Below are 55,652 nucleotides of genomic sequence, written 5' to 3' on the forward strand. Positions count from 1 at the left end.
AGAGGATGCCGTGCGGTTTTTCCGCAATGGCTCAAAGTGTTATTGGGAGGAGCACTTCATGAAATGTCTCGCACTTGCAACGGCAGCGCTTTTCGCCGCCACGGCTATCTCGTCGGCGGCGGAAGTTTCCGACGGCAAGGTCAAGATCGGCATTCTGAACGACCAGTCCGGCGTCTATGCCGATTTCGGCGGCAAATGGTCGTTCGAGGCTGCCAAGATGGCTGCCGAAGATTTCGGCGGCAAGGTGCTCGATGCGCCAATCGAGATCATCACGGCGGACCATCAGAACAAGCCCGACGTGGCGTCGAACATCGCGCGCCAGTGGTATGACACCGAACAGGTCGATGCCATCATGGAACTGACGAGTTCGTCGGTTGGCCTCGCCGTGCAGGCCCTGTCGAAAGACAAGAAGAAGATCACGATCAACACCGGCGCCGCCACATCCGAACTCACCGGCAAGCAGTGCACGCCCTATGGCTTCCACTGGGCCTACGACACCCATGCGCTGGCGGTTGGCACTGGCGGCTCGCTGGTGGAACAGGGCGGCGACACCTGGTATTTCCTGACCGCCGACTATGCCTTCGGCTATTCGCTGGAAGAACAGACGACCAAATTCGTCGAATCCAAGGGCGGCAAGGTTCTGGGTTCCGTGCGCCATCCGCTCAGCACGACCGACTATTCGTCCTTCCTGTTGCAGGCGCAATCGTCAGGCGCGAAGGTCTTGGGCCTCGCCAATGCCGGTCTGGACACATCGAATGCCATCAAGCAGGCGGCTGAATTCGGCATTGTCGCCGGGGGCCAGCGCCTCGCCGCCCTGCTCTTCACGCTCGCCGAAGTGCATGGGCTCGGCCTCGAAGCCGCCCAGGGGCTGACGCTGACGGAAGGCTTCTACTGGGACCGCGATGACGAATCGCGTGCATTCGGCAAGCGTTTCTTCGAGCGCACGGGCCGCATGCCGAACATGGTTCAGGCAGGCACCTACTCTGCCGTCCTTCAATATCTGAAGGCGATCAAGGAGGCAGGCACCGACGAAACCGAAGCCGTCGCCAAGAAGCTGCATGAAATGCCGGTCGAAGACGTCTTCGCCCGCCACGGCAAGGTCGGCCCCAACGGACGCATGATCTACGACATGTATCTGATGGAAGTGAAAAAGCCTGATGAAAGCAAGGCGCCTTGGGATTACTATAAGGTGCTTGCCACCATTCCCGGCGATCAGGCCTACATGAAGCCGGAAGAAAGCGGCTGCCCGCTGGTAACGCAGTAAGAGGCTGGTTGAATGAACGCAGCAACTGGCAATATGACGGCCCTGCATGAAGCAGGGCCGCACGATGGCGGCTCATCCGGTGGCCGGACCGTTCTTTCGGCGCGCGGACTGGGCAAGTCTTTTGGCGGCTTTCACGCGGTCAAGAATGTCGATCTTGATGTGGAACATGCCCGCGTGCATGCGCTGATCGGGCCGAATGGCGCGGGCAAGACGACCGTGTTCAACCTCCTGACCAAGTTCTTGCAGCCATCGAGCGGTGAAATCACGCTTCTGGGCGAAACCATCACGAAGACCGATCCGGCCCGGGTGGCCCGCATGGGGCTGGTGCGCTCGTTCCAGATTTCAGCCACCTTCCCGCATCTGACGGTGCTGGAAAACGTCAAGGTCGCCTTGCAGCGTCCCAACGGGCTTGCCACGCAGTTCTGGCGGTCGCTGTCGGCACTCCACCGGCTTGATGCGCAGGCCATCGCACTTCTGGAGCGTGTCGGTCTTGCCGATGCCCGCCATGCGCTGGCCGCCGATCTGTCCTATGGCCGCAAGCGCGCGCTTGAGATCGCCACCACGCTGGCGCTCGATCCCAAGGTGCTGCTGCTGGATGAGCCGATGGCCGGCATGGGCCATGAAGACGTCCACACCATTGCCGCCCTCATCGCCGATGTGGCGAAGGACCGCGCGGTCCTGATGGTCGAACACAATCTCAAGGTGGTGGCCGACATTGCCCACCACGTCACGGTGCTGCAGCGCGGCGAGATTCTCGCCTCCGGCAATTATGCCACTGTCTCGAAGGACGAGCGCGTGCGCACCGCCTATATGGGAACCGAACATGAATAGAGGCCAACCGCTCCTGTCCGTGCGCGGGCTCAATGCCTGGTATGGCGAAAGCCACGCCCTGCACGGCGTCGACCTCGACATCTGGCCGGGCGAGACGATCACGCTTCTGGGCCGCAACGGCGTCGGCAAGACGACGACGCTGCGCGCCATCATGGGCATCATCCGCAAGCGCACCGGCACCATCACGCTCGACGGCAAGGACATCATGCGTGTGCCGCTTCACCGTATCGCCTATGCGGGCCTCGGCTTCGTGCCGGAGGAACGCGGCATCTTCGCCACGCTCAGCGTGCATGAAAACCTGCTTTTGCCGCCGGTCGTCGCCAAGGGCAGTCAGGGCGCGATGTCGCTCGATGAGATCTACGAACTCTTTCCCAACCTGCATGAGCGCCGCAACAGCCCCGGCACCAAGCTTTCGGGCGGCGAGCAGCAGATGCTGGCCATTGCCCGCATCCTGCGCACCGGGGTCAAGGTGCTGCTCCTTGATGAGCCGACGGAAGGGCTTGCGCCCGTCATCGTGCAGCGCATCGGAGATGTGCTGGTGGAGCTGAAAAAACGCGGCATGACCGTGCTTCTGGTCGAGCAGAATTTCCGCTTTGCCGCCAAGGTCGCCGACCGCTTCTACCTCTTGGATCATGGCGTGGTGACGGAAAATTTTCCGACCGCCGAACTGCCCGCCCGCATGGCAGAACTTACGCATGCATTGGGGGTCTGAATGACAATGATTTTTGGAATACCTTTGCAGGCGCTTCTCGGGCAGTTGCTGGTTGGCCTCATCAACGGCTCGTTCTATGCCATGCTGAGCCTTGGCCTTGCCATCATCTTCGGCCTGCTGCGCATCATCAACTTCGCCCATGGCGCGCAATATATGCTCGGCGCTTTTGTCGGCTACCTGCTGTTGAGCTGGCTCGGCATCGGCTATTGGCCAGCGCTGATCCTCGCTCCGCTCATCGTCGGGCTGGGCGGTGCAATCGTGGAGCGCGTGGCGCTGTCGCGGCTTTATAATCTCGACCCGCTCTATGGCCTGCTCTTCACCTTCGGCCTTGCGCTCGTGATCGAAGGCACGTTCCGCTATTATTACGGCGCTGCCGGCCAGCCCTATGCGGTGCCGCCGTCGCTTGCGGGCGGACATAATCTGGGCTTCATGTTCCTGCCGAACTATCGCGCCTGGGTAGTCGTCGCCTCGCTCATCGTCTGCCTTGGCACCTGGCTCTTGATCGAAAAGACCAAGCTTGGTGCCTATCTGCGCGCCGCGACGGAAAACCCGACGCTGGTGAAAGCCTTCGGCATCAATGTGCCGCTGCTTCTCACCTTCACCTATGCGCTCGGTGCCGCCCTTGCCGGTCTTGCGGGCATCATGGCCGCGCCGATCTATCAGGTCAGCCCGCTGATGGGCTCCAACATCATCATCGTGGTCTTTGCCGTGGTGGTGGTCGGCGGCATGGGATCGATCCTCGGCGCCATCATCACCGGCTATGTGCTGGGGCTGGCGGAAGGTCTCACCAAGGTCTTCTATCCGGAGGCCTCCAGCATCGTCATCTTCGTCATCATGGCTATCGTTCTTCTGGTGCGCCCCGCCGGACTGTTCGGGAAGGAGGCCTGACATGGCTGATACCGCTCTCAAGGCCACCGCCGCCCACGGCAAGACCCCTGCCGTCAACAGCCTTTCCGCCGTCATCCTCGGCATTGCCCTTGTCGGGCTGCTGGCCGCGCCCTTCATGGTCTATCCCATCTTCCTGATGAAGATGCTGTGCTTCGCGCTGTTCGCCTCCGCCTTCAATCTTCTTCTGGGCTACACCGGCATTCTGTCCTTCGGCCATGCCGCCTTCTTCGGTGGCGCGGCCTATATCACCGCTCATACGGTCAAGGTCTGGGGCGTCACGCCGGAGCTTGGGCTCGTGCTCGGCGTCCTTGCCGCCGCAGCCCTTGGCCTCGTCATCGGCTATCTTGCCATCCGCCGTCAGGGCATTTATTCGACCATGATTACGCTGGCGCTGGCGCAGATGTTCTTCTTCTTCTGCCTGCAAGCCTCCTTCACCCATGGCGAGGACGGATTGCAGGGCGTGCCGCGCGGATATCTGTTCGGCTTCATCGACCTCAACCAGCCGATGAACATGTATTATTTCGTGCTGGCGGTGTTCGTGCTCGGCGTCTTCATCATCTGGCGCATCATCAACTCGCCCTTCGGCATGATCCTGAAATCCGTGCGCGAAAACGAAAACCGCGCCATCTCGCTCGGCTATTCCGTCAATCGCTACAAGCTCGCAGCCTTCGTCATGTCGGCAGCGCTGGCCGGTCTTGCAGGCGGCTTGAAGGCGCTTGTCTTCCAGTTCGCGACGCTGACCGATGTTGGCTGGCAGATGTCGGGCGAAGTGATCCTGATGACGCTGCTCGGCGGCATCGGCACGCTGATCGGCCCCATCGTCGGCGCCGCCTTCGTCGTCGCCTTGCAGAACTATCTCGCAACATCCGACTTCCCCGTCACGATCGTAACCGGCGTCATCTTCATGGCCTGCGTTCTCCTGTTCCGCAAAGGGATCGTCGGGGAGTTCTATGCATCGCGGATTGGAAAGAAACTCTTCGGTTAAAACATGGCCTGCGGGGTGGCTGAAAACCCCGCCAATTGACTGGATATGAGATCATGACCGACACCTACGATTACATCGTGGTTGGCGCGGGCACGGCAGGTTGCGCGCTTGCGAACCGGCTTTCCGCAGACCACAACCGCTCCGTGCTGCTGCTGGAGGCAGGCGGAAAGGACAATTATGCCTGGATTCACATCCCCGTCGGCTATCTCTATTGCATCGGCAATCCGCGCACCGACTGGTGTTTTACCACCGAGGCCGAACCGGGCCTGAATGGCCGCTCGCTCGGCTATCCGCGCGGCAAGGTGCTTGGCGGCTGCTCCTCCATCAACGGCATGATCTATATGCGCGGCCAGGCCCGCGATTACGACCTGTGGCGTCAGTCCGGTTGCGACGGCTGGGGCTGGGACGATGTGCTGCCGCTGTTCAAGAAATCGGAAGACTATTTTGCCGGTGCAAGCGAGCTGCATGGCGCGGGCGGCGAATGGCGTGTCGAAAGCGCCCGCCTGCATTGGGATATCCTCGATGCCTTCCGCGATGCCGCCGTCGCCGCAGGCATTCCCGCCACCGACGATTTCAATCGCGGCGACAATGAAGGCGTCTCCTATTTCAAGGTCAACCAGAAGCGCGGCATACGCTGGAACAGCGCCAAGGCCTTTCTGCGCCCGGCGCTGGATCGCAAGAACCTGACCGTCGAAACCGGCGCGCATGTCCGCCGCATCGAGATCGAGGACCTGCGCGCCACCGGCGTCACCTTCGACCAGAACAGCGCGACCCGCACCATCAAGGCAAGGCGCGAAGTGATCCTTGCTGCCGGGGCGGTCGGCTCACCGCAAATCCTCGAACTGTCCGGCATCGGGCGCGGCGACGTGCTGCAACAGGCGGGCATTCCGGTCAAGCTGGAGCGCAAGCAGCTGGGCGAAAACCTTCAGGATCATCTGCAATTGCGCTGTGCCTATAAGGTCAGCGGCATCCCGACGCTCAACGAGAAGGCAAGCAAGCTTGTCGGCAAGGCGATGATCGGGCTGGAATATCTGCTGCGCCGTTCTGGTCCCATGTCGATGGCGCCGAGCCAGCTTGGCGTCTTCACCCGCTCCGACCCGTCCTATGAAACCGCCAATCTGCAATATCACGTGCAGCCGCTCAGCCTCGAAAAATTTGGCGAGGCCGTGCACCCCTTCCCCGCCTTTACGGCCAGCGTGTGCAATCTGCGTCCTGACAGCCGCGGCTCGATCCACATCAAATCGCCTGATCACCGGACCCAACCGGCGATCAGGCCGAATTATCTCGCCACCGAGAGCGACCGCCGCGTCGCTGCCGACGCCATCCGCCTCACGCGCCACATCGTAGCGCAAGCGCCCTTGCAGAAATATCGTCCGGAGGAGTTCAAGCCCGGTCCAAGTTACGAAACGCAGGAACAGCTGGAAAAGGCGGCGGGCGATATCGGCACGACGATCTTCCACCCCGTCGGCACCTGCCGCATGGGGCAGGATGCCGAGGCAATCGTCGATCCGCGCCTGCGCTTCAACGGTATTGCGGGCCTGCGCGTTGCCGACGCCTCGGTCATGCCTACCATCACGTCCGGCAACACCAACTCGCCCACTCTCATGATCGCCGAGAAGGCCGCACAGATGATTATTGCTGACAACCGATAAGCCAGCCGGATGGGCGGAAATGGCAATCCGCTCACTTGTCTGTGAACGCAATTTCAACATTGCACCCACGACAAATTCTGAAATAATTTTCCTTGTTTCTTGCCCGGTAAAAGGGAATTATCGGCAACAAGGTGGGCAGGGGGAGAAAGATCATCTCAAAAGATCGCTTTCCGGGACCGGCTCTCCAAAAGTTTTTGAACAAGGAAAACAAAATGTCGTCAGTCCTTTCCCGCTATACCCTGACCCGCCGCGCTGGTCTGAAAGCCCTTCTGTTCACCGCTGCCGCCCTGACCGTCGGCTTCGCGTCGGCGCCGAGCCACGCGGAAGACAAGACCATCAAGGTCGGCATCATGGGCGGTGAAGACGAAGACGTCTGGAAAGTCGTTGCCGAAGAAGGCAAGAAGCACGGCCTCAACATCGAGCGCGTGACCTTCAACGATTACAACCAGCCCAACGAAGCCCTGGAACGCAAGGAAATCGACGCCAACGCCTTCCAGCACAAGCCTTATCTCGATGAACAGATCAAGCAGCACGGCTACAAGATTTCCGTTGCCGGTTATACCGCCGTCTGGCCGATCGGCATTTATTCGCGCAAGCACAAGAGCCTTGACGAACTGAAGGAAGGCGCGGTCGTCGGCGTGCCGAACGATCCGTCGAACGAAGGCCGCGCGCTGCGCGTTCTGGAAGAAAAGGGCCTCATCAAGCTGAAGCCGGATGTAGGCATTCTGGCAACCCCGATCGATATCGTCGAAAACCCGAAGAAGCTTGAGATCAAGGAACTGGACGCCGGTGTCGTCGGCCGTTCCATCGACGATCTCGACGCAGCCATCGTGAACAACGACTGGGCAGCGAAGGCTGGCCTCAAGAAGGAAGAGGCCATCGGCTGGGAATCGAAGGAAAACAACCCATACAACAACTTCATCGCGGTCCGCACCGAAGATGAAAACGCCGAATGGGTGAAGAACCTCGTGGCTTCGTTCCAGAACGACGCCGTGAAGGCCGAACTCGACCGCGCCTACAAAGGCACCGGCATCCCGGCCTGGAACTAATCAACACAGCGGCACAAAGACCGCGCCGGAACCGTTTCCGGCGCGGCTTTTGTTGACGCGCGGACAACAATTGCCCTAAAGCATCGCCACAGCAAAAGCTGATGGCTTGAGCCAGGCATCGTCCTTCCTTGAAGCCTTATCGAATATCTCTCGTCGCTGCTCGCAGCGGCCTGTCCAGACATAGAAGAAACGACCGTGACCCTTAATTCGCCACCCGCCACGTCAGCGCCCATCGTCGAGATGAAAGACGTGCGCCGAATGTTCGGCGAAACGGCAGCCATCAACGGCGTTTCGCTTTCCGTCGCACGCGGAGAAATCCTCGGCATCATCGGCCGCAGCGGCGCTGGCAAGTCCACGCTGATCCGCTGCGTCAACGGCCTTGAAAAGCCGGATGCCGGTTCGATCCTGATCGAAGGCCGCGAAATCACCGGCCTGGGCGAAGACGCGCTGCGCCCGGTGCGCCGCCGCATCGGCATGGTGTTCCAGCATTTCAACCTGCTTTCCGCCAAAACCGTCGCCGAAAACATCGCCCTGCCGCTGAAGATCGCGGGCAAGCCGAAGGCCGAACGCGCCAGGCGCGTGGCGGAACTTCTGGAACTTGTCGGCCTTTCCGACAAGGCGACGCATTATCCGGCACAGCTTTCGGGCGGCCAGAAACAGCGCGTCGGCATTGCCCGTGCGCTTGCCGCCGAACCGGCTGTGCTGCTTTCCGACGAGGCGACATCCGCCCTCGACCCGGAAACCACGCAGTCCATTCTGGCGCTGCTGAAAGACATCAACACCAAGCTTGGCCTTACCATCCTGCTCATCACGCACGAGATGGAGGTTATTCGCCGCATCGCCGACCGCGTGATCGTGCTCGATCACGGCACGATTGCCGAGGAAGGCCCGGTCTGGAAAGTCTTCGCCAATCCGCAATCGCCTGTGACGCAAAGCATGTTGCAGGTGCTGACGCCGGAACTGCCCGTCGTCTGGCGCGACCGGTTGCAAAATTCCGGCAATCTCGCCGTGCTGAAAGTCAAGCTGTCGGGAGCGGCGGCAAAAGGCGCGTTCTTCAATAACGTCGCGGACGCCACCCAAATAGCACCGCAGCTGATCCATGGCGGCATGGACACGATCCAGGGCGAGCCGGTCGGCACGCTCTTCATCGGCCTGCCCGCGGGCGACCAGGCAAAGCTTGACGCCGCCATCACCTATCTCGACACCCACGCAGACGCCACGGAGGTACTCGGCTATGTCTCAGGCGATGCTTGATCTTCTCTGGCGCTCCTTCTGGGAGACGATCATCATGACCGGCTTTTCGAGCCTGATTTCGCTCGTCGTCGGCCTGCCGCTCGCGCTCATCATGATCCTGACCGAGCGCGGCGGCCTTGCCCAGAACCTGACTATCAACACGATCCTCGGCGCGATCATCAACGGCTTCCGCTCGGTTCCGTTCATCATCCTGCTGGTGGCGCTCATTCCCGTCACGCGCTTCATCGTCGGTACGTCCATCGGCACATGGGCCTCCATCGTGCCGCTGTCGATTGCCGCGATCCCCTATTATGCGCGCATTGCGGAAGTGTCCCTGCGTGAAGTGGATCACGGCCTCATCGAAGCCGCGCGCTCCATGGGCGCGAACCGCTGGACCATCGTGCGCGAAGTGCTGGTCCCCGAAGCCCTGCCCGGCATCATCGCCGGTTTCACCGTGACCATCATCACGCTTGTCGGCGCATCGGCCATGGCTGGCGCCATCGGCGCAGGCGGTCTTGGCGACCTTGCCATTCGCTACGGCTATCAGCGCTTTGAGACGCAGATCATGATCGCGGTCGTGATCATCCTCATCATCATGGTTTGCGGCATCCAGTGGATCGGCGACCGGCTGGTGAGCCGTCTCGACAAGCGCAACCTGCGCGCTTGACCAATCCCGCTTATCGCTTCCTCTCACGGAAACCCGCTTCCAGCGTGTTTCCGTCGGGGTCGAAGACAAGCGCCGCGTAATAGCCCATTTCTTCCGGCCCCTGATAGGCAGGGCCGCCGCTATCCCTGCCGCCTGCCTTGAGTGCTGCCTGATGAAAAGCCTCGACCGCCTCGCGGCTTCCGGCGGTAAACATCAGATGCAGGCGGTCGCCCGGCTTGTCCTCCCCATCGCCTGCCCCATCGGTGCCGCCATGGATCCAGAGAAACGGAACCGGGGCCCGCTCTCCCCCGCTGATGAAGAAACCAGTGCCTGAACGGGCAATGACCTCAAGGCCAAGTTCGGGCATGCAGCTTTCGTAGAAAGAAAGGCTGCGATTGACGTTACGGGCTTTGAAACCGATGTGATCGAAGAGCGACATAAGATGCAATATATCGCGGCCAATTATAAAGAAAAGCGGCGCTTCCCAATTTGGAAAGCGCCGTTATCAATATTCAATAGTGGTAATGTGAGAGCATGAATCAAGAAGGCGGTATGTGTGTGCGAAAATGGTGATTTTCGAGTACCGGAGCGGAGCGTACGTCTAACCATAGTCCCGAAAAGTTGCAGACTTTTCGGATAAGACTATGCGTCTTTGAAACCTACGTGAGCACCGGAACGCAGATAAATTGCCATTTGCAGCCACACAGGCGACTTTTGGAACAAGCTATCCGCGCGTCCGAGCCAACCCATCCTTCGCAGGCTGATATTTCGGATCTAGCTGCACGGCACGCGAATAGGAACTCGCGGCCTTGGCCTTGTCGCCATTGTGTTCGTAGACGAGTGCCTGATTGGCCCAGCTTTCCGCCACGTTCTGGTCTAGCGTGATGGCCGTATTGAAATCATCGAAGGCGTTATCGTAGTCGTCCAGCGCCACATAGGAAATGCCGCGACCATTATAAGGCTCGGGAGCCGTGGAGTTGAGAGAGATCGCCTTGGAGAAATCCTCGATGGCCTGCTTGTGCTGGCCTTTCGCCTGATAGATCAGGCCGCGATTGTGATAGGCGCGGCCATCCGTCGTCTGCAAGGCAATAGCCTGATTGAAGTCGCTGAGCGCCTGATCGAGCCGTCCGGCCTGTCGATAGACATTGCCGCGCCCGATATAGGCGGCGTCATATTGCGGGTTGAGCTGGATCGCCTTGCTGTAATCCTGCGCGGCTTTGGCGCTGTCGCCCATATAGCGATAGACCAGCGCGCGGTTGGAATAGGCCTGATAGAAATTCGGATTGAGTGCGATCGCCTGATCGAAATCGCGTACCGCTTCCTTGTAGCGCCCGGCCTTGCCATAGGCGGAACCGCGGACATTATAGCCTTCCGGGTCACGCGGATTGCTCTGGATCACGCTCGTCAGCGAACTGATATTCTCGCTCGACCCTTGCGCCTTGTCCACCGTGCTCAGCGCCGTCGTCGTGGAGCTTTGGCAGCCCGCAACGGTCAAAGCCAGAAGTGCGGCGGCAATGAGAAGGCCGTTTCGGCCTGTTCCACCCAATGCCTCAATTCCCGCAACCTTCGTTCCGGATGATTGCATCATCTTCAAGCGTGTGGGCAACGATTGCATTCCTTTCAGCTCGCATAGGGCGCAAACCCCTTGTGCTTCTTCTCCATCCCGTGCCGGCCCCATTCGGGGCTTGCTCCTGCCGGGCTATTCTGCCTGTTACGGTACTATACTGGCCTCAACCAGCAGATAAAAACAGCAAAAAGGCGGCATTGTCTTGAGCGTGGCCCAGCTTCGGACAGCGCGCCGGACAGGCGGATATCCTAATTATTTGTTTTTACACATAATGACGCATGATAAGTCCAGAAACTTTTCGTAACGCCGTATTAAAATTGGAAACAGAATAAATAAAATACATCTGGAATGGTGATGCCAACCCTCGTTTCGCGCCGAAAACGAACCCACAAACCTGATGTCAAAACATGCAAAATCCGGCGCAGGCAAAAGCCGACACCGGAAAGCAGAAAAGGCGCTGCTCAACAGCGCCTGATTTCAAAGTCGATCAGCGAGCGCCTGGACGGCCGCCGACGAGGCCTTCACGCTGAGCGCGCTTGCGGGCCAGCTTGCGGGCGCGACGAACGGCTTCTGCCTTTTCGCGAGCGCGCTTTTCGGACGGCTTTTCATAGTGGCCACGCATCTTCATTTCGCGGAAGATACCTTCGCGCTGCATCTTCTTCTTGAGAGCGCGGAGAGCCTGATCAACATTATTATCGCGGACGAGTACCTGCACGTGTATTCCCGTATCGGTTAGAATTTCGGTTAAGCCTGAGGCCGTTAGGGGGTCTTTTAACGATTACAGCCGGTCTGACCGGCCGCTCAACGCCCAAAGGCTCCCAAGCTTCGCAACGGATACGCTGCAAATTGGTCGTGGCTATTACCAGAAAGAGCCCGGCCTGTCCACCTCAAGATGCAACTTTGCCCACCGGCTTGCGCGAAATACCGGCTTGCGCACGATTTACTATGGCCGCGACTGCGAGAATAGGCTAAGCGGCACAGGTTTCTCGCATAAATCGGCCTCAATGGCGACCTATAGCACTTTGCCAGAAAACCGATAATGCCCCCTCTCATTTTATCCGATTCTCCATATGCCTCTCCGCAAACGACTCGTTATCCAGTTCACAGGCTATGAAGGCCTGCACCCCAAGGCCGTCCGCGTGCGCCATGCGCAGGCAATGAAGGATTTCGACCGCTTGTGGAACGCCAGGACCAGGCTGCCCCCCATGGTGGAGGAGCCTGACGATTGCGGCACGTTGGCCGCCATCACCACCGGCAATGGCTGGCAGACGGAAACCGAGTTCTGCCAGTTCGGCACGGCGGATATTTTCGACGATTATGCCGCGCGCTCGACACCGAAGCGCATGCTGACCGGTTTTCACGCATTCTTGAACATTCTCTTCACGGGCACGCTGTGGCGCTATCTGAGGACGAGCTGGCGCTTTGTCCTGTTTTTCCTGTGGCCCTTCCTGCTGTCGCTGGCGATTCTGGCTGTCGCAGCGCTTATCGTCTTCGCACCAATGGCGGCAGGCTTTTCGGCCTTGCATCTTTTCTGGTCGGTTCCGCTTGCCGCCTTTCTTGCCACCTTGCTGGTGCGCAAGCCCGGTGACCGGTTTTTTATGTCCTATCTGCTCGACGACTGGTCCGCGGCCTATGACCGTATCCATGGCCGCAACGAAAAGCTCAGCCAGCGGCGCAAGGCCTTTACCGAAGCCCTGAAACGGAAAATCGAAGAAAGCCAGGCCGATGAGGTCATCATTGTCGCGCATAGTCTCGGCACGGTGCCAGCCGTGGAAGCGCTTGCCGATCTCCAGCGCGAGCGCCCCGACCTTCTGACGAGACAGCCCGTTTCGCTGCTTGCCATCGGGTCATGCCTGATGATGATCGCGTTGCACCCCAGGGCAAAGTCCCTGCGCGAAGATGTGCGCGTGGTGATCGAGGAAAGCCCGGTCCTCTGGTCGGAGTTCCAGGTGCTGACCGACATCATCCACTTCTACGGCTCCGACCCGGCAAAGGTGCTGAAGCTGAAGACCAACAATCCGCCGCTCATCCACCGCATTCGCTTCAAGCATGTGCACAGCGAAAACCGCTACAAGCGCTCCAAGGGCAATTTCTTCCTGATGCATCTGCTTTACATGCGCGGGGCGGAAAAGAAGAATTTCTATGATTTCGGCATGTTCCTGCACGGCCCGTTCTTGTTCCGCGAGCTGATGACCGAGCACAAAGGAAAAGCCGCCCCTCTCGATGAAGAAGGACGGCTTCCGGCTTCATATCGCGAAGCGGCTTGAACCCCGATTGCTTAGCCTTCGGGCGGCGCTACCACAGCAATCGTCAGCCAGGTTGCGGTTAGCGCGGGCTTCAGCGAGTTTTCGATTTCCAGCGTCACATCATAGTGATTGACCACGCGACCGGACGGACGGATATCCGCATCCGCCAGCTTGAAGCGGGCGCGCACGCGCGAACCCGTCTTGACCGGCGACATGAAGCGCAGCTTGTCGAAGCCGTAATTGATGCCCATCGTGGCGCCTTCCAGCATCGGCAACGCTTCATAGGCCAGCGTCGAAAGCAGCGACAGCGTCAGGAAACCATGCGCGATGGTGCCGCCAAACGGCGTTTCCTTGGCGGCGCGTTCCGGATCGACATGGATGAACTGATGATCGTCGGTCGCATCCGCGAACTGGTTGATCATTTCCTGCGTGACTTCGCGCCACTCGGAACATCCGATTTCCGTGCCGATTGCCTCGCGCAACTGGTCGAGCGTGATTGCGTCTTTCATTCGCTGGCTATTCCTGCTGATGTGATTTGCCTTGTGTTTAACCAATAAAGCTCAGGCGGCAACCAGAATTTCCCGTGCTATATCGTTCCAATGCGAGAAAACCTGATGCGCGCCCTTGCCCGCCAGTTTTTCCGCATGGCCCTCATAGGTGTGTCCGCCGCCCGTATAACCGAATGCCGTCATGCCCGCAGCGATGGCTCCTTCAACGCCAAAAGGCGAATCCTCGATCACCACGCAACGCGCCGGATCGACGCCCATTTTGTCGGCTGCAAACAGGAACAGGTCTGGCGCAGGCTTGCCGCGCTTGACCATGCTGGACGAATAGACCGCATCGCCGAAATAGTGGCTGATGCCGGTCTTTTCCAGGCTGAACGCTATGCGCTCGGGTTGTGACGAGGACGCCACGCAGCGCTTCTGCGGCAACTCGCGCAGGAAGTCGGCAATGCCGACGGTCGGCTGCAAGCCTTCGGCAAACAGGATTTTCGTCGCGGGCCAGAACTGGCTCGTCGCCTCCTCCGGCAGGCGATGCCCGGTCATATCCTCGATCATCTTCATGATATCGGCCTGCTTCATGCCAATGCCCTTGGCAACCGTGCCCTGCGGCAGCTTCATGCCGTGGTCGGCATAGACCTGCTCGAACGCCAGACAGGAAAGCGGCTCGCTATCGACAAGCACACCGTCGCAATCGAAGATCACGAGATCGAAGGGGGATACGCTGCTCATTTTGGCTCCAGTGACATGCCTATTTTGTCGCGCAGTTTGGAGGTGCGCGTCCCTCGGTGTTGATATAGAGACTGTTCATCTATTACGCACCTATATCAACACAAGCGTGACAAAATTACCTCGCTTGCTGGGTTCTGAGATTTTGCGGAGATTTTCATGACGACAAATGTGGCACTGGTTGGACTGGCGCGTGATCTCGCGGCGCGGGCCGAAACCGGCAAGCCGATCCGCATCGGTCTTATCGGCGCTGGCGAAATGGGCACCGACATTGTAACCCAGGTTGCGCGGATGCAGGGCATCGAAGTCGGCGCGCTCTCCGCCCGCAGGCTGCCGAACACCTTCAAGGCTGTCCGCACCGCCTATGGCGACGAGGACAACGCGCAAGAAGCCGCCACCGAATCCGCAATGACCCGCGCTATCGAAGCGGGCAAGATCGCCGTCACCGACGACAACGACCTCATTCTTTCCAATCCGCTGCTCGACGTCATCATCGATGCGACAGGCATTCCGGAAGTGGGTGCCGAGACCGGCATCGAGGCCATCCGGAACGGCAAGCACCTCGTCATGATGAATGTGGAAGCCGATGTCACCATCGGGCCATATCTCAAGGCCGAAGCCGACAAGCAGGGCGTGATCTATTCGCTGGGCGCAGGCGACGAGCCTTCATCCTGCATGGAACTGATCGAGTTCGTTTCCGCCATGGGCCACAAGGTCGTGGCTGCTGGCAAGGGCAAGAACAATCCGCTCAATTTCGATGCGATCCCCGACGACTATCAGGAAGAGGCCGACCGCCGGAACATGAATGTCCGCCTGCTGGTGGAATTTGTCGACGGCTCCAAGACGATGGTTGAAATGGCGGCCATCGCCAACGCCACCGGGCTTGTGCCGGATGTTGCAGGGATGCACGGCCCGAAGGCCGCAATCGACGAATTGAACCGCACGCTGATCCCGAAGGAAGACGGCGGCGTTCTCAACAAGACAGGCGTGGTGGATTATTCCATCGGGCGCGGCGTATCGCCGGGCGTCTTCGTCATTGCCAAGATGGAACATCCGCGTCTGGTCGAGCGTCTGGAAGACCTGAAAATGGGCAAGGGTCCCTATTTCACCTTCCACCGGCCGTTCCACCTCACCTCGCTGGAAGTGCCGCTGACGGTGGCGCGCGTGGTGCTGCACGGCAAGACCGACATGGTGCCGCTGCCGAAGCCGGTGGCGGAAGTCTGCGCCGTCGCCAAGAAGGACTTGCGGCCCGGCGACCAGCTCGATGCCATCGGCCAATATTGCTACCGCTCATGGATCATGACGACGCCGGAAGCCCGCGCGGCCAAAGCCATTCCCTGCGGCCTGCTGCAGAACGGCACGGTCCTCGCGCCGATCCGCAAGGGCGAACTCATCACCTATGCCAACGCGGCCCCGAAGCCCGGCTCGAAGATAGCCGAACTGCGTGCATTGCAGGACAAGATGTTAGGGCAGTAAGGCAGTAAGGCAGTAGGGCAATATGTTAAGGGAGTAAGGCGAATAGGGGGAGCATGTTTGCAAGTCAAACATACTGCCCTACTGCCTTACTGCCCTATTGCCTTCCCTTAGTGATCCAACGCCTTCACAATGCTCTCCACCATCTTCTTCGCGTCGGCAAAGAGCATCATGGTGTTGTCGCGGAAGAACAGCTCGTTCTCCACGCCTGCATAGCCGGAGCCCATGCCGCGCTTGATGAACAGGACCGTGCCCGCCTTGTCGACATCAAGGATCGGCATGCCGAAGATCGGTGACTTCGGATCGGTCTTCGCCGCCGGATTGGTGACGTCGTTCGCGCCGATCACGAAAGCCACGTCGGCCTGCGCGAATTCCGAATTGATGTCTTCCAGTTCGAACACTTCATCGTAAGGCACGTTGGCCTCGGCCAGAAGCACATTCATATGCCCCGGCATACGGCCCGCGACCGGGTGGATGGCGTATTTCACTTCCACGCCTTCGGCCTTCAGCTTGTCGGCCATTTCCCGCAGCGCGTGCTGGGCCTGCGCCACCGCCATGCCATAGCCCGGCACGATGATGACCTTGGAAGCGTTCTTCATGATGAAAGCCGCATCGTCGGCAGAGCCCTGCTTGACCGGACGCTGTTCGACCTCGCCAGCCGGACCGCCGGACGTATCGCCGCCAAAGCCGCCGAGAATGACCGAGATGAACGAGCGGTTCATGCCCTTGCACATGATGTAAGACAGGATTGCACCCGACGAACCAACCAGCGCGCCGGTGATGATCAGCGCCAGATTGCCAAGCGTAAAACCGATGCCCGCCGCTGCCCAGCCCGAATAGGAGTTGAGCATCGAAACGACCACCGGCATATCCGCGCCGCCAATCGGGATGATGATGAGAACGCCGAAGGCTAGCGCCAGAAGCACGATCAGCCAGAACACGAAATGGCTTTCGGTGTTCGTCAAAACGACGATCAGAAGCACGATAGCGGCGGCCAGAGCCGCATTGATGACATGGCGGCCCGGCAGCATGATCGGCTTGCCCGACATGCGGCCATCAAGTTTCAGGAAGGCAATGATCGAGCCGGTGAAGGTGATCGCGCCAATCGCCACGCCCAGCGACATTTCGATCAGCGCCTGACCGTGAATCTGCCCCACTTCGCCAATCCCGAAGGAATGCGGGGAATAGAGCGCGGCTGCGGCCACCAGAACGGCGGCAAGGCCGATCAGCGAGTGGAAGGCTGCGACAAGCTGCGGCATGGCCGTCATGGCGATGCGGCGCGCGATGACAGCACCGATGCCGCCGCCAATGGCGATGCCAATGACGATCAGCACAAGACCGCCAAAGCTCGGGCGCGCCAGCAACAATGTGGTGAGGATGGAAATCCCCATGCCGATCATGCCGTACATATTGCCCTGACGGCTGGTCGTCGGATGCGACAGGCCGCGCAGCGCCAGAATGAACAGCACACCGGAGACGAGATAAAGGAAGGCTGCGAGATTAACGCTCATGTTCGTTCAGCCTCACTTTTCTTTTTTCTTGTACATGGCGAGCATGCGCTGGGTGACCAGAAAGCCGCCGAAGATGTTGACGCTCGCCAGAATGAGCGCGATGAAACCGAAGCCGGTTGCCCAGCCCGAAAGAGAAAGGCCGACCGCCAGAAGCGCGCCCACCACGATCACCGATGAAATGGCGTTGGTAACGGCCATCAGCGGCGTATGGAGCGCAGGCGTGACCGACCAGACGACATAATAGCCGACGAAGATCGACAGGATGAAAATCGCAAAGCGGAACACGAACGGATCGATTGCGCCGCCCGATGCGGCATGCGCGGCAGCCGCCGCCGCATCGCCCAGACCGCCAGCATTTTCCGCCGCCTGACGCACGGCATCCGCTGCCTGATTCAGGCTCTCAAGAGCTTTATCGAGATTTGTATCGGCCATTATGCCTCTCCTCCATCAGCTGGAGTTTTGGGGGAAGACGGGGTCTTCGGGGCTTTAGCTGGTGTTTTCTTGGCAGGCTTCGCTGCCGCCTTCGGCGCGGCCGCCTTTGCGACCGGTTTCTCCGCTTTCGGTTTCGGCGCGGCTTTCGGTTTTACAGCTTTTTCAGCGGCCGCAGCCGGTGCCGTTTCAGCCTTGGCGAAAGCCGGATGCAGGATTTTGCCCTGATGGGTGAGAAGCGTTGCCTTCACCAGCTCGTCTTCCGGATCGATTTTCAGAAGCTTCGTTTCCTTGTCGACCAGCGTTTCGACAAAGGCGATCAGGTTGCGCGCATAAAGCTGCGAAGCGCTTGCAGCGATACGGCCCGGAACGTTGAGATGACCGACAATCTTGACGCCATTGACCTCGGCGATCTGACCGGCAATCGCGCCTTCGACATTGCCGCCGCGCTCGACCGCCAGATCGACCAGCACCGAGCCGGGACGCATGGAAGCGACCATTTCCTTGGAAACCAGACGCGGGGCCGGACGGCCCGGAATGAGCGCCGTAGTGATGACGATATCCTGCTTGGCGATGTGGTCGGCAACAAGTGCCGCCTGCTTCGCCTGATATTCCTTCGACATTTCCTTGGCGTAGCCGCCAGCGGTTTCCGCCGCCTTGAACTCGTCGTCCTCGACGGCGATGAATTTCGCGCCAAGCGAGGCGACCTGTTCCTTTGCAGCCGGGCGAACATCGGTGGCCGTCACGACGGCACCGAGGCGGCGCGCGGTCGCAATCGCCTGAAGACCGGCAACGCCCGCCCCCATGACGAATACCTTTGCGGCAGGCACGGTGCCCGCCGCCGTCATCATCATCGGCATGGCGCGGTCATAGACTTCCGCCGCATCGATAACCGCCTGATAACCGGCAAGGTTCGCCTGCGATGACAGCACGTCCATCACCTGCGCACGGGTGATGCGCGGCATGAACTCCATCGTGAAGGCCGAAATCCCGGCCTTGGCAAGCGCTGCAACGGCGTCCTCATGACCATAGGGGTCCAGCATGGCGAAGAGTGCCGCGCCCGATTTATACCTTTTCAGTTCCGCATCCGAGGGGCGGCGCACTTTCAGCACGACATCCGCCGTTTTCGCATCCGCCGCCGTGCCGATGCGGGCACCGGCTGCCGTGAATTCAGCATCGGGAATGCGCGATTTCTCACCGGCGCCTTTTTCCACCACGACATCGAAGCCGAGCGCGATGAATTTCTTCACCGTCTCCGCCGACGCCGCGACACGGCTTTCATTGGGGTCGCTTTCTTTCGGGATAAATAACGTCTGGGCCAAGCTGGTTTCCCTTTCGTGGCGTTCTTCCGGGGTTGATTCCGGTCAGGCACAGTTACGAGCTCCCGGGATGAAGCCCGTTCAAATAAACTGAACTATGAACATGCATAAAACCCCGGCACGGTGTCCCATGCCAAGGCAATCGATCAAATAGTGCGGGTTGATCCCGGCTTGCGCTTCAGTTCAGCGGCACCGCGCCGGATACTTCCATCCGGCATCGGCCATGACTAAAGAATGAACCAGGCAGCGACGCAGACTAGAATGAAAAGAACGGTCGCGGAGAAGAAACCACCAGCAAAAAAGCCGAAAGCCATGGCAATCATAAGGGCGACGAGCGTCACCGTGCTCCATTTAACCAGGCCCGTGAAACCGGCATAAGTTTTCTCATGCTCGGAATAGTCCATCGGTGCGCCAAGTTCAGCCGGAGCCGTCGTATGATGTTCTGCCATTTTAGTTCCACCCATTCAGAATTTCCGCTTATATACCGTCAGTCTAAGCGAAAATAACTGCAATCTTCAATGCGCGACGAAAGAAACCCATGCATTGACGGCATGGCTTTTCGTCGCAGCTTCCCTCTCTCCGCAGAAGCGGTTCCGCAATCTTCGTAATGCGAAACGACCCTTCTGGCTATATTTAATTGTTTAAACTCATACGCCGAGACCGGTATATTTCGCGGTCGGCAGAATTGTCAGCGGCACGGAACTGTCCCGCATATCGGCAAACATGGCGCGGCGCTCATGCGGCTGCGACTTGAAGAACGGAAAGCGCACCGCCACCGCATCGCGGATGTTACGGATGGGTGCAGCGCCGAGACCGACCCTGATCCCATAACCTTCATGCTCGCGCGCATCGGCCATGACCGAGGTGCCGAAAATGCGCTTGTAGAACGCCATATGCTCCGGCTTTACCGAAGCAAGGCATTGATCCGCCGCGAAAAATTCCGAAGCCATCGCCGCGATGCGCAAGGTGATATAGGGAATGGCCGGATATTCGCTCAACAGTTCCGGATCGGCGGCAAAGCGGGTCGGATCGACAAAATGCATGCCGCTGTTGAGCAGCGGATCAAGAATATCCGGGAAAAGCGCATAGCTGGTGCCGCGCCGATGATCGGGCGTGATGTGATGGATGCGCAGCGTGCTGACCAGTTGCCCGTCCACATGAACGCCATAGACGAAGGCATGGCTGTCGCGGTCGATATCATCGACAATGGACGGCACTTCCGCCTCGTGCATCACATTGCGCGTGCGGTAGGAACGGTAGCGCAAGCGGCCGATTTCCTCGAGGTCCTCCGCATGGACGATGCGGCGATATTCCACCCGGTCGAGAAACTGCAACAGCTGTCGCGCGAAGTTGGACAATGGCGGTTTATCGCCTGTAACAGCTGTATTCGTCATGCAATCGATTTTCCGCACCCCCGCAAATCAGTGTGCAGAATATGCGCCTTTATCAGCATGTAAAGATATAACTTTGTGAGGCGCCTTCTTATAGCCCCGAGATAAACACTTCTTCGCCATAATTCGACGGGGCTTTATTGCGCGGAATGCAGGCGAATAGCGCAAAATGCGCCAATTACCGGCCAATTCACGGTTTTGCCTTAATTTGAAAACGCGCCATTTCAAAGCGGATTGGCGCTCGCCCGGATACGGGCCTGATCAGGCGAAGCTTCGTCCGCTATCGCGCCGCGCCGCAGCCTTCGCTGTCATGGCGGTGATCGCCTCGACCGGCACCGGCATGCCGAGAAGATAGCCCTGAACCAGATCGGCACCAGCCGCCACGCGGATCAGCGCGAGCTGTTCCTCGGTTTCAACACCTTCGACCGTCACGCCCAGCCCAAGCTCGTGCGAAAGCTGCGTGACGCCGCGCAGCAGCATCAGCGAGCGCCGGTCGGTGGTGATGTCGCGCACGAAGGAACGGTCGACCTTCACCTTGGTCAAGGGCAATGTATTGAGATAGCTGAGGCTGGAATAGCCGGTCCCGAAATCGTCGAGCGCGATATTGATCCCGGCATTCTTGAGCCGCTGCAACACCATCGACGTCTTGTTGCGGTCGGAAATGATGGCGCTTTCGGTCACTTCCACTTCAAGACGATGCGCCGGAAGTCCCGATTTCTGCAAGGCATTGGCGATATCGCGGGCAATATCGTTGCTCTTCAGATCGATGGCCGACAGATTGACGGAAACCCCGATCCGGTCGCCCCATGACTGGCAGTCCACACAGGCCTGCTCCAGCATGAAGCGGGTAATGTCGGTGATGATGCCCATTTCTTCGGCAAGCGGAATGAACTCGGTCGGCGGCACGAAGCCAAGCTCCGGATGTTCCCACCGCGCCAGCGCCTCACATGCGACAACGCGCAGGGACTGCGCGCTGACGATGGGCTGGTAGACGACCTTGATCTCGCCGTGACTGATGGCAAGCCGCAAATCGGCCTTGAGTTTCTGGCGCCCGCGATATTTGGTGTCCATGGCGTCAATGAAGATCGACCAGGACTTGTCTTCCCTGCTCTTGGCCTCGTAGAGCGCCAGATCGGCATTGATATGCATGCTGCCGACATCGGCCTTTTCGACATTCTCGATCGCCACGCCCGCGCTGATGTCGATGTGAACCTGATCGCCGTCCAGATCGTAAGCGCCGGACACAACATCGGTGATGTGATCCATGACGCCCGCGACATCGGCCTCGCCGCGCAGGTTGAAGACGAACACCACGAACTCATCGCCGCCGAAACGCGACGTGACGAAACGCTGCGGATCGAGCGAGTTCAAGCGCTCGGCGAACAGGCGCAGCAGCACGTCGCCGGTATGATGCCCCAGCGTATCGTTGACATGCTTGAAATGATTGATGTCGATGACGACGAGCGCCGCCTGCGTGTCCTTTTTCTGGTTGGAACGCAACGCCCGCACCATGGTCTCGAAATAATTGCGGTTCGGCAGGCCGGTCAGGCCGTCATAGCGCGCCATGTGCTGGATACGCGCTTCCGCTTCCACGCGCTGCGTCACATCCTCGAACATCAGCACCGCCCCTTCATTGAGGGTCTGATTGCCGATACATTCAATGTAACGCTGGTTTGAAAGCTGGAAAATATCGCGGGCGCGCCTGCCGAGCAGAAGGTCCTGCATGCGCACATGCACGCTTTTCAGGTCGTTCTGCGGAAACAGCCCCTTCTTGGCACAGTAGCGCAGAAGAACATCGAGCTTGCGGCCATGCAGCTTGGTATGCTCGGCGATCTGCAGCATCGCCTTGGCCTTGTTGTTGATGACCGCGATGCGCTGCTGGCTGTCGAACATCAAAAGCCCTTGCGGCATGTTGTTGAGCGCGGCATCGAAACGACCGGCCACGATGGAGAGCCGCCGCTTTCCCATGACGGCAGCGAAGAGAAACTCGCGCAGGCCGTTGGCCATCTGGATGTTGGACAGGAAATACGGGATCAGCAGCAGGCCGATGATGACGTGAAACGGCGTCCCCGCCAGAATGAGCCCGGCCAGAACCGGGATGAGCGTGCAGGCCGACATCAGGATGACGGCCTTCGCAGACGCATAATTGCGGCCCACGATGGAGACGACAGAGGCAAGCAGCACTGTCAGGCTGGCAAGTTCGGCAAAGGAATCCCGCAGCACGAAGCTTGAGAAGAAGCACAACATGCCGAGCGTCAGACACACTGCGGATGCGCCGACCAGATAGCGCGTTTCCCACCGGTCGAGATCGGCATGGGACAGCGGCTGCTGTTTTGCCTGATCGAACTTGTGCATGTCGAAGATGCGCCCGACGGCAATGATCGCGAACACGCCGGCAAAGACCAGATAACGCCAGTCCTCGGTTTTCACATAGATGACGACACAGGCTACAACGTGCGCGAGCAAGCCGAACCAGAGCGTCGTACGATTACCATACAGCGCTCTGAGAAAAGATAGCCGCACATCTGCAGGTATCTCAGGTTTACGGCTTTGCCACATTCGATGCATTTAATCCCTTATATGGGGCAGCAATATCGCACCAATGACTTAAAAATATCTTTCGGGATATTAAACCACAAGCTGTCATGCCAACCACCATAAGATGTATTCAGATGTTTTTTTAAGGAAAACCATAGACGCACAACCCCCCGCTCGTAATTACAACCAGAGGCATGTATTGTTTTAGTTGTTCTAATATTACTGAAACAGCCATGATTGGAGAACAGGACAGGTTAACTGTCGCCTTGCTGAGAATTAATCCATATTAGTCGGGATGGATATTCTGCCGCCAGAGTCCCGACTTTTAGAGAAAAATCCTGCCATCCAAGGTCCAGAAAAGGGAAATAACCGCAAAAAGCTTCCAACTTTGTCAGAGTTGATGCCCCCCGTCGACGGTGATGATCGAGCCGGTCATATAGCGGCTGGCATCGGAAGCCAGCATCAGCACAACCCCGTCGAGATCCTGCGGCTCGCCCAGACGCCGCATCGGGTTTCGCCCTTTGAAGTAGCCCCCTGCCGGGCCTTGCAGCTGTTCTTCATTGATTCGCGTTGGAAACCAGCCCGGCGAAATCGCGTTGACGCGAATATCATGCGCGGCCCATTCCAGCGCCAGCGCCCGCGTCATCTGCGTCACGCAGGCCTTGGACATGGAATAGGCGGCAGCGCCTTTCTGCGGGCGCTCGCCCAGAATGCTGGTCGTGTTGACGATGGAGCCGCCCTCGCCGCGCTCGATCATGCGGCGCGCGGCCTCCTGCGCCACGAAAAAGGCTCCGGCGACATTGACCTCGAATATATGTTCCAGCATGTCGCGCGTCGTGTCGAGCGCACGCGCCATATGCGCAACGCCGGCATTGTTGAAGAGCGCCGTTATCGGTCCGAAACGCGCTTCCGCCTCATCGAAAGCGCGCATGATTTCATCGGGATGGGTTACATCCGCCATGATTTCCAGAACTTCGCCGCCCGATGGGCAAATGCTTTCGCCTGCATGGGTGCGCGAGATCGAAATCACGCGTGCACCATGCCCGGCCAGCACATGAACCATGCGCAGGCCCAACCCCGAAGAACCACCCGTCACGGCAATCACCTTGCCCCTGACGGAGAAAAGCTGATCGTCAGTCATTCATCCCCTCAACTGCCAATCCGTCTTTATTCATTCCTAGATTATCGGGAGCAGTATTTGAACCATCTTCGACCGTAAAAATCGGTTCAAATCAACGCAATACACAGAAGGCGCGACAAATGAGCAACCGTCGGGCCGCAAGACGACACCTGTTCGTGATTGCGCGGCCCATTGCGGAGAAGTAAGTGTCAACGCAGATAAGCGCATTATCCGACTGGTGGAAACGAACATTATGCCCAAGACTTCCCGCCCTCTCGTCGCCGTGCCGACCGATGTGAAGCCGTTTGAAAACTACACATGGCATGCCGCGCCGCAGCAATATCTGTCAGCGGCAATTGATGTTGCAGGCGTAACGCCGCTTCTGGTGCCGAGCTTCGGTGACAAATTAGACCTCGACGCCATTCTGGATGCCGTGGACGGTATTCTCGTCACGGGTTCCAAATCGAATGTTCACCCCGCCCTCTACGGTGCAGAGGCGGGTCCTGCCTTCGAGCCCTATGACAATGCGCGCGATGCAACGTCGCTGCCGCTGATCCGCGCAGCCATTGAAAGGGGCGTTCCGGTGCTGGCGATCTGTCGCGGCATACAGGAACTGAACGTCGCGCTTGGCGGGACGCTGGCCACCGAAATCCAGGAACTGGAAGGCCGGATGGACCACCGTGCGCCGGAATCGGAAAGCCAGGCGGAACGCTTCGCCATCCAACATGCGATCAAGCTCAACCCGAACTCATGCCTTGCAGAAATCCTGAAGGAAGACAGCATTCGCGTGAATTCCGTGCACCGCCAGGCCATCGACAAGCTGGCCCCGCAGCTTGAAGTGGAAGCCGTTGCCGAAGACGGAACCATCGAGGCTGTCTCGGTGAAGAATGCGAAGGGATTTGTCGTCGGCGTCCAGTGGCACCCGGAATATTGGGTGCATTCCGATGCCCCTTCCCGCAGGATCTTCGAGGCGTTTGGCGATGCAGTGCGCCAACATAGGGCAGTAGGGCAGTAGGGCAGTAGGGCAGAGAAGAATGTGGTGGTTGCGGTCATGCGCAACCAAAACATACTCCCCTACTCCCTTATTCCCCTATTCCCTTAACATACTGCCTTACTGCCCTACTGCCTTATTGCCTTAACATACCGCCTTAACCCGCGCCGTCTCCGGCACCGGCGTCAGGGCCGAACCAGTGTCGAACCACGCAATGAGATTGTCGATCACCAGATCCGCCATTGCCTGACGGGTTTTTTGCGATGCGGATGCGATATGGGGCAGCAGAACCGTGTTGGGCGCATCGAGCAGCCCCTGCGAAACATGCGGTTCGTTCGCGAAGACGTCGAGACCGGCGGCGGCAATCGTGCCATTGTTCAGCGCCGCGACCAGCGCATCCTCGTCGACCAGCGAACCGCGTCCGACATTGATCAGCACGCCATCGGCCCCAAGCGCCTCCAGCACTTCCGCATTGACCGCCCTGGCGGTTTCCGCCCCGCCCGGCGCCACCAGAATGAGCGTGTCGACGGCCTTGGCAAGTTCCTTGAGGCTTGGATAATAATCGTAGCGCACGTCGCTTGCCTGACGGCGATTGTGATAGGCAATCGGCAGGCCGAATGCCTCGATCCGGCGGGCCACCGCCTTGCCGATACGGCCAAGGCCGAAAATGCCGATCTTGCGACCGCGCAGCGAAAGCTTCGACAGCGGGTAGCGGCCTTCCTTCACCCAATTGCCAGCGCGCAGGAATGCCTGCGACTTCGACAGTTCGCGCACCGTGTCGATCAGGAGGCCGATGGTCGTATCCGCCACTTCATCGGTCAGCACGTCCGGCGTGTTCGTGACCATCACATTGCGGGTGGCGGCATGTTTTGCATCCACCGCATCATAGCCGACGCCGAAATTGCCGATGATTTGCAGATTGGGCAATGCATCGATCAGCCCCGCATCGACGGTCGACATGCTGGCAATGCCCTTCACGTCCTTGGCCCACGCAGCATCGACCAGCGTTGCGTCGCCGCGCGGAATGCGGCGCACCGAAAACTCACCCGACAGGCGCTCGACGGCATAGTCGTTGAAGTTTCCGAGCACAAGAATGGTGGCATCGCGCTTGGTCATGACAATATTCCTCTGGGCAGCATGGGGCAGTTCGTTGAAGATCGGCGACCGGCCAGCCAAAGGCCGCAACCGGACCCGAAGCGGGGGAAATCAGCCGTGTTTCGGCTTGGAGGTCGATTGCCGGATATGCAGTTCCGGCTTGATGAGTTCCTGCATTGAGGAAACCTCGACGCCGTTGAGCTGATCGAGCAGCGCGCGCGCCGCGCGGCGTCCCACTTCGCGCTGCCCGTTCCAGACGGTCGTGAGCGCAGGCGTCGCAATGGCCGCTTCCTCAAGATCGTCATAGCCGGTCACGGAAATGTCCTCGCCCGGCACCAGCCCGGCGCGGGCGATGCCGTTCATCAGGCCGATGGCCGCCAGGTCGTTCCAGCAGACCGCAGCCGTCGGCTTGTCCTTCAATGCCAGAAACTGCGGCGCGACCTCAAAGCCGCCCTGCTTCGTGCGCGGCCCGGCGATGCGCCAGTCCGGGCGAACCTCAAGGCCAGCCTTTTCCATGGCCTGCACATAGCCGCGATAACGGTCGCGGCCCGTCGACGTCTGGTCGGTACCGCCGATCATCGCGATGCGCGTATGGCCGAGCGAGATCAGGTGATTGGTGGCAAGGCCGATGCCATAGGCATCATCGCCCCGGAAAACCGGCGCGTGAACGCCCTCGACACTACGCGCGATCAGCACGACCGGCAGGCCATTGTCCTCGGCAAGCTGGATATCTTCCGGCGGCGTGCCGATGGCGGGCGACATGATGACCCCGTCCGCGCCCAGTTGCAGCAGCGTATCCATGAAGGTGCGCTGCTTTTCGAGCTGGTCGTAATGGTTGGACAGGATGAAGGTCTGGCGCGAGCGGTCCAGTTCCGTTTCGATGGATTTGAGAATTTCCGCGAAGAACGGGTTCATGATGTCATGCACCACGACGCCGACAATGCCGGAGCGCGAGGTGCGCAGGCTCGCGGCGCGCCGGTTATAGATATAACCGATGGCGCGGGCATGTTCCTTGATCTTCTCGCGGGTCTGGTCGGCAACGAGGGGGCTGTCGCGCAAAGCGAGCGAAACGGTGGCTGTCGAAACACCAAGCGCATCAGCGATGGTCGATAGCTTTATTTTCTGGGCCAAGTCGCCTCCCCAAATTGGTCCGTGCCGCAGTTGGAGACGCGGCCGCAACCTGACAAGGCGGGACGCGACCGTTCGTCCTGCGAACGGTTATGCCATTGCCATCCTTGAATTGGAAGCATTTTCGATAGCACGCAACCTGAAAAGTGTTTCACGCTTTCCCGCCAAGATGCGCGTCAAAACAAATAGTTAGAGCTTGAGGATCGGCGGGCTTATTCCACCTCGTCCTCTTCCAGCACTTCCGCTTCCGGCTCTTCGGGCAGGCGCACGACGCCACGCAGCGCGAGATTGCTCTCCATCCGGCTCAACATCTTGAGGAAGGTCTTGCGGTCCTTCTTGTCGAGGCCTTTCAGCATGTCCTTTTCGGTTTTGCGAATGGATTTCTCGATCGCCTTGATGGTTTCGAGGCCGGCCTGCGTGAGATAGATATGCGACTGGCGCTGATCGGTTTCCGAGGCGCGCTTGGCGACAAAACCCTGGCTTTGCAGGCGGGCAATGGTTTTGGTGATGGTCGGCGGACGCACGCCCAGCCGCTGCGCAAGAACGCCCGGCGTCAGCCCGTCTTCCGCAGCCAGTTGCAGCATGACCGCATCCTGCCCCGCATAGAGCCCCTGCTCCAGAAGCCTGGTGGCCAGCACCGTCCGCGACAGTCTCGCCACGGATTGCAGCCGGTAAAGTACAACCGCCTTATTGTCCTTGCTCATCGCCACCTCGCCCTTTTTACGACGTCTCGCTGTAGCCCGATCGATAGTCCCGCCTGTTCTCATATCGTAAAATATTGTCCGACTTATGAAACAACAAGCGCCTGTTGCTGTCATGGCTAATGGACGTTACGCTTCCGGGCTCCGATGAAATGAATGAAGTGAGGAAAACATGACCGATCTGCGCGACCAGAACAGCAACATGATTGTCGTTCTGCCTCTTGGCGCTCACGAACAGCATGGACCTCATCTGCCGTTCGAAACCGATACGATCATCGCCGAAGGCATTGTCGCGCGCGTCAGCGATGCGCTGCCGCCCGAACTGAATGTCAACTTTCTGCCCGCACAGCCGGTCGGCTATTCCATCGAGCACATGGACACGGAAGGCACCCAAAGCCTCGCCTTTGCCGAGGCCGTGAACCAGTGGATCGGCATCGGTGAAAACCTTCACGCGGGCGGCATTCGCAAACTGGTCATGCTGAACGCGCATGGCGGAAATTCGCCATTGATGACGATTGTCGCGACGGAACTGCGCACAAGGCTCGACATGCTGGCCGTCGCCACGAGCTGGACCCGCTTCGGCCTGCCGGAAGGGCTGATTGCGCCGGAGGAGAAGGCGCTCGACATTCATGGCGGCTTCATCGAGACATCGGTGATGCTGGCGCTGCGCCCCGATCTGGTGGACATGTCGAAGGCGCGCAACTTCTCCAACGCCCAGTCACGCTATGCCGAGGAATTCAAATTCCTGCGCGCCTATGGCCCGCACGCCTTTGGCTGGAAGATGCACGACCTCAACCCGGAAGGCGTCGCAGGCAACGCGGCCGCCGCAACGGCGGAAGCAGGCGAAAAGCTGATCGCCAACGCGGTTGCCGGTTTCATCGAATTGCTGCGCGATGTCGACAGATTTGACCTTGCCCGGCTCGGTCCCGCCGTCATGGCGCGAACGTGATGTAATATTATAGCATTGCATATGGCATTCACGCCGCCCTTCCCTTATATGAATTGTCCTGTCCGAGGTTTCGGTGCCGTGCCGCTTTGTGCTGGCTGCCCCGCACCTCGATTTCCAAAAGGCCACAACTTCAAGAGGCATGACCATGAGCCAGGCTGAAGCCCAAACCGAAGCTCCGTCTGAAACGAAGACGACCACTGAAGCTGGCCGCATTCCCGTGACCGTTCTGACGGGTTATCTGGGGTCGGGAAAGACCACCCTTCTCAACCGTATCCTGACCGAAAACCACGGCAAGCGTTATGCCGTCATCGTCAATGAATTCGGCGAGATCGGCATCGACAACGACCTGATCGTCGAGTCGGACGAAGAAATCTACGAAATGAACAATGGCTGCATCTGCTGCACCGTGCGCGGCGACCTGATCCGCGTGGTGGAAGGCCTGATGCGCCGTCCGGGCCGTTTCGACGCCATCATCGTGGAAACTACAGGCCTTGCCGATCCTGTTCCGGTGGCGCAGACCTTCTTCATGGATGACGACGTGCGCGCCAAGACCGGCCTCGACGCCGTTGTCGCGCTTGTCGATGCCAAGCACCTGCCGCTGCGCCTGAAGGACAGCCGCGAGGCGGAAGACCAGATCGCCTTCGCCGACGTGGTGCTGATCAACAAGACCGACCTCGTGACGCCGCAGGAACTGGCCGCTATCGAGGCGACGGTGCGCGCCATCAACCCGCATGCCATCATCCATCGCACCGAGCGCGCCTCCATCCCGCTCGACCGCGTGCTGGACCGCGGCGCCTTCGACCTGAAGCGCGTTCTGGACAACGATCCGCACTTCCTCGACCATGATCATCCCGATCACGTCTGCGGCCCGGACTGCGATCACGATCATGACCATCATGGACACGATCATCATCACCATGCGCATGATCACGATCATCATGACCACCATCACGACCATGACCATGTATGCGGTCCTGATTGCGACCATGACCACCATCACCACGATCACGCCTCGCCGATCCACGATGTGACGGTGAAGTCGGTATCGCTCCGGGCTGGTGAAATCGACCCGGCGAAATTCTTCCCGTGGGTTCAGAACATCACCCAGACGCAGGGACCGAACATTCTGCGCCTCAAGGGCATCATCGCCTTGAAGGACGACCCGGACCGCTATGTGGTGCAGGGCGTGCACATGATCATCGAGGGCGACCACCAGCGCGCTTGGAAGGAAGATGAAAAGCGGGAAAGCCGCCTTGTCTTCATCGGGCGCGAACTCGATCCAGCCGCCCTGAAGGCCGGTTTCGAAAACTGCCAAGCCCAGTAATAAAAGCCCAGCAATAGAAGCAAAATAAAACAGAAATACCGGAAGCCGATGCCTACAGTAGCTCCGCTCGACCTTGACGGTCATTGTCTTTATGCGCGCTTTGTCGGCGGCATTCCCACCTTCGCCATGGCCGATGGCTCGATCCATCAGCTCAACAACGCAAACAGCACCGCGACAGCCCATGACGGGCTGTTGAGCGCGGCTGTTTCGGTTGACGGCAAGTCGCTCGTCACCGGCGGCGAAGACGGTCGCGTCTGCCGCACGGATGCCGATGGAACGGTGACGGAACTGGCAAGGATTCCGCGCAAATGGATGACGGCTGTGGCGGCGGGTCCGGGCGGCACGGTCGGCTTCGCATCGGGCCGCACTGCCTGGGTGCGCACCTCGGATGGCAAGGTGCAGGAATTTGCGCAGGAACGCAGCGTCGAAGGCATCGCCTTTGCGCCGAAGGGCCAGCGGCTTGCCATTGCGCGCTATAATGGCGCGACGCTGATCTGGACCGGCACGGCGGCAAAGCCTGTCGAACTGGAATGGAAGGGCGCGCATATCGGCGTGATCTTCTCGCCCGATGGCCGCTTTCTCATCACCTCGATGCAGGAAAACGCGCTGCATGGCTGGCGTCTCGAAGATGCCAAGCACATGCGCATGACCGGCTATCCGGCGAAGGTCAAGGACTGGTCGTGGAGCGCCAAGGCCAAGTGGCTCGCCACCTCCGGCGCGCCTGCGGCCATCGTCTGGCCTTTTGCTGGCAAGGACGGCCCGATGGGCAAGGCCCCGCTGGAGCTTGGACTTCGCGGCGACAGCATGGTGACATCGGTTGCCTGCCACCCGGCCGAGGACATCGTGGCCATTGGCTATAATGACGGCATGATCCTGATCGCGCGTTTTGCCGACGGCAAGGAAGTGCTGCTGCGCCGCCCCGGCAAGGGCGCAATCACCAGCATGGGCTGGGACAATGAAGGCCACCGCCTCGTGTTTGGCTCGGAGGCCGGGGATTGTGGAGTGGTTTCGATAAGAGATTAGGGCAGTAGGGCAGTAGGGCAGTAGGGCAGTAGGGCAGTAGGGCAGTAGGGCAGAGAAGGATATGGTTGGCGCGGTCATCCGCAACCAAAACATACTCCCCTACTCCCTTACTCCCCTATTCCCTTAACATACTGCCCTATTGCCCTACTGCCTTATTGCCTTTTTACCCTACTGCCCCCTTCTCGCAACCGCCGGCGCGCCATCCGGCCCGAGCGACGCGACCCACTGGCTGATGGCGGCAATGTCCTTCTCACCGAGCATATGGTCCGCATCGATGGTGCGGGCATCGACCTTCGCGCCGCCGGAGCGCAGAAGTGCGGAAAGCGCTGGCGCGAACGGCGAATAAAGCTTGTCCTCCTCGCCCGTGATGGTCAGAACCCGCGCCTTGCTCAGATTGGCAGCAGGCGCATTGTCCAGAACCGGCATCGAGCGCATCAGGACAGCGCGCTTCACCAGATCGGGATGCAGCATCATTGTCGCCGCCAGAAGATTGGCGCCGTTCGAGTAGCCCACGAAGGTCGCATGGGTGAGATCAAGCTCCTTGTCGTCGGCAAGGCGCGTCAGGAAAGTCACGAAGGCATTGGCTTCAAGCTTGATGTCCTTCTGGTCGAACTTGACCGGCGTGATGCGCTTGTACCAGCGCGTGCCGCCATCCTGCATCACGCGGCCGCGAATGCCGAGCAGCGTGGCGCGCGGCCAGATCTTGGTCGCCAGCGGCACAAGGCTGGTTTCATTCCCGCCCGAACCATGCAGCAGGATCACCAGCTCGTTCGAGGCGTTTTCCGGCTTGTAGAAGCGGTGGATGAACTGCTTGCTGCGCGAAAAATTCTGTTCAGGCGTCGTGTCCGTATCCATCTTCTTCTCGCGCATTGTCACGCCTTCACCCAGCTTGGGAGCGCCCTGCTCTTCCTTCATCGACGCAGCAATTGCGTTCAGGGCCTTGCCCTGACCGTTCGTCGAAACAGGCTGTCCTTCGGCCAGAGCCGAGCCCGCCGTCACCGTGAATGCAGCTGCCGCCAGAGCGGCCATAAACATCTTCTTTACCATGATCTCAACATAGCCAATGAGACGTTAACGAAGGTTTGAAGGCAGCTCTTCCCGGGTGCGTCCCCACCCCTGCCGGCGATAGCGAATTTCAGTCCGAAGTCACTCCTTCGGTTGCGCTAATGTAATGCGGTTAACAGCAGAGTTTTAGCGAGAATATGGCAGAATGCACGAAAAGTTACATCGTGTTACAATTCTGTTACGCCATCACGCGACCTCAACAATGCGTGAACAACTCTCTGTCCGCAAATTATCCATGCTTTTGACGCCTTTACGTGGAATCATATCTGCAACTTGAGAGGCAACCGTTGGAAGCGGGCCAATTGTTTTAATGGGAGTGACCATGAGCAGCTTCAAACCGGGGCGATTTTCATCCGCCCGTCTCACTTATGATGCGGTGACGCCCAAAAGCCTCTATCTCAACCGCCGCTCCTTTATGGTCGGCGCCGGTGCCCTTGCCGCTGCCGGTATCGCATCTTCCGCCTTTGCCGAACCGCTGAAAGCCAAGACTTCCGCCTATAAGGTGGACGAGAAGCTGACGCCGCAGGAAGCTGTCACCACCTACAACAATTTCTATGAATTCGGCACCGACAAGAGCGACCCTTCCGCCAATTCCGGCAATTACAAGCCGCTGCCGTGGAAGCTGACGGTCGACGGTCTCGTCAAACAGCCGAAGGAATTCGACATTCAGGAGCTGATCGCGAAAATGCCGCTTGAAGAGCGCATTTATCGCATGCGCTGCGTCGAGGCGTGGTCGATGGTCATTCCGTGGATCGGGTTTCCGCTTTCAAGCCTTCTGGCGCAGGTGGAGCCGCTTGGCTCCGCCAAATATATCGCCTTTACCGGCGTCGTGCGTCCGGAAGAAATGCCGGGCCAGACAGGTCTCTTTCAGGTTCTCGACTGGCCATATATCGAGGGCCTGCGTCTCGACGAGGCCAATCATCCGCTGACCATTCTTTCCGTCGGCCTTTACGGCGAGACATTGCCCAATGCCAACGGCGCGCCGATCCGGCTCGTGGTGCCGTGGAAATACGGTTTCAAGGGGATCAAGGCGATCACCAGGATCAGCTTTGTCGAAAAGCAGCCGCCCACCTCGTGGCAGCAGCAAGCCGCCAATGAATACGGCTTTTACGCCAATGTGAACCCGGAGGTCGATCACCCGCGCTGGAGCCAGGCGACGGAGCGGCGCATCGGCGAAGGCGGTTTTCTGGGTTCGGGCCGTCGCCCGACACTGCCCTTCAACGGTTATGGCGAGGAAGTCGCATCGCTTTATGCGGGCATGGACCTGAAGGTGAATTACTGACATGACGGCTGCGACCCGGACAGAGCGGAAGAAAACAACCCGGCCCGGCGAATGGAAAATCTGGCTGCTTTATGCGGTCGGTTTCGTTCCGGCGGTCTGGACCTTCTATCTGGGCGCAAGCGGCAATCTTGGCGCCGATCCGGTCAAGACCTTCGAACATACGCTCGGCCTGTGGGCGCTGCGCTTTCTGATCCTCACCCTCATGGTGACGCCGATCCGCGATCTGACCGGCATCGCCTTTTTGCGCTACCGGCGGGCGCTCGGCCTGCTCGCCTTCTATTATGCGCTGATGCATTTCGCCACCTATATGCTGCTGGATCAGGGCCTGAACATTTCCGCCATCGTCACCGATATTGTGCGGCGGCCCTTCATCACCATCGGCATGGTGAGCCTTCTGCTGCTGGTGCCGCTGGCGCTCACCTCCAACAACTGGTCGATCCGCAAGCTCGGGCGGCGCTGGAACAGCCTGCACAAGCTGGTCTATGTGGCCATCGCGGGCGGCGCGATCCATTTCATCATGTCGGTGAAAAGCTGGCCCGCAGAGCCGGTCATCTATGCCGGGATCGTCGGCGCGCTTCTGCTGTGGCGTCTGGTGCGCCCGCACGCCCGCAATCGCAAGCCTGTTGCCGCTCCGCGCGGCCAAGCAATCGCGGCAAAGAAATAAGCTTCCATCGGGAGCCATTTTTAAAAACTTCTAATATAGAACCTAAATTTCCCGTCCCAACGCTTACCCCCATGACATGACGATGCAAATCATGTCAGTATCGCCGCGATTTCCGCACATGGAATAGTTCCAGGCGGCGGCAACTGACGAATATGGAATGCATATGTCTTCTCTCCTGAAATCGGCTCCCGTCCGCATCGCAGGCAAATTCGTCTTCATTTTATTCGCTCTCGTCTTTGCGGCATGGGCCAGCCTCGCCATGTGGTTCCAGCTACCCTTTGGCGATGCCGTGCGCGGATCGATCATCGCCGCCTGGCTTCTGATCACGCTTGGCGTCCTCTTCGGAGAAAGACAATATAGCTGCTGGCGCAAGCGGCTTTTCTTCAGCGTTCTGGCTGTTCTGACGCTGCTCGCATGGACCACCGTGCGCCCTTCCCTCAACCGTATCTGGGCGCCCGATGTCGCCCGCACGGTGACGGGAAAGATCAATGGCGACATCGTGACCCTTTCCAATGTCCGCGATTTCATCTGGCGCACGACGGAGGATTTTACGCCCAACTGGAAAGAGGAAACCTACGATCTCGGCAAGATCGCGACGGTGGACGTCTATCTGTCCTACTGGTCGAGCCCGGCGATTGCCCATACGCTTCTCTCATTCGGCTTCGAGGATGGCCGTCATGTGGTGTTTTCCGGCGAAATCCGCCGCGAGCATCACGAGGTCTATTCACCCATTGCCGGTTTCTTCCGCAAATATGAGCTGGCGATGATTGCCGCCGAAGAACGCGACATCGTTTACCTGCGCACCAATATCCGCAACGAAAACGTCTTTCGTTACCGCGTGAACCTGCCGCCCGCAGGCGCGCGCGAACTCTTCCTGTCCTATGTGAAACTTGGCAACGAGCTGGCCGAACAGCCGAAATTCTACAATACGCTGACCGCGAACTGCACCACCATCATCTACCAGATGGCGCGGGTGCTGGACCCCACCTTCCCGTTCGACTACCGCATTCTCCTGTCGGGCTACCTGCCCGGCTATCTCTACGACCATGGCTGGCTTGAGAATGGCGGCACGCTGGAGGAGGCGCGGCAACGCGCATCGATCGATGCAAAGGCGCTCGCGGGCGGACGCGACGGCTTTTCGGAACGCATCCGCGAATAGAGCATTTTCGAGCCAAAAGTGCGAAGCGCCTACGCGACTGATTTCCGATCCCGCTTCGATGCGCAGGATAAGGCGTAAAAACATAAGGATAGAGCGGTTCTATGGAACCGCTCTGGAAAACCCCGCCGAAACCGAAGCTCCGACGGGGTTGGAATCGATGCGAAGAAATTACACCGCAGCGGTGATGATGATCTCGACCTTGTAGTCTGGCGTCGCCAGCGCAGCCTCGCCGGTGGCGCGCGCAGGCGTGTGAGCCGGATCGACCCATGCATCCCAGACGGCGTTCATTTCGGCAAAGTCCTTCATGTCGGCGAGCCAGATGATGGCCTGCAGGATCTTGGTCTTGTCGGAGCCCGCTTCCTTGAGAAGACGGTCCACCTCGGCCAGAACCGCCTTGGTCTGTTCGGTGACGCTGGCGCCCGGATTGCCCACCTGACCGGCGAGATAAACAGTGTTGCCGTGAATGACGGCCTGGCTCATGCGCGGGCCTACTCCGATGCGACGGATGCTCATGGTGGACTCCTCTCGATACTGCTCTTGTGCGGGAACGGTCCCGCATGTGAAAATGTTGCGCATCCTTATTAAAGAGCTGACCTGCTTTGGCAATGCCAATGCCGGTGCGAATGGCGCAATTTCAGCAAAAAGAAAACGACAATCATTCTGCCGCCGCCTTTGTGGCCCACTTGCAGCCACTTCGCGCATTGACTCCTTGTTCCCCTGCCCCTATAAGCCGCGTCACGTTCGCCCGCGCGGTTTACGGATGGTTTTGTGCTGTCCGCCGCAAGGGAAAGAACCAGCTCCTGTTCAATAGAGCATGATACCGGAAAGTGGAAAACAGTTTTCGGACCAGATCGTGTTCAACGGAAAAACAGAATCAAGAAGGGCCGCACACCGCGGTATTAAATAAATGAAGCGCACTTACCAGCCATCCAAGATCGTCCGCAAGCGTCGTCACGGTTTCCGTGCACGCATGGCAACCACCGGCGGCCGCAAGGTTCTCGCCGCTCGCCGTTCGCGCGGCCGCAAGCGGCTTTCCGCTTAATCTTTTCCCGCGCTGTCGCGCGGTGACGAAAAGAATGAAGACCCCAAAGCAAATACTCCGCCTTCGCAAGAGAGCGGAGTTTTTGGCTTTGAGGAATGGTGAAAAGCGACGTGGTCCACTGTTTCTTCTTGAAGTCCGGGAACGGACCGAAGAGGAATCGCAAGCCGCCAAAATCGGCGACAAACCCCGTGCAGGTTTCACCGTAACCAAGAAAAACGGCAACGCCGTGATACGAAACCGCATCCGCCGCAGGCTCAGGGAAGCGGTTCGTTGTCACGCAGGGCGTGACATGGCGCCTTCGACCGACTATGTGATCGTAGCGCGCGAGCAAGCCCTCACTGCGCCCTTTTCGCGACTGACCGAAGAACTCTCCCGCCGCATCAAGGCGAAGGGTGAACGGCGGGGCGATGGGAAACGCCGAACGGAAAGACCGGAATCAGGACCCGTCAATGGAAAATAACCGCAATTTCTTCATCACCATTGCCCTGTCCATCCTCGTGCTGACGCTGTGGCAAGTGTTTTATCTGGGTCCGAAAACGGAAGCCCAGCGCGAGCAGGCACGCATTGAGGAGCAGCAGCAGAAACAACAGGCGACGCAGCAGCAGGCTCAGGGTGGCGACACGCCGCAGATGCCAGCCGCATCCGGGAACATTCCCGGCCAGGGCGATGTCGCAGCCGCCGGCGGCACGCTGACCCGCGAGGCAGCCATTGCCCAGACGGGGCGCGTCGAAATCGATACGCCTTCGCTGCGCGGTTCGATCAACCTGACCGGCGCGCGTCTCGACGATCTCTTCCTGAAGAAGTATCACGAGACCGTCGACGACAATTCTCCGAATATCGAACTCTTGGCGCCGTCGGCGCTGAAGCAGGGCTATTTCGTTGAGCTCGGCTTTACCGGCAACGACACGACCGGCCCGGTTCCGGGTCCGAACACGGTCTGGACCGTCGAAGGCAACAACAAGCTGACGCCGTCCACCCCGGTCACGCTGACCTATACCAACGAGAAGAACATCACCTTCAAGCGCGTCATCTCGGTTGACGACGCCTATATGTTCTCCGTTGACGACACGATCACCAACAATACCGGTGCGCCGATTTCGCTGGCCTCCTATGGCCGCGTGACCCGCTTCAACCAGCCGGAACATGCCAGCGCGACCTATGTGCTGCATGAAGGCCTGATCGGCGTCATGGGTCAGGACGGCTTGCAGGAAATCAAGTATTCCAAGGTCGAAGACGACAAGGACATCTCGTTCAAGGACGTCAATGGCGGCTGGCTCGGCATCACCGACAAGTACTGGGCGGCAACGCTCGTCCCGCCGCAGGACGAAAAGTTCACCGGCCGTTTCTCGCACTTCACCAATGATCGCCCGCGCTACCAGACCGACTTCCTCGGCGCGCCGATGACCATTGCACCCGGCCAGGCACAGACGCTGAAGAACCACGTCTTCGCCGGTGCGAAAGTGGTTTCCGACATCAAGAACTACGAAGAAAAGCTCGGCATCAAGCAGTTCGAACTGCTGATCGACTGGGGCTGGTTCTACTTCATCACCAAGCCGATGTTCTATCTCATCGACTGGATCTACAAGTTCTCGGGCAATTTCGGCGTCGCCATTCTCGTCGTCACCGTTCTGCTCAAGGGCCTGTTCTTCCCGCTTGCCAACAAGTCGTACAAGTCGATGGCACGCATGAAGCTGGTTCAGCCGAAGCTGACGGAAATCCGCGAGAAATATGCGGATGACAAGATGAAGCAGCAGCAGGAAATGATGCGGCTTTACAAGGAAGAGAAGATCAATCCTCTCGCCGGTTGCTGGCCGGTGCTGGTGCAGATTCCGGTGTTCTTCGCGCTTTACAAGGTGCTCTACGTCACCATCGAAATGCGCCACGCGCCGTTCTTCGGCTGGATTCAGGACCTTGCAGCGCCCGATCCGACCTCGCTGTTCAACCTGTTCGGCCTCCTGCCATTCGGCGTACCGGCCTTCCTGATGATCGGCGTCTGGCCGCTTCTGATGGGCATCACCATGTTCCTGCAAATGCGCATGAACCCGACGCCTCCGGATCCGACGCAGGCCGCCATCTTCACCTGGATGCCGGTGATCTTCACCTTCATGCTGGCTTCGTTCCCGGCTGGTCTGGTGATCTACTGGGCATGGAACAACCTGCTCTCCATCACCCAGCAGGGCATCATCATGAAGCGCCAGGGCGTGAAGATCGAGCTCTTCGACAATCTCAAGAGCCTCTTCAAGCGAAAGCCGAAAGAAGCAAAGAAATAGACTTGAAAAAACCCCGCTTCAGTGTCGTGGTCCCAAAGTTCACCAAAGCTCTATATCGGGCTCAACAGCGAACTTTGGGATCAAAACGACACTGGAAAACAAACTACGGCCAGCGCCTTTCAATTCTGAAATTCGCACCAACTCTATAAGAGCCCATAGCGAATTTCAGAATTGGGCGCTGGCCTGGGGTTTTTTGTGCCGTCGTGTTGACAATGCGGCCCATAACATTGATGCGTGTACGCAAGAGAACACACCGACCGGGACAGAACCATTGAGCGAGCAGGATAAGAAGCAGGCGGCGATCAGGGCCGCTCAGGCAGCGGCGGATGCGGTCCGGGAAGCCCAGGCGGCACTTGTCGAGGAAGGACGCCTGCTTTTCAAGAAATCGTGGATTTTCATCCGCGGCGTGCCGTCAATGAAATTCCTGCCGCCGGAAGGCCCGGTGGAAATCGCCTTTGCGGGCCGCTCCAATGTCGGCAAGTCGTCTCTGATCAATGCTCTGGTCAACAAGAAGGGCCTTGCGCGCACGTCCAATACGCCGGGCCGCACGCAGGAACTGAACTATTTCGTGCCGGACGGCTATTCGGGCGAGAACGGCGACCTGCCGCCGCTGGCACTGGTCGACATGCCGGGCTATGGTTTTGCCGAAGCACCGAAAGCGCAGGTCGATGCCTGGACGCGCCTCGTGTTCGATTACTTGCGCGGACGCACCACGCTGAAGCGCGTCTATGTGCTGATCGATGCGCGCCACGGCATCAAGAAAAACGATGCGGAAGTGCTCGACCTTCTCGACAAGGCGGCTGTCTCCTACCAGATCGTGCTGACCAAGATCGACAAGATCAAGCCTGCGGGTGTGCCGCGCCTTCTGGAAGAAACGCACAAGCTTACCTACAAGCGCGCGGCCTGCTTTCCCGGCATCATTGCCACATCGTCTGAAAAAGGCGAAGGCCTTGATGATTTGCGAGCGGCAATCGCCCTGCTTCTGAAGCAATACTGATAACCGGCCTGGCTGCATTTCTGTTTTCACGGATTCCATTTGCAGCCAAACCGGTCTAGAGATGACTGCCTCTTTTGCCCTGTCGCCTGCCATGGAGCCCGCGATGACGACACTTGAAAACCCCGAAATGCAAGCGCAACTTCTGTCCGCAGCCCTGCCCTATATGCAGCGCTACGAGAACAAGCATGTCGTCGTGAAATATGGCGGCCACGCCATGGGCAATCCGGAGCTGGGCAAGGCTTTCGCACGCGACATCGCGCTTCTGAAGCAGTCTGGCGTAAACCCGATCGTCGTGCATGGTGGCGGCCCGCAGATTCAGGCCATGCTGACCAAGCTCGGCATCGAATCCCGCTTTGAAGGCGGCTTGCGCGTCACCGACGAAAAGACCGTCGAAGTGGTGGAAATGGTTCTGGCCGGTTCCATCAACAAGGAAATCGTCGCCCTCATCAATGCCGAAGGCGAATGGGCCATCGGGCTTTGCGGCAAGGACGGCAACATGGTCTTCGCGCAGAAGGCGCACAAGACCGTCCTCGACCCGGATTCCAACATCGAGAAGGTGCTGGACCTCGGCTTCGTCGGCGAACCGGCGGAAGTGGACCGCACCCTGCTCGATTTGCTGGCCCGCTCCGAAATGATCCCGGTCATTGCGCCGGTCGCGCCGGGCCGCGACGGCCACACCTACAACATCAATGCCGACACTTTTGCAGGCGCGATTGCCGGTGCGCTCGCCGCAACGCGCCTCCTGTTCCTGACCGATGTTCCGGGCGTTCTCGACAAGGACAAGAACCTCATCAAGGAATTGTCGGTTGCCGATGCGCAGGCGCTCATCAAGGACGGCACGATTTCCGGCGGCATGATCCCCAAGGTGGAAACCTGCATCGACGCGATCCGCCGCGGCGTGGAAGGCGTGGTCATTCTCAACGGCAAGACCCCGCATTCGGTGCTGCTGGAGCTTTTCACCGAGCATGGCGCCGGCACGTTGATCGTGCCGTAAGGAAAGAAGCGTGCCCATCGTTCGGAAATGCGGCAAAAACAAATAGATAGAGCGGTTCCAACGTTTCAGTTAAAGCAGGAACCGCTCTAGCAGTGCGTTCCCGTCAGGAAGCATGCTACAAGAACCCATGAAGTTTGATATTTGTTTTGCGGAAATCCAGCATACCGAGTGGCTGGCGAAGCATGATCTGCATGTACCGCCGCACTGGGTGAAGCGCTGTGTCGCCAATAGCGAATACATAATCGCTTTGACTGACGCTGATCCTGTCGGCTTTCTCCGCTTCAGCTGGTTCTGGGGAGCACTGCCCTATATGGATATGATTCAGGTCAGCCCTGAATACCGGCGCTGCGGCATAGGCAGATCGATGCTCCATTTCTGGGAAACAAAAATGCGGGAATGTCATGCCACGACACTGATGACATCCAGTGTCGCCAGCGAAGAGGAGCCACAGGCCTGGCACCGAAGCAACGGATTTCGCGAAAGCGGCAGCATTTCCTTTGGCGCATTTCAGCCTGAAGCCGAGGTCTTTCTGATCAAGGACATCCAGTAGATATTATCAAGCGGTGACATAAGAACCATGACCAATGAACCTGATGCCTCGGCTTTCGCCCACGTCACCGACTGGGTGTTCGACCTCGACAACACGCTCTACCCGCACGCCGCCAATCTGTTTGCGCAGATTGACGTCAAGATGACGAGCTATGTCGAGGCCCTGTTGAACCTGCCGCGCGACGAAGCGCGCAAGATTCAAAAGCAGTTCTATCTGGAATATGGCACCACGCTGAAGGGCTTGATGGAGTGCCATCAGATCGACCCGGACGATTTTCTGCAAAAGGTCCATGACATTGACTATTCCTGGCTGAAACCCGATCCGGCGCTCGGACAAGCCATCAAGGCGCTGCCGGGCCGTCGCTTCATCTTCACCAATGGTGATCGCGGCCATGCCGAACGCGCCGCAAGCCAGCTCGGAATCCTCGATGATTTCGACGATATTTTCGATATTGTCGCCGCTGGCCTGACCCCGAAGCCGGAACGGGTCACCTATGACCGCTTCCTCGGCGCTTTCGGTGTCGATGCGGGCAAGGCCGTGATGTTCGAGGATCTGGCGCGCAATCTGGTTGTCCCCAAGGCCCTCGGCATGAAAACGGTTCTGGTCGTGCCGAACAATTTTGAGCCTACATTTTCCGAAATATGGGAAAGCGACCCCGAGTTCACCGATCAGGTGGACTATGTGACTGACAACCTGACCCTGTTTCTGGAAGAAATTATTGCGCGAAGATAGGCATTTCACCGGACTGGAAAAACATATCGACGAGGCAGCCCACCGCCTTCTCGATAATCTGCCCCGGCACCGGATCAGCGATGCGCTGATCGAATTTCTGGTTTTCGGGCTGAAACAGGCCTGGGCCTGCCTTTTCGGCGGTGCGATGCTGGCGCTCATCATCGTCACCCGCTGGTTCTGGCCGGATGGCGGTGCCGGGTTCATCACGCGCTATGATTTCCTGTTCCTCTCCGCGCTCGCGATCCAGCTTGCCATGCTGGTTTTCAAGCTGGAAGCGTGGGAGGAGGCCAAGGTCATCCTCATCTTCCATGTCGTCGGGACAGCGATGGAAGTGTTCAAGACCCATGCCGGTTCCTGGGTCTATCCGGAAGAAAACTTCTTCCGCATTGGCGGCGTGCCGCTTTTCTCCGGCTTCATGTATGCGGCTGTCGGCTCCTATATGGCGCGCATCAATCGCATCTTCGATATAAGGCTGAACCACTATCCGCCGCTTTGGATGACCGTGGTTCTGGCGGCCGCGATCTATATCAATTTCTTCGCGCACCACTTCATCTGGGACATGCGCTGGCTGCTGTTCGCCGCGACCTTCGCGCTTTTCTGGCGCACCAGCATGCATTACCGCGTCTTCCGCTTCCGGCACAAAATGCCGCTGCTGATCGCCTTCCTGTTGACCTCGCTTTTCATCTGGATTGCCGAAAACATCGGCACATGGTCGAAGGCCTGGCTCTATCCAAACCAGCGCAACGGCTTTGAACTGGTATCGATGAGCAAGCTCGGCTCGTGGTATCTGCTGATGATTATCTCGGTCGTGCTGGTGACGCTCGTTCACCGCCCCCGGCCCTACCGGGCCGAAGAAGAGGCGCAAAATAAAACGCCCGACCTTTTGGCCGGGCGCTTCCAATAGCCTGTCAAGGGTGATCAGAGCTTGTAGAAATCCTTGATCTGCTCCCAGGCTTCGTCAGCGGTTTCGACAAAATTCAGAAGCTCGATATCGGCAGGCGAAATCGTGCCCTGCTCGGCCAGAAACTCGATATTGATCGCCTTGGTCCAGAACTCCTTGCCGAACAGGATCAGCGGTACGCGCTCCATGCGGTTGGTCTGGATCAGCGTCATCGCCTCGAAAAGCTCGTCCATCGTTCCAAAACCGCCGGGGAATACGCAGATCGCCTTGGCCCGCATCAGGAAATGCATCTTGCGGATCGCGAAATAATGGAAGTTGAAGCAAAGGTCCGGCGTGACATAGGCGTTGGGCGCCTGCTCGTGCGGCAGCACGATATTGAGGCCGATGGTCGGCGCGCCGACATCGGCGGCGCCGCGATTGCCCGCTTCCATGACGCCGGGGCCGCCGCCCGTCACCACGATGAATTCGCGATAATAGGTGGTGGCGGAATATTCCGAGCAAAGCCGCGCGAATTTGCGCGCTTCCTCGTAATAATGCGCATTGGCTTCGAGGTTCTTTTTCTGCACCTCGTTCTTGGCCGCCCATGCCTCGCCGCCCGGCTCTGGAATGCGCGCGCCGCCGAACATGACGACGGTGGACTTGATGCCGCGATCGGCGAGGATCATTTCCGGCTTCAGAAGCTCAAGCTGCAACCGCACCGGGCGCAAATCGCGCCGGGTCATGAAGTCATCGTCAGTGAAAGCAAGGCGATAGGCCGGAGCCTCGGTCTGCGGCGTCTGCGGTACGGTGCGCGCCTGCTTGACAGCTTCCTCGGAATTGGGGAACGGCGTCCAGCCGGACTTCTCCATCGGGTTCATGCTTCTCACCTGCTCTTTCATTCCGCCATGCAAAGAATTGAACATTCATTCTGGCGCTAATTGCTTAATCTGTCTCAAACGTGGCGCCGCAATCGGATCACGAACGCGATTGACCCATATGGCGCCATCGCTTAATCAATTTCCCAGCAAACGGGCTGGACCTCTCCCGCCTGCCTTCCGCCGCCCCATCATGGAGACCGCACCTTATGACCAAGCCAGACCTCGCCTCCCTTGAGAAGACAATCGACAAGGCTTTCGACGAGCGCGACGGCATCAATACGGCAACGCGCGGTGAAGTGCGCGATGCCGTCGAACAATCGCTCATTCTGCTCGACCGCGGTGAAGCCCGTGTCGCAGAAAAACAGGCGGACGGCAACTGGCATGTCAACCAATGGCTGAAGAAAGCGGTTCTGCTCTCCTTCCGCCTCAACCCGATGGAAGTCATCAAGGGCGGCCCCGGCCAGTCGTCCTGGTGGGACAAGGTTCCTTCAAAGTTCGACGGATGGACGGCCAACGAGTTTGAAAAGGCGGGCTTCCGCGCCGTGCCGAACTGCGTCGTGCGTCACTCGGCCTATATCGCGCCGAACGCGATCCTCATGCCTTCCTTCGTCAATCTCGGCGCCTATGTCGGTGAAGGTACGATGGTCGACACCTGGGCGACGGTCGGCTCCTGCGCGCAGATCGGCAAGAACGTTCATCTTTCCGGCGGCGTCGGCATTGGCGGCGTGCTGGAGCCGATGCAGGCTGGCCCGACCATCATCGAGGACAATTGCTTCATCGGCGCGCGTTCGGAAGTCGTCGAAGGCTGCATCGTGCGCGAAGGCTCCGTGCTCGGCATGGGCGTCTTCATCGGCAAGTCCACCAAGATCGTGGACCGCGCCACGGGCGAAGTCTTCTACGGCGAAGTGCCGCCCTATTCGGTCGTCGTTGCAGGCACCATGCCGGGCAAGAACGTTCCGGGCGAAAACTGGGGTCCAAGCCTCTATTGCGCCGTCATCGTCAAGCGCGTCGATGAAAAAACCCGCTCCAAGACGTCGATCAACGAATTGCTGCGCGATTGACTAGAGCATTTCCAGCAAAAGTGTGAAACGGTTTTGCGTTCGGAAATGCGGAAAAACAAATGGATAGAGCGGTTCCAACGATTCCGTCAAAACAGGAACCCCTCTAACAATACGCCATCCGAAAAGAAAAAGGCGAAGCCCGCAAGCTTCGCCTTTTGCATTTCATGAGCGCCCCTTTGGATGGCGCAATGCCTCTGATCCGGGCAATCCGGGGAGACACAGACGCCATCCTCCGGGGAGATTCTCGATTGCGGCCTTGACCGCCTTCCGGCATTCCATCGGCCATCCCGTGCGTGAGGGGGAGAAACGCAAGGGATGGCCTGGGGATTTCCAGCTCTCAGAAAGAATTAGTTCTGATAGCTGGACGGGGAAGCGTCGCCAAAGCGATGAGCCGAACCGTTCTGCTCAACCGGCGAAGACTGGCGAATGGAAGCCGGAGCCGTGTAATCAATGTTGCCGCGGGGCGCAGCAACCGGAGCCTGGCCAAGCTGAGTGAAAGCCTTGTCCTGGGCTGCCATGTCTTCCGGCTGGCCGACGAACGGGTTTTCTGCATAGGCGGCACCGGCGCTAAGGGCGACAGCAAGAGCGGCAAAAGCGAACTTCTTCATTTCTTTAATCCTTTTTCATTGTGTCCCCGATTTCGGCATTCGCCGACCAGCTTTTTGAGACCGTGTCTCAAGCCTGCAAGGGACATTCTATTAACTGGCTACAACTGGGCCTTCGTGGCCCGCCCTGAGTGTCAGGCGCATCTGGGAGGACATGCCCCGACACTTTCGGGATTACATACGGAGGGGTATTTCATTCATCCCCGGCCTTCTGGACCGGGAAGCCCTGACGGACTCTTAGTTCTCATAAGAGGAAGGCGACGCATCACCGAAGCGGTGAGCGGAACCATTCTGATGAACCGGAGCCTTGATCGAGGCAGGAGCCGTGTAGTCAAGCTTCTGGGAAGCGACCGGGGTGCGGTCGTTTGCATAAAGATTGGCAGGCTCGCCCACATGCGGGTTTTCTGCAAAGGCGGCACCGGCGGTAAGAGCAAGGGCAGCGGCAGCAAGAACAATCTTCTTCATTTTCCTATCTCCTTGGAAAGTGGAGCGGCGTTTTGTTCGTCGTTCCGATGCACCTCAGATGGGCGACAGTGCCTAGGATTTCCAGTCACGAAAATGTTAAATAGATCACACATTTGTGCATCCAAAATCTTGGACCCAATCAAGAATGGTCTAATTTTCTAAATGAAAACATAGAGATAGCTGATATACTAATCTTCACGCGACTGTTACACAGTGATTTTTGTTCAAGAAGCGCGAACAGTCTGTCCGAATATATTGTCCAATGAGAGTGAACAATGGCCCATTTTCCGAAAACAGGAGGCTGACCGGCCCTCTCCCGGCAGGACGGCCTAACGACCAGCCAAAAGAAAAGCCGCATCGAATGCGGCTCTTCTTTTGTTCACGGCTCACCGATGGAATACGGGAAACCGGCTGGTATGTTCAGTTATTCGCGACAGCGACCGAGCGCCCGACGATGGAAACCCACTGGCCGGAATTGGCTGGCGATTGCATCTTGATATAGCGATAGGATGTTTTCTCGACTGGCAGCACCTCATCGCGCAGATTGTCGAGAATATAATCGCCGTGATCGGTGCGGGCGGTGAGGACCACATGCGGCTCGCTACCCTGTACCATGGTGACAAGCAGCAATGACGGGCTGATGCCCCGCGCCATCAATTGCGCCCGCTTCATCAGCACATAGTCTTCGCAATCGCCCTTGCCGTTGACCGGAAGCGTCCAGTAGTCGCGCTTGCCGTAATTATCCTGATCGGAAACCGGCTTGATACGGTGGTTGACGGAGCTGCTGACCGATTGCAGCAGCTTCATGCGCTGCGGGGTCAGCTTCATCGGCGGCAGCACGCGATGCCCGCCGCAATCGCGCTTGTTGCGATCGCAGTATTCCTTGTGTCCGTAAGGAATGCTTGTAAGCGCGCCTGCTTCACTCCATTGCGCGGCCTTGGCCGGTATTGTCGTCGCCCCGAAGAGCACCATCATGCCTGCTATCGCAGAAGTGACAAAACGCATGCGCAATTTCCCATTTTAAAAGAGTCCCCGTTGACCGGCCCTTTGCGGGTCTCGTTATCAACTCTTTTTTAACTAACGATGACAGGCCCCCATCGGTCAAGGAAATTTCGTTCTCAAATTGCGACCTATATGGAAAAGCGCGCGGTGAACGAAATTGCGACATGACTTTGTCTGATTGATTGTGGTTCCATCCGAACGCATCCCGATCTAGTCTCACAGTCCAGACGATTCTTGGTCAACAGAAGCCGACATTATGAGTTTAGCCGTCAATCCCGCCGATAATCTTGCCGCCCTGATCCGCTGCCCATCTGTCACGCCCGCCGAGGGCGGCGCGCTGACGGCGCTGGAAGCCATGCTGAAGCCGATGGGATTTTCAGTGGAGCGGCCCGTCTTCCGCGAGGAAGGCACGCCCGATATCGAAAATCTCTATGCCCGCAAGTCAGGCAATGGCCCGCATCTTATGTTCGCGGGCCATACCGATGTCGTGCCGCCCGGCAATGAAGGCGACTGGAAGCATCCGCCCTTCTCCGCCGCCGTCGAAGACGGCGTGATGTACGGTCGCGGCGCGGTGGACATGAAAGGCGGCGTCGCCTGTTTCGTCGCAGCCGTTGCCCGCCACATTGAAAAGCATGGCAGCATCAAGGGCAGCGTTTCCTTCCTGATCACCGGTGACGAGGAAGGCCCGGCCATCAATGGCACGGTCAAGCTTCTCGACTGGGCAAAGCAGCGCGGCGAAAGCTGGGACGCATCCATCGTCGGCGAGCCGACCAATCCGAACGCGCTCGGCGACATGATCAAGATCGGACGGCGCGGCTCACTTTCCGGCACGATCACCGTCCATGGCGTGCAGGGCCATGCCGCCTATCCGCATCTGGCCGAAAATCCGGTGCGCGGCATCACAACGCTGGTCGACAGCCTGCTTTACCCGGCTTTCGATGAAGGCACGGCAGATTTTCAGGCCAGCAATCTGGAAGTCACCACCATCGATGTGGGCAACAAGGCCACCAATGTCATCGCGAACAGGGCAACCGCCTCGTTCAACATCCGCTTCAACGACACATGGACGGCAGAAACCTTGCAGGCCGAAATCGCGGCGCGCCTCGAAAAGGCCGCTCGCGACAACCGCCTGCGTCCGGGGCGCGAAACGCCGATCAATTATGAACTGACCTGGCGCGAGCATCCGAGCCATGTGTTCCTGACCCGCGACGAAAAGCTGATCGGCACGCTGAGCGCATCGGTGGAGGCCGTGACCGGCAAGCGCCCGGAATTGTCGACTTCAGGCGGCACCTCGGACGCCCGCTTCATCAAGGATTACTGCCCGGTGGTCGAGTTCGGCCTTGTCGGGCAGACCATGCATATGGTTGACGAGCGCGTGGCCCTTGCCGACCTCGAAGGCCTGACACAGATTTATGAGCGCTTCATTGCCGATTTCTTTGGGCCGATTTCTTTGGGTAGTGCATAGCCCCGGACAGTCGCACGACCTGTCCGCCGGATTATGCGAAAGTTTGGGAATCTCATGCCAAGCCTGGACGATATTTTCAGATATTTCTGGGGCGTCTGGAAAATGATGCTCGGGCGCAAGGAAGGCCTGAATTATCTCGACATATCCGCCGAGGGCTTCTGGTCGTCTTTCTATGCGATCGCCATTGCGCTGCCGCCGATGTTCGCAAGCTGGGTGGCCTATGCGGCGAACCTGACGGCGGGCCGCGAGGAAGCGGGCCTGCGCTTTGCCATCGTCACCCGCGCCGCCTTCGTGGACATCGCGGCCTGGGTTATTCCGCTCGTCATCATCGGCGCGCTCGCAAGCCGCATCGGCATCGCCAAGCGCTATGCGGCTTTCGTGATCGCCACCAATTGGGGCAGCGCCCTGATTTCGTGGATCTTCGCGCCCATTACGTTGCTGCAACTGTTCTTTCCCGGACGGCTCGATGTGTCGACATTGTTCGCCTTCATCATATTCGGCATATCCATCGTTTTGAGCTACCGGCTGACATTCGTCGCACTGCAGCGCCCGCATGCCTATGCCGCGCCGTTCTTCGCAAGCATCTTCTTCGGCTCGCTGTTCCTGACGGTCCTGCTGCAGAATTTACTCGGGATCGGCTTCGAACCCCACGCTTACTAATACGATAGCCGTTATATCGGCATGGGATGATTGAGGGCACCAGCAATCTCGGCCATGACGGCGCGCAGAGCCGGAACGGCCTTCATGTCGGAGTGAACAACCATCCAAACCTCACGCAGAAGCGGAGCATGATCCGGCAGCGCGGGCACGAGATGCTCCTGTGTTTCAACCATGAAATCCGGCAGCATGGCGATGCCAGCGTTCTCGCTCACGAGCGCGAGCTGCATCTCCAGCGTGTTGGCGCGCAAGGCAATTGGCCGGGTGCCAGCCAAGGCAAGCAAGTATGCCTGCTGCGGCGCGTCCTCCAAACTTTCATCATAGGCAATGAACTGCCATTCTTCCGGGCGGGTTCGCGCCAGATAGTGTCGACTTGCGTAAGGGCGAAAGGCTTCCTCGCCAAGCCTGCGGATGGTGAGGTCGCCGGTCGTCGGACGTGTCAGGCGTATAGCTATGTCCGCTTCCCGACGGTTCAGGGAACTGAAGCGCGCCTCCCCCATCACACGCATATGGATACCCGGATACTGCGCCGATATTGCAGCAAGCGGCCTGGCCAGTCTCGCAACCGCGTAGGAAGGCGGCGCCGTGAGTGTAACGGTAGCGCTTATACCAGTATCGCGGACTGCGCCCAGCCGACTGATAGCCTGCGCCTCGTCTTGCATCTTGCGGGCAATTGCAGCGATCCGTTCACCGTCTTCCGTCAGCAGAAAACGCCGTCCCCGACGGTCAACCAACTTCAAACTGGTTTCGCTTTCCAGGGCAGCCACACGTCGCGCTATCGTCGCATGCTCTACATTCAGCATCCGCGCCGCGCCCGACAGAGTGCCGGTATCGGCCAAAGCTACAAAATAACGTACGCTCTCCCAATTCACCATTGTGAAATTTTTCCCATACGTTGCGATCAAAACAGCAATTTTTTCCCGTTTCTCTATCCACGATACTGCTCCGGATTGCAACGGAGGCTAAACTGATGGACCACGAGATCATTCTGAACGAGACCGGTGAAGCAGGGCTGCTTCAGACAGTCCCGCAGACACCCCGAAGCCCCGGTGCGGGCGAGATACGCATCCGCCACGAGGCAATCGGCGTGAATTTCGTCGACATCTATCACCGTACCGGCCTTTATCCGCTGCCGTCCTTTCCGGCTGTGCTCGGCGTCGAAGGCGCAGGCGTGGTGGAGGCCGTCGGATCGAGCGTAATTGATCTCAAGCCGGGTGACCGGGTGGCCTATGCAGGCCTCCCGGTGGGTGCCTATGCCTCGACCCGGCTTCTACCCGCCCAACGGGCCCTGATGCTGCCCAATACAATTTCCGCGCAGACGGCGGCAGCCACAATGCTGCGCGGTCTTACCACCCATATGCTTCTGACCGATACATTTCCCGTGGGCCCGGACACGGTCATGCTGGTGCATGCAGCCGCAGGCGGACTGGGTACTCTGTTGATCCGCTGGGGCAAGGCTCTCGGAGCAACGGTAATCGGCACAGTCAGTTCGGAAGAAAAGGCCGAAACGGCGCGCGAGAACGGCGTGGATCATGTGCTCGTTGGACGCGATTGTGATTTTATCACCGCTACCAAACGCCTTACGAACGGACAGGGGGTTCACGTCGCCTATGATGGCATCGGTGGAGAAACTCTGCCCAAAACCGCGCAATGCGTGCGCCATCTCGGAACTCTGGCGAGCATCGGTCAAGCCGGTGGAAGAATCTCCGAGGCAGTCATTGATGCACTTGGCAATCAAGCAGATCTTTCTTTCGTCCGGCCAAGCGTGATCGCTTACATCGACGATCTGGATAACTACCGAAACTCCGCTTCCAAGCTTTTCGACATCATGGAAAAGGGACTGACTGGAACGATTGGGGCAACCTATCCGCTAAGCGAGGCAGCACAGGCCCATCGCGCGCTGGAGACGGGAAAATCATCCGGAAGTTTGCTTTTGATCCCCTAGAGCGCTTCGGGTCTCAGTACGGAAAGGCGTAGTCCACACCGACCAAATAAAGCCCATAGGGCGGGGCAACCTGCCCGCAGGCCTTGCGGTCGCGCGCTTCGAGTGCAGCTTGCAAATCGTCCGCCGTCCAGCGACCAACGCCCACTTCCATCAGGCTGCCTGCAAATGACCTGACCTGATTGTGCAGGAAGGACCGCGCTGAAACGCGCATTTCTATCATGTCGCCATGGCGCGTCACATCCAGCCGGTCGAGCGTCTTGACCGGGCTTTTCGCCTGGCATTGCGTAGCGCGAAACGTCGTGAAATCGTGTTCGCCCAATAGCCGCTTCGCCGCTTCATGCATTGCATCGGCGTCAAGGCGCTTCTGCACCCACCATGCGCGCTGATAATCGATAGCCAGAGGCGCACGGCGATTGTGGATGCGATAGAGATAATGCCTGCTACGTGCTGAAAAACGGGCGTCGAATGTGTCGGTCGTCTTCTCGACATTCAATATGCTGACGCGCTCATCCGCCATGACCAGATGCGCATTCACCGCATCGCGCACCTTGCCCGCGTCCCAATCCTTGGCAAGATCGACATGGGCAACCTGCGCGGTGGCATGAACGCCCGCATCGGTACGGCCCGCAGCGCTCAATGTCAGGTCCTCGCCGCAGAACTTCTTGAACGCCAGCTCGATGGCATTCTGCACCGCATGGCCGTTTTCCTGCCGCTGCCAGCCGACATAGGGCGTGCCGTCATATTCGACAGTGAGCTTGTAGCGCGGCACCGCTTAGAGAACCTTCGTGACCTGTGCGCCACGCAGAAATTCCTGCGCAGGCAATGGCTTGCCGCCGGAACGCTGTAGCGTGACGAGCCGAACGGCACCCTCGCCGCAGGCTACCGTCAGCCGATCATCCAGCACCGCGCCCGGTTCGCCCCTGCCCTCGCCCAATGTGGAACGCTGCAATTTCACGCGCTCGACAGCGCCGTTGATTTCCATCTCGCACCATGCGCCCGGAAAAGGCGACAGGCCGCGAATGGTGTTGTGCACGTCCTTTGCAGGCTTCGACCAGTCGATCCGCGCCTCGGCCTTGTCGATCTTGGCGGCATAGGTGACGCCTTCCTCCGCCTGCGGCTGCAAGGCCAGGCTTTCACGCTCCAGCGCGCCCAGCGCGCGGATCATCAGGTCGGCCCCGATCATGCTCAGGCGATCATGCAGCTCGCCAGCCGTCATGTCCGGGGTGATGGCAACCTTTTCCGCCATGGCAACCGGCCCGGTATCGAGCCCTGCATCCATCTTCATGATCATCATGCCGGTTTCCGCATCGCCCGCCATGATGGCGCGCTGGATGGGAGCGGCACCACGCCAGCGCGGCAAAAGCGAGGCATGGCCATTATAGCAACCAAGACGCGGCGCATCGAGAATGGCCTGCGGCAGCAGCAGGCCATAAGCCACGACAATCGCGACATCGGCCTCGAGGCTTGCGAAAATCTCCTGCTCTTCCGCGTTTCTGAGGCTCTTGGGCGTGAACACCGGAATGCCGAACTGCTCGGCCTTCTCATGCACCGGCGACTTGGTCAGCTCCAGGCCTCTGCGGCCCGCCGGACGCGGCGGCTGCGTATAGACCGCGGCAACCTCGTAACCGTGACCGATAATGGCGGTGAGGATCGGCACGGAAAATTCCGGCGTCCCCATGAAAACGACACGCATTAAAGCACTTTCCCGGATACGCGCTGGCTGGCGAGCTTCTTGAACTTCTTGATGACCATATCGCGCTTCAGCTTGGAAATATGGTCGATGAAGAGCACGCCGTTCAGATGGTCGATCTCATGCTGCAGGCAAGTGGCCATCAGCCCGTCGGCTTCCATGGATTGCGGCTTGCCGTCGGCGTCGAAATACTCGACCTTGACCGTCGCGGGGCGCTCGACCTCGGCATAATAATCCGGGATTGAAAGACAGCCCTCTTCATAGGTGCCGCGCTCGTCGGAAGACTGCACGATCGTCGGATTGACGAAGACATGCGGCTCCTTCGGCTCGCCTTCCTTGGCGAGATCGATGACAAGCATGCGGATCGGTTCACCCACCTGAATGGCGGCAAGGCCAATGCCCGGCGCATCATACATGGTATCGAACATATCGCCGGCAAATTTGCGCAGCTGGTCGTCAAAGCGTTCCACAGGCGCGGAAACCTGACGCAGGACGGGATCGGGAAGGATGACAAGCGGTTTTACAGACATGCGCTTCACGTAATCGCTCGCATGGGAATCGTCAATTACACTTTGCAAAATGTTCCCGTTTTGATCTCATCAAGGCGATACGAATCAGCTAAGCTCTTCCCATGGAAAACCAAAATCTCTTGAATGAGCCGCTTCTGCAGCTCGGCGCCACATCCTTCACGCTCGGCAATATCCTGCTGGCGGGCATTGTCGTGCTGGTGCTGTGCCTCTGCCTTTTTCTGATCGCGGCGGCGCGTTCCGCCCGGCTTCGCGCAGTGGCGGAAGCGCAGGCCGAGGACCGCGCCCGCGACGCGGAATATCGCATGGCGGAAATCCTGAAAGCCCAGGCAGAAATGCAGGGTCGCATGCAGACCATGGCGGAAGTATTCGGCTCACGGCAGGCGGAATTGAACCAGTCGATCCGCGAGCGGCTCGACGGCATGACGCATCGCATCGGCCAGACCATGACCGAGCAGACCCGCTCGACGCATGAGAACCTTGCCAAATTGCAGGAGCGCCTCGCGGTCATCGACACGGCGCAGAACAATATCCAGTCGCTCGCCGGTCAGGTGGTGCAATTGCAGGCGATCCTCGCAAACAAGCAGACGCGCGGCGCTTTCGGCCAGTCGCGGATGGAGGCGATCATCGCCGACGGCCTTCCACAGGGCGCCTATGAGTTTCAGGCAACGCTTTCCAACAGCACCCGGCCCGATTGCCTTGTGCGGATGCCCAACAACGCGCCCTCGCTGGTGATCGACGCGAAATTCCCGCTCGAAGCGTGGAATGCCATGCGCGAGACCGAACAGCCGGAGGCGCGCAAGACAGCGGTCGCGCAATTCCGCCGCGACATGGAAATTCATATCAAGGACGTGTCCGACAAATATCTGATCCCCGGCGAAACGCAGGACACCGCCTTCCTGTTCGTGCCGTCGGAATCGATCTTCGCCGATATTCACGAGCATTTCGAGGCGCTGATCCAGCGCGCGCACCGGGCGCGGGTGGTCATCGTCTCGCCGTCGCTGCTGATGCTGTCCATTCAGGTCATTCAGGCAATCTTGAAGGATGCGCGCATGCGCGAGCAGGCGCATGTCATTCAGGGCGAAGTGATCCGGCTGATGGAAGATGTGGGTCGCCTGGACGAGCGCGTGCGCAAGCTGCAAACGCATTTCGCGCAGGCCAACAAGGATATTGACGATATTCTGGTCTCTTCCAGCAAGGTAACGAAACGCGGCGCGAAGATCGAGGCACTGGAGTTCGGCCCTGCGCCCACGGAGGAACCTTCGCGCCCACAGGCCAGACCGACCGAACCGGGTCAGCTACGCCTGCGCGTAGTGGATGAGGATTGATCCTGTTTTCCCTCGCCCTTCGAGACGGTGCTACGCACCTCCTCAGGATGAGGGAATTGCGTATCCACTCACCTTCACAAAATCAGTGCTTTTGTTAAATCGTCTGCGTCGATGTTTAACATCGTTGGCCTCATATCATCGGGCTTGCCGCCCCTCATCCTGAGGTGCGGAGCGAAGCGTAGCCTCGAAGGATCAGTGATAGGAAGCCGTTCAAGAACTAACTGGCCGGTCCGAATGACCGAGATCGCGTTCCGGCCAGACCAGATCCCGCACGCGCTGCTTCAAAACCTTGGCTTCCGGAAAACCGCCATCGCGCTTGCGTTCCCAGATAAGCTCTTCGCTGCCATCCGGCATTTGAACACGGATTTCAAACACCCCGCCCGTGCCCGGACGCAACGCCACTTCACCTAAGTCCTGCCCGAAAGTCTGCAACAGCTCCTGCGCCATCCACGCAGCACGCAGCAGCCAGTTGCATTGGGTGCAATAGGTGATGGAGATGCGGGGATGCAATAAAACTATCCAACCATCCGTCTGTTCAGGTCGTACTCGTCATTTAAATCTATACCGGGTAACGCAACAGGTCCGCGCAAAGAGGCCGGCGTTTCGTTATAAACACGCAACGCTTCTTCAACCTGTTTCAAAACAAATTCAGAAAACTCGTCGTCACCCTTTTTTACACGTGATTCCATTGAATCTACCATGGTAGGCTCCCTCCAACGACATGCTTAAGATTCGCTTCGACAGCGTATTACAAAGCCTTCTAACGACCAACAATAAGAAACACCAGACTGGTCACAAATTATTTATGCGGGGGATATGATGACTGATGCTGCTCCTATTGGCAATCCAGAATTATTTTTTGGGCTAGTCGCACCAATTGGTGTTGATTTGGATATTATACAAGATTCTCTTCGTAAACACCTTAAGTCTGTCGACTATGAAGTCATAGATATACATATAACAGATCTTATGAGAGGCATTCCTTGTGAAGAAAAAATCGATGATAGCAGTTATTTTGAAAAATACACATCCTTAATAAGATATGCCGACAGCATACGCAAGAAAGCTCAAACAAATGATGTTTTATCTGCTCTTGCGAT

Annotated in this window: 59 protein-coding genes (1 of these 59 cut by a window edge); 32 read left to right on the plus strand and 27 right to left on the minus strand. The window is 58.7% G+C overall.

The genetic code is table 11. The features are described 5' to 3' along the window. Window positions 1-58: 58 nt before the first annotated feature. From AC0TOF_RS21660 to AC0TOF_RS21700, 9 genes are all read left to right on the plus strand, one after another. Window positions 59-1,264 (plus strand): ABC transporter substrate-binding protein, encoded by a 1,206-nt coding sequence (locus AC0TOF_RS21660; protein WP_473769753.1) that lies wholly within the window; start codon window positions 59-61, stop codon window positions 1,262-1,264. A 12-nt stretch (window positions 1,265-1,276) separates the two neighbouring features. Then, window positions 1,277-2,095: an ABC transporter ATP-binding protein gene (locus AC0TOF_RS21665; RefSeq protein WP_473769754.1), complete on the plus strand. Its 819-nt coding sequence runs from the start codon at window positions 1,277-1,279 to the stop codon at window positions 2,093-2,095. Next, on the plus strand, window positions 2,088-2,807 hold the full coding sequence (locus tag AC0TOF_RS21670) for an ABC transporter ATP-binding protein (RefSeq protein ID WP_473769755.1): 720 nt from the start codon (window positions 2,088-2,090) through the stop codon (window positions 2,805-2,807). Before AC0TOF_RS21665 ends, AC0TOF_RS21670 begins: the two co-directional genes overlap by 8 nt. Further along, window positions 2,808-3,695 (plus strand): branched-chain amino acid ABC transporter permease, encoded by an 888-nt coding sequence (locus AC0TOF_RS21675; RefSeq protein WP_006467529.1) that lies wholly within the window; start codon window positions 2,808-2,810, stop codon window positions 3,693-3,695. Between the two features lies 1 nt (window position 3,696). After that, window positions 3,697-4,680 (plus strand): branched-chain amino acid ABC transporter permease, encoded by a 984-nt coding sequence (locus AC0TOF_RS21680; RefSeq protein WP_473769756.1) that lies wholly within the window; start codon window positions 3,697-3,699, stop codon window positions 4,678-4,680. Window positions 4,681-4,733: 53 nt separating this feature from the next. Then, complete coding sequence (locus tag AC0TOF_RS21685; RefSeq protein ID WP_473769757.1) at window positions 4,734-6,332, plus strand: GMC family oxidoreductase; 1,599 nt, start codon at window positions 4,734-4,736, stop codon at window positions 6,330-6,332. Between the two features lie 212 nt (window positions 6,333-6,544). Beyond that, window positions 6,545-7,381: a MetQ/NlpA family ABC transporter substrate-binding protein gene (locus AC0TOF_RS21690; RefSeq protein WP_473769758.1), complete on the plus strand. Its 837-nt coding sequence runs from the start codon at window positions 6,545-6,547 to the stop codon at window positions 7,379-7,381. A 195-nt stretch (window positions 7,382-7,576) separates the two neighbouring features. After that, complete coding sequence (locus AC0TOF_RS21695) at window positions 7,577-8,635, plus strand: methionine ABC transporter ATP-binding protein (RefSeq protein WP_473769759.1); 1,059 nt, start codon at window positions 7,577-7,579, stop codon at window positions 8,633-8,635. Further along, window positions 8,616-9,281 (plus strand): methionine ABC transporter permease, encoded by a 666-nt coding sequence (locus tag AC0TOF_RS21700; protein WP_473769760.1) that lies wholly within the window; start codon window positions 8,616-8,618, stop codon window positions 9,279-9,281. The genes AC0TOF_RS21695 and AC0TOF_RS21700 overlap by 20 nt, the downstream gene beginning before the upstream one ends. 10 nt (window positions 9,282-9,291) lie before the next feature. On the opposite strand, the gene AC0TOF_RS21705 is transcribed toward AC0TOF_RS21700, so the two are convergent. From AC0TOF_RS21705 to rpsU, 3 genes are all read right to left on the minus strand, one after another. Next, window positions 9,292-9,699: a VOC family protein gene (locus AC0TOF_RS21705; protein WP_473769761.1), complete on the minus strand. Its 408-nt coding sequence runs from the start codon at window positions 9,697-9,699 to the stop codon at window positions 9,292-9,294. A gap of 285 nt (window positions 9,700-9,984) precedes the next feature. Further along, a complete protein-coding gene (locus tag AC0TOF_RS21710) occupies window positions 9,985-10,875 on the minus strand; it encodes a tetratricopeptide repeat protein (RefSeq protein ID WP_473769762.1) in 891 nt (296 codons plus the stop codon). 439 nt (window positions 10,876-11,314) lie between these two features. Beyond that, window positions 11,315-11,542, minus strand: coding sequence for a 30S ribosomal protein S21 (gene rpsU, locus AC0TOF_RS21715; RefSeq protein WP_007008828.1), 228 nt, complete (start codon window positions 11,540-11,542; stop codon window positions 11,315-11,317). A 355-nt stretch (window positions 11,543-11,897) separates the two neighbouring features. Between rpsU and AC0TOF_RS21720 the strand changes: the two genes are divergently transcribed. Continuing rightward, window positions 11,898-13,094 (plus strand): alpha/beta hydrolase, encoded by a 1,197-nt coding sequence (locus AC0TOF_RS21720; protein ID WP_473769763.1) that lies wholly within the window; start codon window positions 11,898-11,900, stop codon window positions 13,092-13,094. Window positions 13,095-13,105: 11 nt separating this feature from the next. On the opposite strand, the gene AC0TOF_RS21725 is transcribed toward AC0TOF_RS21720, so the two are convergent. Together AC0TOF_RS21725 and AC0TOF_RS21730 are read right to left on the minus strand one after the other, a co-directional pair. After that, a complete protein-coding gene (locus tag AC0TOF_RS21725) occupies window positions 13,106-13,582 on the minus strand; it encodes a MaoC family dehydratase (RefSeq protein ID WP_122001410.1) in 477 nt (158 codons plus the stop codon). Window positions 13,583-13,633: 51 nt separating this feature from the next. Continuing rightward, on the minus strand, window positions 13,634-14,305 hold the full coding sequence (locus tag AC0TOF_RS21730; RefSeq protein ID WP_122001411.1) for an HAD family hydrolase: 672 nt from the start codon (window positions 14,303-14,305) through the stop codon (window positions 13,634-13,636). Window positions 14,306-14,461: 156 nt separating this feature from the next. Here AC0TOF_RS21730 and AC0TOF_RS21735 point away from each other — a divergent pair, with 156 nt between their 5' ends. Beyond that, the gene (locus AC0TOF_RS21735) at window positions 14,462-15,778 is read left to right on the plus strand and encodes a 1-deoxy-D-ribulose 5-phosphate reductoisomerase (RefSeq protein ID WP_473769764.1); all 1,317 of its coding nucleotides are present in this window, start codon (window positions 14,462-14,464) and stop codon (window positions 15,776-15,778) included. 107 nt (window positions 15,779-15,885) lie between these two features. Here the strand turns inward: AC0TOF_RS21735 and AC0TOF_RS21740 are convergent, their stop codons facing one another. The 7 genes from AC0TOF_RS21740 to AC0TOF_RS21770 all read right to left on the minus strand — a co-directional run bounded on the left by AC0TOF_RS21740 (window position 15,886) and on the right by AC0TOF_RS21770 (window position 24,104). Beyond that, a complete protein-coding gene (locus AC0TOF_RS21740) occupies window positions 15,886-17,286 on the minus strand; it encodes an NAD(P)(+) transhydrogenase (Re/Si-specific) subunit beta (protein ID WP_473769765.1) in 1,401 nt (466 codons plus the stop codon). 12 nt (window positions 17,287-17,298) lie between these two features. Next, complete coding sequence (locus AC0TOF_RS21745; protein ID WP_122001415.1) at window positions 17,299-17,718, minus strand: proton-translocating transhydrogenase family protein; 420 nt, start codon at window positions 17,716-17,718, stop codon at window positions 17,299-17,301. Continuing rightward, on the minus strand, window positions 17,718-19,037 hold the full coding sequence (locus AC0TOF_RS21750; RefSeq protein WP_473769766.1) for a Re/Si-specific NAD(P)(+) transhydrogenase subunit alpha: 1,320 nt from the start codon (window positions 19,035-19,037) through the stop codon (window positions 17,718-17,720). Before AC0TOF_RS21750 ends, AC0TOF_RS21745 begins: the two co-directional genes overlap by 1 nt. 224 nt (window positions 19,038-19,261) lie before the next feature. Continuing rightward, window positions 19,262-19,483 (minus strand): aa3-type cytochrome c oxidase subunit IV, encoded by a 222-nt coding sequence (locus AC0TOF_RS21755; protein ID WP_112585500.1) that lies wholly within the window; start codon window positions 19,481-19,483, stop codon window positions 19,262-19,264. Window positions 19,484-19,681: 198 nt separating this feature from the next. Continuing rightward, the gene (locus AC0TOF_RS21760) at window positions 19,682-20,428 is read right to left on the minus strand and encodes an N-acyl amino acid synthase FeeM domain-containing protein (RefSeq protein ID WP_122001417.1); all 747 of its coding nucleotides are present in this window, start codon (window positions 20,426-20,428) and stop codon (window positions 19,682-19,684) included. Between the two features lie 258 nt (window positions 20,429-20,686). Further along, complete coding sequence (locus tag AC0TOF_RS21765; protein WP_473769849.1) at window positions 20,687-22,984, minus strand: putative bifunctional diguanylate cyclase/phosphodiesterase; 2,298 nt, start codon at window positions 22,982-22,984, stop codon at window positions 20,687-20,689. Window positions 22,985-23,354: 370 nt separating this feature from the next. Continuing rightward, complete coding sequence (locus AC0TOF_RS21770; RefSeq protein WP_473769767.1) at window positions 23,355-24,104, minus strand: SDR family NAD(P)-dependent oxidoreductase; 750 nt, start codon at window positions 24,102-24,104, stop codon at window positions 23,355-23,357. A 232-nt stretch (window positions 24,105-24,336) separates the two neighbouring features. On the opposite strand from AC0TOF_RS21770, the gene AC0TOF_RS21775 reads away from it, so the two are divergent. Then, window positions 24,337-25,098, plus strand: coding sequence for a gamma-glutamyl-gamma-aminobutyrate hydrolase family protein (locus AC0TOF_RS21775; RefSeq protein WP_473769768.1), 762 nt, complete (start codon window positions 24,337-24,339; stop codon window positions 25,096-25,098). A gap of 120 nt (window positions 25,099-25,218) precedes the next feature. Here AC0TOF_RS21775 and AC0TOF_RS21780 read toward each other — a convergent pair whose 3' ends face one another. The 3 genes from AC0TOF_RS21780 to AC0TOF_RS21790 all read right to left on the minus strand — a co-directional run bounded on the left by AC0TOF_RS21780 (window position 25,219) and on the right by AC0TOF_RS21790 (window position 28,001). Then, entirely contained in the window at window positions 25,219-26,190 is a 972-nt protein-coding gene (locus AC0TOF_RS21780) for a 2-hydroxyacid dehydrogenase (protein WP_122001421.1), read from the minus strand. A gap of 90 nt (window positions 26,191-26,280) precedes the next feature. After that, window positions 26,281-27,300 carry a LacI family DNA-binding transcriptional regulator gene (locus AC0TOF_RS21785; protein WP_122001422.1) on the minus strand — a complete coding sequence of 340 codons (1,020 nt, stop codon included), beginning with the start codon at window positions 27,298-27,300 and terminating at the stop codon, window positions 26,281-26,283. A 209-nt stretch (window positions 27,301-27,509) separates the two neighbouring features. Further along, the gene (locus AC0TOF_RS21790) at window positions 27,510-28,001 is read right to left on the minus strand and encodes a MarR family transcriptional regulator (RefSeq protein ID WP_122001423.1); all 492 of its coding nucleotides are present in this window, start codon (window positions 27,999-28,001) and stop codon (window positions 27,510-27,512) included. A 169-nt stretch (window positions 28,002-28,170) separates the two neighbouring features. On the opposite strand from AC0TOF_RS21790, the gene AC0TOF_RS21795 reads away from it, so the two are divergent. From AC0TOF_RS21795 to AC0TOF_RS21805, 3 genes are all read left to right on the plus strand, one after another. Further along, window positions 28,171-28,947 carry a creatininase family protein gene (locus AC0TOF_RS21795; protein ID WP_122001424.1) on the plus strand — a complete coding sequence of 259 codons (777 nt, stop codon included), beginning with the start codon at window positions 28,171-28,173 and terminating at the stop codon, window positions 28,945-28,947. A gap of 145 nt (window positions 28,948-29,092) precedes the next feature. After that, a complete protein-coding gene (locus AC0TOF_RS21800; protein WP_473769769.1) occupies window positions 29,093-30,271 on the plus strand; it encodes a CobW family GTP-binding protein in 1,179 nt (392 codons plus the stop codon). A 48-nt stretch (window positions 30,272-30,319) separates the two neighbouring features. Then, window positions 30,320-31,294, plus strand: coding sequence for a WD40 repeat domain-containing protein (locus AC0TOF_RS21805; RefSeq protein WP_473769770.1), 975 nt, complete (start codon window positions 30,320-30,322; stop codon window positions 31,292-31,294). 168 nt (window positions 31,295-31,462) lie between these two features. Here AC0TOF_RS21805 and AC0TOF_RS21810 read toward each other — a convergent pair whose 3' ends face one another. After that, the gene (locus tag AC0TOF_RS21810; RefSeq protein ID WP_122001427.1) at window positions 31,463-32,341 is read right to left on the minus strand and encodes an alpha/beta hydrolase; all 879 of its coding nucleotides are present in this window, start codon (window positions 32,339-32,341) and stop codon (window positions 31,463-31,465) included. Window positions 32,342-32,681: 340 nt separating this feature from the next. Here AC0TOF_RS21810 and msrP point away from each other — a divergent pair, with 340 nt between their 5' ends. The 3 genes from msrP (at window position 32,682) to AC0TOF_RS21825 (ending at window position 35,464) form a co-directional block, all read left to right on the plus strand. Beyond that, the gene (gene msrP / locus AC0TOF_RS21815; RefSeq protein WP_473769771.1) at window positions 32,682-33,641 is read left to right on the plus strand and encodes a protein-methionine-sulfoxide reductase catalytic subunit MsrP; all 960 of its coding nucleotides are present in this window, start codon (window positions 32,682-32,684) and stop codon (window positions 33,639-33,641) included. 1 nt (window position 33,642) lies between these two features. Then, a complete protein-coding gene (msrQ, locus tag AC0TOF_RS21820) occupies window positions 33,643-34,305 on the plus strand; it encodes a protein-methionine-sulfoxide reductase heme-binding subunit MsrQ (protein WP_473769772.1) in 663 nt (220 codons plus the stop codon). 163 nt (window positions 34,306-34,468) lie between these two features. After that, window positions 34,469-35,464, plus strand: coding sequence for an Lnb N-terminal periplasmic domain-containing protein (locus tag AC0TOF_RS21825; protein WP_473769773.1), 996 nt, complete (start codon window positions 34,469-34,471; stop codon window positions 35,462-35,464). 168 nt (window positions 35,465-35,632) lie between these two features. On the opposite strand, the gene AC0TOF_RS21830 is transcribed toward AC0TOF_RS21825, so the two are convergent. Beyond that, on the minus strand, window positions 35,633-35,977 hold the full coding sequence (locus tag AC0TOF_RS21830; protein WP_112585466.1) for a RidA family protein: 345 nt from the start codon (window positions 35,975-35,977) through the stop codon (window positions 35,633-35,635). 394 nt (window positions 35,978-36,371) lie between these two features. Between AC0TOF_RS21830 and rpmH the strand changes: the two genes are divergently transcribed. The 8 genes from rpmH to AC0TOF_RS21870 all read left to right on the plus strand — a co-directional run bounded on the left by rpmH (window position 36,372) and on the right by AC0TOF_RS21870 (window position 42,953). Beyond that, complete coding sequence (gene rpmH, locus AC0TOF_RS21835; protein ID WP_006467565.1) at window positions 36,372-36,506, plus strand: 50S ribosomal protein L34; 135 nt, start codon at window positions 36,372-36,374, stop codon at window positions 36,504-36,506. A 34-nt stretch (window positions 36,507-36,540) separates the two neighbouring features. Beyond that, window positions 36,541-36,966 (plus strand): ribonuclease P protein component, encoded by a 426-nt coding sequence (gene rnpA, locus AC0TOF_RS21840; RefSeq protein ID WP_122001431.1) that lies wholly within the window; start codon window positions 36,541-36,543, stop codon window positions 36,964-36,966. Further along, window positions 36,956-38,776, plus strand: coding sequence for a membrane protein insertase YidC (gene yidC, locus AC0TOF_RS21845; RefSeq protein WP_473769774.1), 1,821 nt, complete (start codon window positions 36,956-36,958; stop codon window positions 38,774-38,776). The genes rnpA and yidC overlap by 11 nt, the downstream gene beginning before the upstream one ends. Window positions 38,777-38,969: 193 nt before the next feature. Then, window positions 38,970-39,773, plus strand: coding sequence for a ribosome biogenesis GTP-binding protein YihA/YsxC (gene yihA, locus AC0TOF_RS21850; RefSeq protein WP_473769775.1), 804 nt, complete (start codon window positions 38,970-38,972; stop codon window positions 39,771-39,773). Window positions 39,774-39,876: 103 nt separating this feature from the next. Beyond that, on the plus strand, window positions 39,877-40,767 hold the full coding sequence (gene argB / locus AC0TOF_RS21855) for an acetylglutamate kinase (protein WP_122001434.1): 891 nt from the start codon (window positions 39,877-39,879) through the stop codon (window positions 40,765-40,767). Between the two features lie 127 nt (window positions 40,768-40,894). Next, a complete protein-coding gene (locus AC0TOF_RS21860) occupies window positions 40,895-41,317 on the plus strand; it encodes a GNAT family N-acetyltransferase (protein WP_473769776.1) in 423 nt (140 codons plus the stop codon). 27 nt (window positions 41,318-41,344) lie between these two features. Then, a complete protein-coding gene (locus tag AC0TOF_RS21865; RefSeq protein ID WP_473769777.1) occupies window positions 41,345-42,049 on the plus strand; it encodes a pyrimidine 5'-nucleotidase in 705 nt (234 codons plus the stop codon). Beyond that, a complete protein-coding gene (locus AC0TOF_RS21870) occupies window positions 42,036-42,953 on the plus strand; it encodes a DUF817 domain-containing protein (protein ID WP_473769778.1) in 918 nt (305 codons plus the stop codon). Before AC0TOF_RS21865 ends, AC0TOF_RS21870 begins: the two co-directional genes overlap by 14 nt. A gap of 14 nt (window positions 42,954-42,967) precedes the next feature. Here the strand turns inward: AC0TOF_RS21870 and AC0TOF_RS21875 are convergent, their stop codons facing one another. Then, window positions 42,968-43,807 (minus strand): LOG family protein, encoded by an 840-nt coding sequence (locus tag AC0TOF_RS21875; RefSeq protein WP_122001518.1) that lies wholly within the window; start codon window positions 43,805-43,807, stop codon window positions 42,968-42,970. Window positions 43,808-44,013: 206 nt separating this feature from the next. Between AC0TOF_RS21875 and dapD the strand changes: the two genes are divergently transcribed. Next, window positions 44,014-44,868, plus strand: a complete 855-nt coding sequence (gene dapD, locus AC0TOF_RS21880; RefSeq protein WP_121981698.1) for a 2,3,4,5-tetrahydropyridine-2,6-dicarboxylate N-succinyltransferase — start codon at window positions 44,014-44,016, stop codon at window positions 44,866-44,868. A 347-nt stretch (window positions 44,869-45,215) separates the two neighbouring features. Here dapD and AC0TOF_RS21885 read toward each other — a convergent pair whose 3' ends face one another. The 3 genes from AC0TOF_RS21885 to AC0TOF_RS21895 form a co-directional block, all read right to left on the minus strand. Then, window positions 45,216-45,476 (minus strand): hypothetical protein, encoded by a 261-nt coding sequence (locus AC0TOF_RS21885; RefSeq protein WP_122001437.1) that lies wholly within the window; start codon window positions 45,474-45,476, stop codon window positions 45,216-45,218. A 234-nt stretch (window positions 45,477-45,710) separates the two neighbouring features. Further along, a complete protein-coding gene (locus AC0TOF_RS21890; protein WP_473769779.1) occupies window positions 45,711-45,938 on the minus strand; it encodes a hypothetical protein in 228 nt (75 codons plus the stop codon). A 420-nt stretch (window positions 45,939-46,358) separates the two neighbouring features. Then, a complete protein-coding gene (locus tag AC0TOF_RS21895) occupies window positions 46,359-46,910 on the minus strand; it encodes a transglutaminase-like cysteine peptidase (protein ID WP_122001519.1) in 552 nt (183 codons plus the stop codon). Between the two features lie 286 nt (window positions 46,911-47,196). Between AC0TOF_RS21895 and dapE the strand changes: the two genes are divergently transcribed. Together dapE and AC0TOF_RS21905 are read left to right on the plus strand one after the other, a co-directional pair. Next, window positions 47,197-48,405, plus strand: a complete 1,209-nt coding sequence (gene dapE / locus AC0TOF_RS21900; RefSeq protein ID WP_473769780.1) for a succinyl-diaminopimelate desuccinylase — start codon at window positions 47,197-47,199, stop codon at window positions 48,403-48,405. A 54-nt stretch (window positions 48,406-48,459) separates the two neighbouring features. Continuing rightward, window positions 48,460-49,065: a hypothetical protein gene (locus tag AC0TOF_RS21905; protein WP_122001440.1), complete on the plus strand. Its 606-nt coding sequence runs from the start codon at window positions 48,460-48,462 to the stop codon at window positions 49,063-49,065. An 11-nt stretch (window positions 49,066-49,076) separates the two neighbouring features. Here AC0TOF_RS21905 and AC0TOF_RS21910 read toward each other — a convergent pair whose 3' ends face one another. Next, window positions 49,077-49,937, minus strand: a complete 861-nt coding sequence (locus tag AC0TOF_RS21910; protein WP_473769781.1) for a LysR family transcriptional regulator — start codon at window positions 49,935-49,937, stop codon at window positions 49,077-49,079. Between the two features lie 95 nt (window positions 49,938-50,032). Between AC0TOF_RS21910 and AC0TOF_RS21915 the strand changes: the two genes are divergently transcribed. Further along, window positions 50,033-51,007, plus strand: coding sequence for a quinone oxidoreductase family protein (locus AC0TOF_RS21915; protein ID WP_473769782.1), 975 nt, complete (start codon window positions 50,033-50,035; stop codon window positions 51,005-51,007). A gap of 13 nt (window positions 51,008-51,020) precedes the next feature. Here the strand turns inward: AC0TOF_RS21915 and truA are convergent, their stop codons facing one another. The 3 genes from truA to def are packed head-to-tail and all read right to left on the minus strand — an operon-like array spanning window position 51,021 to window position 53,227. Then, a complete protein-coding gene (gene truA, locus AC0TOF_RS21920) occupies window positions 51,021-51,776 on the minus strand; it encodes a tRNA pseudouridine(38-40) synthase TruA (protein ID WP_473769783.1) in 756 nt (251 codons plus the stop codon). Window positions 51,777-51,779: 3 nt separating this feature from the next. Beyond that, on the minus strand, window positions 51,780-52,700 hold the full coding sequence (gene fmt / locus AC0TOF_RS21925) for a methionyl-tRNA formyltransferase (RefSeq protein ID WP_473769784.1): 921 nt from the start codon (window positions 52,698-52,700) through the stop codon (window positions 51,780-51,782). Next, window positions 52,700-53,227, minus strand: coding sequence for a peptide deformylase (def, locus tag AC0TOF_RS21930; RefSeq protein ID WP_122001520.1), 528 nt, complete (start codon window positions 53,225-53,227; stop codon window positions 52,700-52,702). Before def ends, fmt begins: the two co-directional genes overlap by 1 nt. A gap of 101 nt (window positions 53,228-53,328) precedes the next feature. On the opposite strand from def, the gene AC0TOF_RS21935 reads away from it, so the two are divergent. Next, window positions 53,329-54,552, plus strand: a complete 1,224-nt coding sequence (locus tag AC0TOF_RS21935) for a DNA recombination protein RmuC (RefSeq protein ID WP_473769785.1) — start codon at window positions 53,329-53,331, stop codon at window positions 54,550-54,552. Between the two features lie 210 nt (window positions 54,553-54,762). On the opposite strand, the gene AC0TOF_RS21940 is transcribed toward AC0TOF_RS21935, so the two are convergent. Further along, the gene (locus AC0TOF_RS21940; protein WP_473769786.1) at window positions 54,763-55,062 is read right to left on the minus strand and encodes an Rdx family protein; all 300 of its coding nucleotides are present in this window, start codon (window positions 55,060-55,062) and stop codon (window positions 54,763-54,765) included. A gap of 5 nt (window positions 55,063-55,067) precedes the next feature. Then, window positions 55,068-55,253 (minus strand): hypothetical protein, encoded by a 186-nt coding sequence (locus AC0TOF_RS21945; protein ID WP_473769787.1) that lies wholly within the window; start codon window positions 55,251-55,253, stop codon window positions 55,068-55,070. Window positions 55,254-55,368: 115 nt separating this feature from the next. Between AC0TOF_RS21945 and AC0TOF_RS21950 the strand changes: the two genes are divergently transcribed. Continuing rightward, window positions 55,369-55,652, plus strand: the 5' end (the start) of a protein-coding gene (locus tag AC0TOF_RS21950) for an anti-phage dCTP deaminase (RefSeq protein WP_473769788.1). It continues 1,255 nt past the right edge of the window; only the first 284 of its 1,539 coding nucleotides appear in the window; its start codon is at window positions 55,369-55,371; its stop codon lies beyond the right edge, outside the window.

The organism is Ochrobactrum sp. PL_is501 (assembly GCF_055816895.1).

Coding starts and splice junctions, on each gene's coding strand:
- AC0TOF_RS21660 (WP_473769753.1), top strand. CDS start 59: ATGAAATGTCTCGCACTTGCAACGGCAGCGCTTTTCGCCGCCACGGCT.
- AC0TOF_RS21665 (WP_473769754.1), top strand. CDS start 1,277: ATGAACGCAGCAACTGGCAATATGACGGCCCTGCATGAAGCAGGGCCG.
- AC0TOF_RS21670 (WP_473769755.1), top strand. CDS start 2,088: ATGAATAGAGGCCAACCGCTCCTGTCCGTGCGCGGGCTCAATGCCTGG.
- AC0TOF_RS21675 (WP_006467529.1), top strand. CDS start 2,808: ATGACAATGATTTTTGGAATACCTTTGCAGGCGCTTCTCGGGCAGTTG.
- AC0TOF_RS21680 (WP_473769756.1), top strand. CDS start 3,697: ATGGCTGATACCGCTCTCAAGGCCACCGCCGCCCACGGCAAGACCCCT.
- AC0TOF_RS21685 (WP_473769757.1), top strand. CDS start 4,734: ATGACCGACACCTACGATTACATCGTGGTTGGCGCGGGCACGGCAGGT.
- AC0TOF_RS21690 (WP_473769758.1), top strand. CDS start 6,545: ATGTCGTCAGTCCTTTCCCGCTATACCCTGACCCGCCGCGCTGGTCTG.
- AC0TOF_RS21700 (WP_473769760.1), top strand. CDS start 8,616: ATGTCTCAGGCGATGCTTGATCTTCTCTGGCGCTCCTTCTGGGAGACG.
- AC0TOF_RS21705 (WP_473769761.1), bottom strand. CDS start 9,699: ATGTCGCTCTTCGATCACATCGGTTTCAAAGCCCGTAACGTCAATCGC.
- AC0TOF_RS21710 (WP_473769762.1), bottom strand. CDS start 10,875: ATGCAATCGTTGCCCACACGCTTGAAGATGATGCAATCATCCGGAACG.
- AC0TOF_RS21720 (WP_473769763.1), top strand. CDS start 11,898: ATGCCTCTCCGCAAACGACTCGTTATCCAGTTCACAGGCTATGAAGGC.
- AC0TOF_RS21725 (WP_122001410.1), bottom strand. CDS start 13,582: ATGAAAGACGCAATCACGCTCGACCAGTTGCGCGAGGCAATCGGCACG.
- AC0TOF_RS21730 (WP_122001411.1), bottom strand. CDS start 14,305: ATGAGCAGCGTATCCCCCTTCGATCTCGTGATCTTCGATTGCGACGGT.
- AC0TOF_RS21735 (WP_473769764.1), top strand. CDS start 14,462: ATGACGACAAATGTGGCACTGGTTGGACTGGCGCGTGATCTCGCGGCG.
- AC0TOF_RS21740 (WP_473769765.1), bottom strand. CDS start 17,286: ATGAGCGTTAATCTCGCAGCCTTCCTTTATCTCGTCTCCGGTGTGCTG.
- AC0TOF_RS21745 (WP_122001415.1), bottom strand. CDS start 17,718: ATGGCCGATACAAATCTCGATAAAGCTCTTGAGAGCCTGAATCAGGCA.
- AC0TOF_RS21755 (WP_112585500.1), bottom strand. CDS start 19,483: ATGGCAGAACATCATACGACGGCTCCGGCTGAACTTGGCGCACCGATG.
- AC0TOF_RS21760 (WP_122001417.1), bottom strand. CDS start 20,428: ATGACGAATACAGCTGTTACAGGCGATAAACCGCCATTGTCCAACTTC.
- AC0TOF_RS21765 (WP_473769849.1), bottom strand. CDS start 22,984: ATGTGGCAAAGCCGTAAACCTGAGATACCTGCAGATGTGCGGCTATCT.
- AC0TOF_RS21770 (WP_473769767.1), bottom strand. CDS start 24,104: ATGACTGACGATCAGCTTTTCTCCGTCAGGGGCAAGGTGATTGCCGTG.
- AC0TOF_RS21775 (WP_473769768.1), top strand. CDS start 24,337: ATGCCCAAGACTTCCCGCCCTCTCGTCGCCGTGCCGACCGATGTGAAG.
- AC0TOF_RS21780 (WP_122001421.1), bottom strand. CDS start 26,190: ATGACCAAGCGCGATGCCACCATTCTTGTGCTCGGAAACTTCAACGAC.
- AC0TOF_RS21790 (WP_122001423.1), bottom strand. CDS start 28,001: ATGAGCAAGGACAATAAGGCGGTTGTACTTTACCGGCTGCAATCCGTG.
- AC0TOF_RS21795 (WP_122001424.1), top strand. CDS start 28,171: ATGACCGATCTGCGCGACCAGAACAGCAACATGATTGTCGTTCTGCCT.
- AC0TOF_RS21800 (WP_473769769.1), top strand. CDS start 29,093: ATGAGCCAGGCTGAAGCCCAAACCGAAGCTCCGTCTGAAACGAAGACG.
- AC0TOF_RS21805 (WP_473769770.1), top strand. CDS start 30,320: ATGCCTACAGTAGCTCCGCTCGACCTTGACGGTCATTGTCTTTATGCG.
- AC0TOF_RS21810 (WP_122001427.1), bottom strand. CDS start 32,341: ATGGTAAAGAAGATGTTTATGGCCGCTCTGGCGGCAGCTGCATTCACG.
- msrP (WP_473769771.1), top strand. CDS start 32,682: ATGAGCAGCTTCAAACCGGGGCGATTTTCATCCGCCCGTCTCACTTAT.
- msrQ (WP_473769772.1), top strand. CDS start 33,643: ATGACGGCTGCGACCCGGACAGAGCGGAAGAAAACAACCCGGCCCGGC.
- AC0TOF_RS21825 (WP_473769773.1), top strand. CDS start 34,469: ATGTCTTCTCTCCTGAAATCGGCTCCCGTCCGCATCGCAGGCAAATTC.
- AC0TOF_RS21830 (WP_112585466.1), bottom strand. CDS start 35,977: ATGAGCATCCGTCGCATCGGAGTAGGCCCGCGCATGAGCCAGGCCGTC.
- rpmH (WP_006467565.1), top strand. CDS start 36,372: ATGAAGCGCACTTACCAGCCATCCAAGATCGTCCGCAAGCGTCGTCAC.
- rnpA (WP_122001431.1), top strand. CDS start 36,541: ATGAAGACCCCAAAGCAAATACTCCGCCTTCGCAAGAGAGCGGAGTTT.
- yidC (WP_473769774.1), top strand. CDS start 36,956: ATGGAAAATAACCGCAATTTCTTCATCACCATTGCCCTGTCCATCCTC.
- argB (WP_122001434.1), top strand. CDS start 39,877: ATGACGACACTTGAAAACCCCGAAATGCAAGCGCAACTTCTGTCCGCA.
- AC0TOF_RS21860 (WP_473769776.1), top strand. CDS start 40,895: ATGAAGTTTGATATTTGTTTTGCGGAAATCCAGCATACCGAGTGGCTG.
- AC0TOF_RS21865 (WP_473769777.1), top strand. CDS start 41,345: ATGACCAATGAACCTGATGCCTCGGCTTTCGCCCACGTCACCGACTGG.
- AC0TOF_RS21875 (WP_122001518.1), bottom strand. CDS start 43,807: ATGAACCCGATGGAGAAGTCCGGCTGGACGCCGTTCCCCAATTCCGAG.
- dapD (WP_121981698.1), top strand. CDS start 44,014: ATGACCAAGCCAGACCTCGCCTCCCTTGAGAAGACAATCGACAAGGCT.
- AC0TOF_RS21885 (WP_122001437.1), bottom strand. CDS start 45,476: ATGAAGAAGTTCGCTTTTGCCGCTCTTGCTGTCGCCCTTAGCGCCGGT.
- AC0TOF_RS21890 (WP_473769779.1), bottom strand. CDS start 45,938: ATGAAGAAGATTGTTCTTGCTGCCGCTGCCCTTGCTCTTACCGCCGGT.
- AC0TOF_RS21895 (WP_122001519.1), bottom strand. CDS start 46,910: ATGGTGCTCTTCGGGGCGACGACAATACCGGCCAAGGCCGCGCAATGG.
- dapE (WP_473769780.1), top strand. CDS start 47,197: ATGAGTTTAGCCGTCAATCCCGCCGATAATCTTGCCGCCCTGATCCGC.
- AC0TOF_RS21905 (WP_122001440.1), top strand. CDS start 48,460: ATGCCAAGCCTGGACGATATTTTCAGATATTTCTGGGGCGTCTGGAAA.
- AC0TOF_RS21910 (WP_473769781.1), bottom strand. CDS start 49,937: ATGGTGAATTGGGAGAGCGTACGTTATTTTGTAGCTTTGGCCGATACC.
- AC0TOF_RS21915 (WP_473769782.1), top strand. CDS start 50,033: ATGGACCACGAGATCATTCTGAACGAGACCGGTGAAGCAGGGCTGCTT.
- fmt (WP_473769784.1), bottom strand. CDS start 52,700: ATGCGTGTCGTTTTCATGGGGACGCCGGAATTTTCCGTGCCGATCCTC.
- def (WP_122001520.1), bottom strand. CDS start 53,227: ATGTCTGTAAAACCGCTTGTCATCCTTCCCGATCCCGTCCTGCGTCAG.
- AC0TOF_RS21935 (WP_473769785.1), top strand. CDS start 53,329: ATGGAAAACCAAAATCTCTTGAATGAGCCGCTTCTGCAGCTCGGCGCC.
- AC0TOF_RS21945 (WP_473769787.1), bottom strand. CDS start 55,253: ATGGTAGATTCAATGGAATCACGTGTAAAAAAGGGTGACGACGAGTTT.